Here is a 56,013-nt window from a genome sequence, read left to right on the forward strand (position 1 = left end):
GTTCTGCATTCCATCTGATGTTCTGCGCCAAGAACATCGAGCGGATCGGCGACCACGCCACCAACATCGCCGAAACCGTGTTCTACATGATCGAGGGGCAGGCGATCACCGACAAGCGGCCGAAGGGCGACATGACGACCTTCGCCACGACGGTACCGAATACCTAGGGAGCGACGACAACATGGGCGCACGCATTATGGTGGTTGAGGACGAGGAAGCTCTCACCGAGCTTCTCCGTTACAACCTCGAAGGCGACGGCTATGACGTGGAGACGGTGATGCGCGGCGACGACGCCGACACCCGCCTCAAGGAACACATCCCGGATCTGATCGTGCTCGACTGGATGCTGCCGGGACTATCAGGCATCGAGCTGTGCCGGCGGCTGCGCACCCGTCCCGAGACCAAGCAACTCCCGATCATCATGCTCACCGCGCGCGGCGAGGAGAGCGAGCGGGTGCGGGGTCTTGCGACCGGCGCCGACGACTGACATCGTCAAGCCGTTCTCGGTGCCGGAGCTGCTCGCGCGCGTTAAGGGCCTTCTGCGGCGCGCAAGTCCGGAGCGGCTCGCCACCGTGCTCGCCTACGGTGACATCGAGCTCGATCGGGACAAGCGCCGCGTGGCGCGCTCGGGCCGGCCGATCGATCTCGGCCCGACCGAATATCGCCTGCTGGAGTTCTTCCTGGAGCATCCCGGCCGCGTGTTCTCGCGCGAGCAGCTGCTCGACAGCGTCTGGGGCCGCGACATCTATATCGACGAGCGCACTGTCGACGTCCATATCGGCCGCCTGCGCAAGCTGCTCAATCTCGGCCGCGAGCAGGACCCGATCCGCACCGTCCGCGGCGCCGGCTATGCGCTGGATGATCGGTTTGCGAAGGCGGAGCAGACGTAAGGCGTTTGGTGGGGATGAGTTAGCGAGCTGTCGCCCCAATTTCCGCGTCGTCCCGGCGAAGGCCGGGACCCATACCGCGTGATCTATCGATTGGGCGCGGTCTTGATTGCACGGTGCAGCCGCATCATTGAGAGTCTTCGCCAAATGGCATTCGGTGGCTATGGGTCCCGGCCTTCGCCGGGACGACACCGAACATGTAGAGCCGCCATCGCACGACGGCTCATTTCTGGTCTCAGAACAAACTCACCGCGTGCTCGGCTTGGCCGGCGCGCGCCGGCGATCTGCGGCCGGCTGATAGGCCACGCGCGAGTGCTGGGCACAGTAGGGCAGGCCGGACAGCGCCCTGCCGCCGCAGAAGAAGAAATCCGGGCTCGAGGGATCGCCGACCGGCCAGTGGCAGGTTGCCTCGTTCAATTCCAGCAGCGACAGCCGCTGGCTCATCGGCACCACGTTGTCGTAGGTGACCGGTTCGGCCTCGACCTCGACCTCGAAGGCCTGCGCCAGCGCGGTGTTGCCGCGCGAGATCGGCCGGGTCACCCGCATCATGTGCTGTGCTGGGCGCGCCTTGCGCGGCCGCGGCGCGGCCGAAGATGGGCTCTTGGCGCGGCCCGACAGGCCGAGCCTGTGCACTTTGCCGATCACGGCATTGCGGGTCACATTGCCGAGCTCGGCCGCGATCTGGCTGGCCGAAGTCCGGCCTCCCAGAGCTTTTTCAGCTGCTCGACGCGATCGTCGGACCAGGTCAAAACCGTCATTGCACCCTTTCCCTCGCTGCGCGCCGCCATCCTGGGGCCTCACAGCGAATGCCTAAGCCTTGAAAAACCCGTGCCGCCAGAATCCCTTAAGGCTCGCCGGGCGCGCTACTGACGCCCGAACGTTTACGCCGGTACATGAGGACTTAGAGGATCAGAACCGCTGCACGAGATGTCGTATCTGACAGGCCAAACGCTACAATATGGCGTGACTCCCGCGCAAGAGTCCGCCGACTCGCTTCCACATGTTCCGTGGTGAAAACCCCGCAAAATCGGCACCGCAAGACTACGGATTCAGCGTTTCGCGAGGCTTTCCGGGCGGCATTGACACCGGTCTTGCCAGGCATAAGATAGTGCCGCGTGCCGCCCTTAAAAGGCGGCACGTTTCGTTTTCCGGACCGGTCAATGGTGCGCTGCGCAAGGCACGCCAGGCAGGTCTCAACTTTCAAATGCAACATCCAAGTGATGGTCATGACCAACAGCGCCGCGCCGCATCTGCTTCCCGTTTTCGCCAGGGCCGACCTTGGTTTCGAGCGCGGCGAAGGCTGCTGGCTGATCGCGACCAATGGCGATCGCTATCTCGATTTCACGTCGGGCGTTGCGGTGAACGCGCTCGGCCATGCCCATCCCGCGCTGGTCAAGGCGTTGCAGGAGCAGGCGACCAAGCTCTGGCACATGTCGAACCTGTTCCAGAGCCCGGATGGCGAACGGCTTGCAACGCGTCTGTGCAACGAGAGTTTCGCGGACTTCGTGTTCTTCTGTAATTCCGGCGCCGAAGCGCTGGAATGCGTGATCAAGGTCGTGCGGCGCTATCACGCCGCCAAAGGCCATCCCGATCGCTATCGCATGATCACCTTCGAAGGCGCCTTCCACGGCCGTACGCTGGCGACGCTGGCTGCGACGGGCTCGGCAAAATATCTCGAAGGTTTCGGCCCGCCGATGGACGGCTTCGACCAGGTCCCGCATGGCGATATCGAGGCCGTGAAGAAGGCGATCGGTCCGCAGACCGCCGGCATCCTGATCGAGCCGATCCAGGGCGAGGGCGGTGTGCGTTCGTCGGCACCCGCCTTTCTCAAGGCGCTGCGCCAGCTCTGCGACGAGAAGGGCCTGTTGCTCGCGTTCGACGAGGTGCAGACCGGCATGGGCCGCACCGGCGATCTGTTCGCGCATCGCCGTCTCGGCGTCACGCCCGACGTGATGTCGCTGGCGAAGGCGCTCGGTGGCGGCTTTCCGATCGGTGCCTGCCTTGCGACCGCGGAAGCGGCCTCCGGCATGACACCCGGCTCGCACGGCTCGACCTTCGGCGGCAATCCGCTCGCGATCTCCGCTGCGAACGCCGTGCTCGACGTCATGCTCAAGCCCGGCTTCTTCGATCACGTGCAGAAGATGTCGCTGCTGCTCAAGCAGAAGCTCGCCTCCGTGATCGATCGCCATCCTGATGTCGTCAGCGAAGTGCGGGGCGAGGGTCTCCTGATCGGCATCAAGGCGGTCGTGCCTTCGGGTGATCTCGTTGCCGCCTTGCGCCACGAAAAACTGCTCACCGTCGGCGCCGGCGACAATGTCGTGCGCTTTCTGCCGCCTCTGATCGTCACCGAAGCCGAGATCGAGGACAGCGTCGGGCGGCTCGAGCGCGCCTGCACGGCGATCTCGTCCAGTCAGACCAAGCGGGCGGCAAGCTGATGAGCAAGTCGCCAAAGCACTTCCTCGACATCAACGAGCTCCCGCTGTCGGAGCTCAAGCGCATGCTCGCCGCATCCTCCGCCATGAAGGCGAAGCAGAAGGCGCATCAGCCGGTCAGGCCGCTCGAAGGCAAGACGCTGGCGATGATCTTCGAGCGCCCCTCAACGCGGACGCGGGTGTCGTTCGACGTCGCCATGCGCCAGCTCGGCGGCGAGCCCATCATGCTCACCGGTGCCGAAATGCAGCTGGGCCGTGGCGAGACCATCGCCGACACCGCGCGCGTGCTGTCGCGCTATGTCGACGCCATCATGATCCGCATCCTCAATCACGAGGCGCTGCTGGAGCTTGCGGCCTATGCGACCGTGCCCGTCATCAACGGCCTGACGCGCCGTTCGCACCCTTGTCAGGTGATGGCCGATCTCATGACCTATGAGGAGCATCGCGGCCCGATCGAGGGCAAGACGGTGGCCTGGACCGGTGACGACAACAACGTGCTGGCGTCCTGGGCCCACGCCGCCGAGCGCTTCAAATTCCAGCTCAACGTCGCAACGCCGCCGGAGCTCGCGCCGAAGAAGGCGATGCGCGACTGGATCAAGACGACCAATGCGCCGATCGTGCTCGGCACCGATCCGGAAGCCGCCGTGCGCGGTGCCGATTGCGTCGTCACCGACACCTGGGTGTCGATGGGCGACAAGGAAGGCGAGCACCGCCATAACGTGCTCAAGCCCTACCAGGTTAATGCCAAGCTGATGTCGCTGGCCAAGTCCGATGCGCTGTTCATGCACTGCCTGCCCGCCCATCGCGGCGAGGAGGTCACGGATGACGTGATCGACGGCCCGCAATCGGTCGTGTTCGACGAGGCCGAAAACCGCCTGCACGCGCAGAAGGGCATTCTGGCCTGGTGCTTTGACGCGGTGAAGTAGGCGGGGGCGCATTTGGATCGTCGTCCTGGCTTTCGCCAGGACGACACCGAATTTGCAGGATCGTGTGTAATCATAGCTGCATCCGGAACACGCCGCCTCGCACCCCTTCCAATCCGTCACCTCCGACCCCAGATAAAGCGCCATGGTTTTCCAATCCCCTGACATGAAAACCGGGCTCGAAGGCCCGGTTCGCGCGCCATCAGCAGTTCCGATCGATGACGCCGTGCTGCCCTACGAGGTCGATGCGCTCGACGTGCGCGGCCGCCTGGTGCGGCTCGGCCCGGCGCTCGACGACATCCTCACCAAGCACGATTATCCCGCCCCCGTCGGCAAGCTGCTCGGCGAGGCCATCGTGCTGACGACGTTGCTCGGCTCGGCGCTGAAATTCGAGGGCCGTTTCATCCTTCAAGCCCAGACCGACGGTCCGGTATCGTTCCTGGTCGTCGACTACATGGCGCCGGATCGCCTGCGCGCCTATGCGCGCTTCGATGCTGCGCGCCTCGGTGACGCCAGGGATTCAGGGACGCTGCTCGGCCGCGGCCATCTCGCCATGACCATCGACCAGGGTCCCGACATGAGCCGTTACCAGGGCCTGGTCGCGCTCGACGGCGGCGGCCTCGAAGAGGCCGCTCACGAATATTTCCTGCGCTCCGAGCAGATCCCGACGCGCGTGCGCCTCGCGGTCGGCGAGGAATGGCGCAGTAGCGACGGCGGCAAGCATCGCTGGCGTGCTGGTGGCATGTTGATGCAGTTTTTGCCGAAGGCGCCGGAGCGCGCGCGGCAGGCCGATTTGCATCCCGGCAACGCGCCCGAAGGCACCGAGGTGCACAGTGTCGCGGAAGACGACGCCTGGGTCGAGGCGCGCTCGCTGATCGAGACCGTCGAGGACGTCGAGCTGATCGATCCCGAGCTGTCCGGTGAGCGGCTGCTGTTCCGCCTGTTTCACGAGCGCGGCGTGCGCGTGTTCAATCCACAGGTCCTGAAGGCACAATGCTCCTGCTCGCGCGATGCGGTCGCGTCCATGCTGAAGAGTTTTTCGCCGGACGACCGCGCCGCCATGGTCAAGGACGATAAGGTCGTGGTGACCTGCGAGTTCTGCTCGTCGGTCTATCAGTTCACGCCGCACGAGGCGGGCGTGGAGAACGCGTAGGTTCTGCATTCTCCGTCATTGCGAGCGGAGCGAAGCAATCCAGTCTGCCGCCGCGGAAAGATTCTGGATTGCTTCGCTGCGCTCGCAATGATGATGGGCAGGCTGCTTGCCAAGAACTCCGATCTCGTAGGGTGGGCAAAGCGTAAGCGTGCCCACCATCTTATCCGCGGCGACTGAAATGGTGGGCACGCTTCGCTTTGCCCACCCTACGGCACCGAGGCCCGCCCCTAATTCAACACCCGCTTGTAGTCCGGGCTGTCCAGCGAAAACGTCGGCACGTCGATCTCGAAGCGCTCGCCGCTTTCGCTGACCATCTGGTAGCGGCCGGTCATGAAGCCGGAGGCGGTCGTGAGCGGCACGCCGGAGGTATATTCGAAGCGCTCGCCGGGGGCCAGGATCGGCTGCTCGCCGACGACGCCCTCGCCCTTCACCTCCTGCTGGCGGCCGGAGGCATCGGTGATGATCCAGTGCCGCGTCTTCAGCTGCACGGTCTCGTCGCCGGAATTGGTGATGACGATGGTGTAGGACCAGAAATAGCGGGAGCGGTCGGCCGACGACTGCTCCGGAACGAAGTTCGGCTCGACGGTCACTTCGATCTGGCGGGTCACGGCGCGGTACATAACCTCCATCATACCGAAATCCGCCCGGGGAACCAAACGCTGGAGACGGCTTTGGCGACATCGTCCCGCCAGAATTCGCGGGGAAGGACTTCCCCAAGGGAAGACACCCTTATGTGATCGTGCCGCTTTGCGGGACGACGGCTGGAACGGTAAACTCCATTGCACGTCGCGATTTGCGGAAGGGTTTTTGGCCCCCGATGACCATTGCCGACCAAGTGACGGGATCGACGATCGCGGGAACCGCGGGTGCCAAACCCGCAGGCACCAAGCCGCGGGCCGCCGCGCCGGCCATCACGCTGCCGGCCATCGGCGAGCGCGAACTCCGGCTCGATCTGTTCCGCGGGCTGGCGCTGTGGCTGATCTTCATCGACCATCTGCCAACCAGCCTGCTGACCTGGTTCACCATCCGCAATTACGGTTTCAGCGACGCCACCGAGATCTTCATCTTCATCTCCGGCTATACCGCCGCCTTCGTCTACGGCCGGGCGATGCTGGAGAACGGCGTCGTCATCGCCACCGCGCGCATCCTGCGCCGCGTCTGGCAAATCTACGTCGCCCACGTCTTCCTGTTCACGATCTTCCTCGCCGAAATCTCCTATGTGGCGACCAGCTTCGAGAACCCGCTCTACACCGAAGAGATGGGCATCATGGATTTCCTCAAGCAGCCCGACGTCACCATCGTGCAGGCGCTGCTGCTGCGCTTCCGGCCCGTCAACATGGACGTGCTGCCGCTCTACATCGTGCTGATGCTGGCGCTGCCATTGATCCTGTGGTCGATGAAGTGGAAGCCCGACGTCACGCTCGGCCTCTCGGTCGTGCTCTACGCGGTGACCTGGGAATATGACCTCTACTTCTCGGCCTATCCGAACGGCTTCTGGGCGTTCAATCCGCTGGCCTGGCAATTGCTTTTCGTCTTCGGTGCATGGTGCGCGCTCGGAGGTGCGCGACGCATGTCGCGCATTCTGGCCTCACCGGTGACGATGTGGATTGCGATCGCTTATCTGGTCGCGGCGTTCTACGTGACGCTGACCTGGTACGTGCCGCAGCTTGGTCACCTCATGCCGAAGCGCATCGAGCAGTGGATGTATCCGATCGACAAGACCGATCTCGACGTGCTGCGCTTCACCCATTTCCTGGCGCTGGCCGCGCTCACCGTGCGCTTCCTGCCGCGGACCTGGCCGGGCTTGAAATCGCGCTGGCTGCGACCGCTGATCCTGTGTGGGCAGCATTCCCTCGAGATCTTCTGTCTCGGCGTCTTCCTGGCCTTCGCCGGTCATTTCATCCTGGCCGAGGTCTCCGGCGGCGCAGCCATGCATGCGTTGATTAGTCTCTCCGGAATCCTGATCATGTGGGGGGTGGCCTGGGTGATTTCGTGGTACAAGAGCGTGGCTGACAAGAGCGGTGCGAAAACCAAAAACGCCGTCGGCAACGCCGATCTGGCGGGAGGGGGCTGATGAAGGCGAAGGTTCTCCTGAGCCTGATCCTGCTATGCGGTGGTCTCGCCGCGCCCATGGCGCGCGCGGGCGATGCTGCGTCTGCCGCTCCGGCCGCGCCCGCGGCCTGCGAATTGCCGCCCTATCTGCTCACCAGCGAAAGCCAGCTTCCCAAGGTCGCCGACGCCGTCAAGGCCGGCAAACCGCTCGAGATTCTGGTCATCGGCAGCCGCTCGACCACGATTCCTTCCTCGGAGAGCAGCTCATATCCGGCACGCATGGAGGTGAGCCTCAAGGACAAGCTGCCGCCCCCGGGAGCGGTGCACGTCTCCGTAGAAATACAGAGCAAGAGGACGGCACAGGAGACCGCCGCCACCTTCGTTAAGCTGATGGAAGCAAAAACGCCTACTTTGGTCATCTGGCAGACCGGGACCGTGGATGCTATCCGATCCATCGATCCCGACGAATTTCGCAGCGCAGTAACCGAAGGGGTTACTGCGTTGCAAAAGACAGGGGCTGACGTCGTCTTGATGAATTTGCAGTATAGCCCGCGCACCGAAACCATGATCGCGGCGCAGCCTTTTCTCGATAATATGCGCGTGGTGGCGCAGGAGCACGACATCCCACTGTTCGACCGTTTCGCGATCATGCGGCAGTGGAACGATCAGGGCCAGTTCGACCTGTTCAACCCGTCCCGCGGGCCTGAGCTGGCGAAACAGGTTCATGATTGCCTTGGCCGGGCGTTGGCACAATTCGTGATCGACGCTGCCCATCTGGAGCCGGCCCAGCAGCAAAATTGAGGTCTAGCGTTAATGAGTTCTCTCCGCCCTTTTTGTCTGACGTCATGGCTGGCTGCGCCCGCAGCAGCAATGCTGCTGGTGCTGGCACCCGCTTCGCAGCTGCGCGCGCAGACGCAAGCCGCACAGGCGACGCCCGCGCCCGCGCCGCCGGCTGATCCCGCTTCCGCCCCGTCCTCCCAAACCACCGTCGCCGCAACGTCTCCCGACCAGCGCGGCATCACCGCGCGTGCCATCGACAAGGTGAAGGAGGTCGCAAAGTCCGCCGGCGACATCTTCAGCCGAGTGCCCTGTCTGCCGCCGAAGGGCGGCTCGAAGGCGATGGGCACGCTGCCGCATGTCGCAAGCAAGCTCGTCGCCGGCCAGCCCGTCGTCATCGTCGCGTTCGGCTCGTCGTCGACCGCAGGATTCGGTGCGAGTTCGCCGGAGTTCAATTATCCGAACCGCCTCGCCGCACAGCTGCGCCGGAATTATCCGACCGCCGACATCACCGTCGTCAATGCCGGCGTTGGTGGCGAGGATGCGCCCGAGATGATGAAGCGCCTTCAGACGCAGGTGATCGACGTGCATCCGGATATGGTGATCTGGCAGGTCGGCACCAACGCCGTGCTGCGCAACCTCGATCCCGGCGAGACCGCAAAGATAGTCGAGGATGGCATTTCCCGCATCCAGGCTGCGGGCGGCGCCGACATCGTGCTGGTCGATCCGCAATATTCGCCGGCGGTCAACAAGCGCGCCGAGAGCGCGGGCAAGATGGTGAAGCTGCTCGGCAAGGTCGCCGAGCTCCGTCACGTCGGCATCTTCCCGCGCTTCGAGGTGATGCGCGAGTGGCACGAGAAGCAGGCGATCCCGGTCGAGGGCTTCGTCATCGCCGACGGCCTACACATGAACGATTGGGGCTATGCCTGCTTCGCCCAGCTCCTCGGCGACGACATCATCCACTCCGTCGGCCAGATCAAGCTCGGGGTGAACGTGCCGGCCGACGTGCGGGCGTATCGGCCGATGTAGGTATGAATGCCGTAGGGTGGGCAAAGGCGCGCTCTTCGCGCGCCGTGCCCACCATCTATCGGCAGTGTGATCGTGAATGGTGGGCACGCTTCGCTTTGCCCACCCTACGAGTCCGAGCCTTTGGCTCGCTCACGCCTTCTCCAGCGCCGCGGTCAAATCCTCGATCAGATCGTCCGCATGCTCGAGCCCGGCGGAGAAGCGGATGAAGCCCTCGCTGATGCCGAGCGCGGCGCGGTCTTCCGGCTTCAAACGCTGATGCGTCGTGGTCGCCGGATGCGTGACGAGACTCTTGGCGTCGCCGAGATTGTTGGAGATCTTCGCCAGCTTCAATTCATTGAGCACGCGGAACGCGGCCTGCTTGCCGCCCTTGACCTCGAAGCCGACCAGCGTCGAGCCGCCACGCATCTGCTTCTTCACCAGCGCCGCCTGCGGGTGATCGGCGCGGCCGGGATAGACCAACCGCGAAATCTTCGGATGGCTGGCCAGCACCTCGGCAATGCGCGCCGCGGTGTCGGTCTGCGCGCGCACGCGCACGCCCAGCGTCTCCAGGCCCTTGAGCAGGACCCAGGCGTTGAACGGCGAGATCGACGGGCCGGTCTGGCGCATGAAATTGTGGATGTGCTCGGCGATGAAGGCTTCCGAGGACAGGATGATGCCGCCCAGACAGCGGCCCTGGCCGTCGATGTGCTTGGTCGCCGAATAGACCACGACGTCGGCCCCGAGCGCGAGCGGGCTCTGCCAGATCGGCGTTGCGAAGACGTTGTCGACCACGAGCCGCGCGCCACCCTTGTGCGCGATCTCGGCGATGCCGGGGATGTCGAGCACATCCAGCGTCGGGTTGGTCGGACTCTCCAGGAAGAACGTCTTGGTGTTGGGCTTGAGCGCCTGCTGCCACTGGTCGAGATCGAGGCCGTCGACCAGCGTGGTCTCGATGCCGTAGCGCGGCAGCAAATCCTGCACCACATAGAGGCACGAGCCGAACAGCGCCCGCGAGGCTACCACATGGTCGCCCGCCTTCAGCGGCGCCAGGATCGCGGTCGTCACCGCCGCCATGCCGGTGGCCGCCGAGCGGGCCGCCTCGGCGCCTTCGAGCTCGATCATGCGGCGCTCGAACATCGCGATGGTCGGATTGGAGTAGCGCGAATAGATGAAGCCGGGGTCCTCGCCCTTGAACCGCGCCTCGCACTCCTCGGCGCTGTTGTAGACGTACCCTTGCGTCAGGAACAGCGCCTCCGACGTCTCGCCATATTGCGAGCGCAGGGTCCCGGAATGGACCAGGCGGGTTTCGGGACGGTAGGTGGCAGGCGACTTCGACATAGGACCCTCCGACATGACCGTCGAGCGAGAACGGTCACAAAAAACCGGCCTGGATATCTCCACGGGCCGGGATCAGCGAGGTCCCGGCCTGTTTAGCGACTTATTTAACGTGGCTGCAAGCCGGCCGGCTCAAATCACCACGGGATAAGTGATGCTCATATTCCGCAATGCCCTTTCCGTCAAGGCGTCCATCGGATAGCCGTAAAAGGCTAGTATTTCCCGTATATCGGGATGCGTTTGCCCCTTGCTGAGGACCCCCGGTTGACGTTCACGGTCGCTGCCGACGCCAATGGTATCCTGCCCGACCGCATGATCGCGGCGATGGCGGAGGCGGGGCTCATCCTGCCCGCGTACGACTTCGTCGAGAGCCAGATCCAGCCGGCGAGCCTCGATTTGCGCCTCGGCGACATCGCCTATCGCGTCCGCGCCAGCTTCCTGCCCGGTCCCGGCGCCACCGTCGCCGAACGCATCGACGAATTGAAGCTGCACGAGTTCAGCCTGGCCGACGGCGCGGTGCTGGAGACCAACTGCGTCTACATCGTGCCGCTGCTGGAAAGCCTCGCGCTGCCGCCGGAGATCGTCGCGGCCGCGAACCCCAAGAGCTCGACCGGCCGGCTCGACGTCTTCACCCGCGTGATCGCCGACGGTACCCGCCGCTTCGACATGATCGGCGCCGGCTATCACGGCCCGCTCTATGCCGAGATCAGCCCGAAGACGTTTCCGGTGCTGGTGCGCGAGGGCTCGCGCCTGTCGCAGGTCCGCTTCCGCACTGGCGACGCCATCCTCAATGCCGACGAGCTCGATGCGCTGCATGCCGCCGAACGCCTGGTCGACATCGACGATGCCGATCTCTCCGGTGGCGTCGCCGTCTCCGTCGACCTGTCGGGTGAGAAAGCGAATGGCTTCGTCGGTTATCGCGCCAAGCGCCACACCGGCGTCGTCGACGTCGACCGCCGCTCCGGCTATGCAGTAGAGGATTTCTGGGAGCCGATCTCGGCCCGCCCCGACGGCAGCCTGATCCTCGATCCCGGCGAGTTCTACATCCTCGCCTCCAAGGAAGCTGTGCAGGTCCCGCCCGACTACGCCGCCGAGATGGTGCCGTTCGATCCCTTGGTCGGCGAGTTCCGCGTGCACTATGCCGGATTCTTTGATCCCGGCTTCGGCTATGCTGGTGCCGGCGGGCAAGGCGCGCGCGCCGTGCTCGAGGTGCGCTCGCGCGAAGTGCCGTTCATTCTCGAACACGGCCAGATCGTCGGCCGCCTCGTCTACGAGAAGATGCTGGCGCGCCCCGACGCCATGTACGGCCAGCGCATCGGCTCCAACTACCAGGCGCAGGGCCTCAAACTATCGAAGCATTTTCGGGTGTAGCCCGATCCTGTAGCCCGGATGGAGCGCAAGCGTAATCCGGGAGTTCTCTCGCTTGTGGCACCAATACCGGATTACGCTGCGCTCCATCCGGGCTACAAGGTGTTGGCATGACCGATCAATCCGAACTCGACGCACATATCCTCGACGACGTTGCGGACGCGCTGATCTATTCGGATCGCTCCGGCACAATCACACGCTGGAATCGGGCATCGGCCGCCCTGTTCGGCTTCTCCGCCGGGGAAGCGCTGGGGCAGAATCTCGATCTGATCATTCCAGAGCATCTGCGCGCCGCACACTGGAGGGGTTTTGAGGCTGCGCTTTCCAGCGGCACGATGAAGCTTGCAGGGCGTCCGACGCTGACACGCGCGCTGCACAAGAGCGGACGCAAGCTCTACATCGAGATGACCTTCGCGCTGGTGCGCGATGCCGCTGGAGCGGTGCAGGGATCGGTGGCGATGGCACGCGACGTGACGGAACGCGTCGAGCGCGAGCGCGCTGCCAAGGCCGCGCAAAATTCGTGATGCGGAATTGACGGGCCGTCGTGCAGGGCGGCCTGCATGCGCGTCATGTTGCCTGTCACCGGGTGCAGTGACACACTCGATCGAAACAACGATCGGGAGCGAACATGACCGCCGCATCAGACACAGCGCAGGAAGCCCAATGGAAACGCTGGCGCGCGGTCGCGGATCTCTATCACGCCTACTTCACGGGCCTGATCCTCACCGTGGTCACGCGGCGCGGCACGGCGGATGCCGCTGAATTCGTCTTCCGCGTGTTCCGCCGCCAGCAGCAGGAGCGCTTCCTGCCGGGGCTCGAAAAGCTCGGCCTCCGTCATCTGCCGCCGGCGGTGGCTGCTGCGCAATATCACTATCTCTCCAACTGGATCGGCGGCGTGCATGTCGAATACATGTATGAGAGTGATCGCAAAGCCTGGATCCGCTATCCGCCGCCGCGCTGGATCTGGAAGGGCACCGCGATCTGCGGCGTGCCCGGCGAGGTCAGCCGCGCGATGCTGCGTGGCTGGCACGCCAACAACGGCGTCGCGCTCGGCGATCTCCGCCTCGGCTTCGTCTGCACCAAGCAGAGCGTCGATGGCCAAGACGGTCTCGAAGGCTATTACCACCAATACGATCACCCACTCGAGCTCGACCAGCGCCTGGTGTTCGCGCGGCATCTGGAGGCCCCTACGTTCGATGCGAAGACCGCGCCGGCTTTGCCGGTTGCGAGCTGGCCGAAACCGCGGCTGGAAAAAGCCTATCGCAACTACGCAATGGAATATGTCCGCACCGCCGCGCCGGTGATGGTGCAGCTGTTCGGCCCGGAAGATGCCGGCTATCTCCTGCACCTCACCGGCAAGCTGATCGGCATGCAGTATTTCGACGAGGTCGCGGCGGCGTTGGCGATGAGCCGTGGCGGTGCGCGCGAATTTGCATCGTTCCTGAACGCGCTGTTCGCCGCGCAGGACGATGTCGCCGAAACGGTGCAATCAGAAGGCGCGTTCGAAACAAGCCAGCAGAGCTGGAAGTTGATGGACGACGTCGCCGACTATCACCCCGCCTGCGCCAAGTTGCTGGAAGGACTGTTCGAAGGCCTCGCTGCGGGATGCGGACGAAACATCGGCGTGCGCATGCGCACCGCGAGGGGCGGCCGCCCGCCGCTGGTCTGGACGATTGAATAGGCCAGGGTGCCGCCGCACCACTTCGCCTCTCCCCGCCTGCGGGGAGAGGCCGGAATTTGCGAAAGCAAATTCCGGGTGAGGGGGTCTCCACGAGTCCAACTGTCACTGCCTTTGCCGGAGCAGCCCCTCACCCCAGCCCTCTCCCCGTAAGAACGGGGAGAGGGAGAAGGAAAGCCGCAATTCGCGGGTTGAAATGCGCTGCCGCAGGGCACGCCTGCACCTGACGCAGGAGGAATTGCTGCGCAGCATGCTAACAAGCGCCTGTTGCGCTTTCCGCGCGAAGAAATCGTTTCGCACACCTGTTCATTGCCGCGCCGCAATTGGCGCTTGTGCCCGGGAGATGACATGTCCGACATCGCGGAAATCCCGGTCGATGCACAGGAGCGCCCGCTGCCGCCGCCTCCGCGGCCGGTCAGAAGCGCGCTGACCGACGGCCCGATCCTGCGCACGCTGCTCGGGCTCGCCTGGCCGAACGTGATCGGGTTATCGGCCGGCATGTGCGTGGTGATCGCTGAGACATCCTATGTCGGTCGGCTCGGTGTCGAGGCGCTGGCGGCGATGGCGCTGGTGTTTCCGACCGTGATCCTGACCATGACGATGTCGGGCGGCGCCATGGGCGGCGCGGTGGCCTCCGCCATCGCGCGCGCACTCGGCACCGGGGATCGCGAGCGCGCTGGAACGCTCGCCGTACACGCGATGCTGATCGGCATCAGCTTCGGTCTCGTCTTTATGCTGGGCATGCTGATCTTCGGGTCGCGCCTGCTGGAATTGCTCGGCGGCCGCGGCAATGTGCTGACCCACGCAATCGCCTACACGCAGGTGTTTTTTGGCGGCGCGGTACTGCCCTGGCTGCTCAACACCATGGCCGGCGTCCTGCGCGGCACCGGCAACATGAAGCTGCCGTCGCTGTTGATCCTCAACTCGGCGGCCTGGCAGGTCGTGCTCGGGGGCACGCTGGGCCTCGGGCTCGGACCGGTGCCGCAGCTCGGCATGCGCGGCGTCGCGGCCGGCGCGCTGATCGCTTATTCCATGAATATCTGCATCATGGGCTGGTACCTGTTCTCCGGCCGCGCCCGCATCGCGCCGAGGCTGCGCGGCTTGCGCATCCAATGGGCGATGTTTTTCGACATCCTGAAGGTCGGCGCCATCGCCTGCTTCTCGCCGCTGCAATCGGTGCTGACGATCTCGATCTTCACCCACATGCTGGCGAAGTTCGGCACCGCGATTCTCGCCGGCTACGGCATCGGCGCGCGGCTGGAATTTTTGCTGACCTCGATCGCGTTCTCGTTCGGCATCGCCTGTGTGCCAATGGTCGGGATGGCGATCGGCGCGGGTCGCATCGCGCGCGCCCGGCGCATCACCTGGATCGCCAGTGCTGCCGCTTTCGTGGCGGTCGGCGCGCCGGCATGCCTCGTTGCGATGTTCCCTGATCTCTGGGTCAACATCTTCACCGACAGCGTCGCCGTGCGCGCAGCGAGCCACCAATATCTCTCGACGGTCGGACCGTTCTACGCCTTCTTCGGCCTTGCAACGACGATGTATTTCTCCTCGCAAGGCGCCGCCAAGGTGATCGGGCCGGTGCTGGCGCAGACCGCGCGATTGATCTACATCGCAGCTCTCGGCTGGTGGCTGTCGACCCACGATGCCACCGCGCAGAGCTTCTTCTGGCTTGCCGCAAGCTCGATGGTCGTGCTCGGCCTGCTGTCGTGCTCCAGCGTGGTGCTGACCCGCTGGGGACCGCGCCAGACGAAACCTGTGATCAGGCCAGCTCTGTCAGGTGCTGCCGACTAAAGCGCGATGAGATTAGGATGAACGCGCTTTAGGTTGTTGTTTGAGCATGATCTTTTCGGAAAACCGCTGCGCACTTTTCCGGATCATGCTTTAGCGATGCCTATGGCGGCGATGGCCGCCACCGCCGCCGGTGTTGGCGAGCCGCATCAATTGCGGGATCATCGCCATCATGTCGCCGCCACCGGCGCCACCGAGCATGCCCATGATGTCGCCGCCGCCCATGCCGCCGAGCCCGGTCGGCATATAGCCGCCTCCACCCATCGGGGTGTAACCGCCGTAGTTCGGCGCACCGAAGCCGCCGCCGAAATTGCCGCCGGACAGGCCGCTGCCGCCCATCATCCCGCCAAGCCCGCCGCCGCCATTCTCCATCATGCGGCTCATCATCGGCCCCATGGTCTGCATCAGCATGGCGAAGCGGCGCTTGCCCATCTTTGCCTTCATCATTTCCAGCATCGGAGCCATCCGGGTCATCATGTCCTCGCCGCCGGCACCTCCGCCGCCAAAACCTGCGAACTGCGCCTTCGCCGGCGAACTCGCGACGCAAAACAACAGCAGCACGGCGGCCGCCTGGCAGATCACCTTGTCCGCACCTCTCATGGCATGCTCCTCGCGTGCGTGGCTCCGCCGGGAGAGCGGAGCCAACCGGGCGCACGTCGCCATGGATACGGCTGGCGAGGGCGGAGCTCTGTGACAAAACCCACAGAGGATGATCAGGCCACCGCGAGAGGAAACGCTCTGTGCAAGGCGGTCACGGCTTCGCTGGTCTGCCCCTGAACGTAAGGCGCAAGCTCGTTCGGCAGCATGTCGATGATCCACACCAGTCGGCATCTTGCATCACCATCGGCAATCACCTGCACCGAGGCGCTGTAGTGCTTGAGCCGCTCGTTGTTGATGGCGTAGACCAGGCGCTGCCGCGCGTCGTCGCAATCGACCAGCACCTCGCGTGCCACCGAGCCATTGGCGAAGGTGACGATGCGTGCATCGCCGTCGAGCGTGCAGGCGGTGACGAAGCCCGGCACCAGCCGCTGATGCAGCGCGCCGAAATCGCGCACCGCGTCCCAGACATCGTGTGCGGAGGCGGGAAGGGGAATGTCATTGTGGATGGAGGCCATGGAGGTGTCCTTGATTCAATAGGTGATCGCCACAAGCGCCGTCATTGCGAGCGCAGCGAAGCAATCCAGAGTCTTTCCGCGGAGACAGTATTGGTAGGGTGGGCAAAGGCGCATAGCGCCGTGCCCACCGTTTGTTGGCATTGTCGCGAGCAGTTGGTGGGCACGCTTTCGCTTTGCCCACCCTACGAACTCTCGTAAGCGGTAAGCGGCTAAAGCTCACACGCAAACCGCCTCGACATTGTTGCCATCAGGGTCGATCAAGAACGCCGCATAATAGGTTGGGCTGTAATCCTTGCGCGGGCCGGCGCCGCCATTGTCGCGACCGCCGTTCTTCAGGCCTTCGCTGTGGAACGCCTTCACCGCGTCATGGTCCTTGGCACGGAACGCGATGTGGGCGCCGTCGGCCTTGCGTCCCTTGTTCAGGTGCAGCCACAGCGCCGGCTCGCCCTTCGGCCCGAAGCCGGCATAGCCGTCGCCGCTTGAGCACAGGACATGGCCGAGCGGCGCCAGCACCGCGGTGTAGAAGCGCGTGGCAGCGTCGAGGTCGGCAACGCGCAATCCGATGTGGTCGTACATATTCGTCTCCATTTGCAAAGCGCGCCGCAACTGGCGCGCGCCGGAGCCGAAGCTAGTCGAGGAGAGGTGGGACGCTCTTGGAAAATCTTGCGCTCGGCGCCCGGCTAGATCGCCGGCGTCTCCGCCTGCCACCGGATCACCCGCTTCAGGTGATACAGCTGGACCCACATGTTGGCTCCGATCACACTGACCGTTGCGACGATCAACGCCGTGACCTTGTGCGGTTTATGGAGGGCGAGGACGAGCAGGAACGCGGACAGGATCGCCGTAACTCCAAAGCTGGACCAGAGCCCGATGAGGCGTGGTGCAAACCAGGTTGGTTCTCCATCGGGGCCCCACTGCATCGAAATCTTGCGCGAGTTGATCTGGCGGCCGTAATAGAGGGCGCAGCCCGCGATGAAGGCGAGCCCCACGGCAAGCGCGATCAGCGCGGCCGCAATCACGTTACCTGAGGCACTGTCCATCTGCCGGCTCGTCGCATTGAAGGGGCGTTGATTCGCCCTTCGGTTGTAGTACAGCGCGATGTGCCGCAAGCGCCAGCGCGTCGCGCCTGTCTGGTCAACAGAGGGTTACCTGCGATGCCGGGCCTGTCTCAGTTGAGGACGAGGCGTTCCCCAAAAATCTTGCGCTCCCCCTTCGAGGCCTGACGGAACTTGGTCGGCGACACGCCGGCGGCGCGGTGGAAGGTGCGGACGAAGTTGGAGAGGTCGCCAAAGCCGACGTCATAAGCGATGTCGGTGACCGCGATGTCGTCATCAGTGAGCAGCCGCGCGGCGTGCCGCAAGCGCGAGCGCACCAGATATTGATGCGGGGTGACACCGAGCACGCTCGAGAACAGTCGGAGGAAATGGAATGGGCTAAGGCCCACTTGCCGCGCGGCCTGTTCCAGGCCGACTTCGGATGGCGAATTGTCGTCGATCCACAGCGCAGCTTCCACCGCGCGCCGGCGGTCGCGCGCGGTCGGCGGTGTCTGCTTGCGCGTCTTGCCCGAGGCGACGTCGACAAAGCGGCCGGCCAGGATGTGACCGATTTCGTCGAGGCCGATGTCGCTGTTGCCATCTGCCGCCGTCTGGGCGAGCTCACCGAACACCATCAGCTCGGGCAGCGGGGGCGTCGCGCCGATCTGCCAGACCTCGCGACGTCCGCCGAGGCCGTCGACCAGATCCTCACTGAGGAAAAAGCACAGGCAGACGTCGCCGGACACGTGCTCATGCGTACAGGTGTATTCCTCGCCGGGGGCGCCGACCAGCGTCGAGCCGGCCACCAGCTCGAAGAAGCCGGCGCGGCAATGGCAGCCAAAGCTGCCCGAACGGACATAGGCGATGGAATGGCCGGTGCGGCATTCGGCAAACGGCGCATCGTCCGGTCCCGCATCGCAGCGAAACTCGGAGACGGTCATCGAGCGTGTCGTCAGCAGCGTGGTCGCGTCCATGCCGCCTATCTAGGTAGGGGCACGCGGCGGGGCAACGGGCAGCAACACCTCGAACAGCGTTTTGCTGGTGACGGGATGGGCGCCCTCCAGCGCGAGCAGCCGCCGCTTGGAGATCACGCCGCCGTAAGGCGAGAGCCGGTCGGTAGAGTTGCCGGCCTCCAGCACCCGATGGCAGGGCACGATCAGCATGTAGGGATTTTTCGCGATCGCCTGTGCCACCGAATGCGCGGCACCGGAGGCGCCGAGCGCCTTGGCGACCTCGTGATAGGTGCGCGTCTCCCCGCGCGGAATGGTGCAGGCGAATTCGTAGACGCGCCGGTTGAAGCCGGGCACGCCGCCGGCGTCGAGGCTGACGTCGGAAAAATCGGGGTCGCTGCCTTGCAGCAGAGCTACGATGCCCTCGATCGCAAGCTCGGCGTTTTCGGAGGGCCGCTGCTCGCGCGCCTCGGGATGGATCTGGAAAATCCGGCGACGGGTGTCGATCTCCCGCGCCTCGGGCAATTGCACGGCGACCACGCCGGTGCTGCTCCAGATGATGCCACAGCGCCCTATGGCCGTGTCGAATATCGCGTAAGCACGCCCCACCATGCACACGCCCCACTCAGTGCACGTTTCTCCCCAGACCGGCGATCATAACACCGCCACAATCCGGCGCACCTGGAATCTTGCCAAAACGTTAAGAAGCGTCAGGCCGGCCGCGCCAAAGCGCTTGGCGCGCGGCGCCGTCTCGGCTAATCAGAACGGGCGCAAGCTGCGCATCCGCGGGCGTAGTTCAATGGTAGAACGGCAGCTTCCCAAGCTGCATACGAGGGTTCGATTCCCTTCGCCCGCTCCAAGCTTCAGTTCGGCAGGCTTCGCAGGAATTCCACGACCGCCGCGTTCACCTCCGCCGGCCGCTCCTGCTGCGTCCAGTGTCCGCAACCCGGCAGCATCTTGATCTCGCGTAGCTGCGGCACCCATTGTCGCATGTTGGCGAGATGCTCGGCGGCGCCGGGGAAGGCAAGGACCATGTCATGGTCGCCGGCGATGAAGAGCGATGGCACGACCACCTTCACGCCCTCGAAGGCGCCCATCAGCTCCCAGTTGCGATCGATGTTGCGGTAGTAATTGAGCGGCCCGCGAAATCCGCTGCGGGCAAATTCGGCGCCATAATGGTCGAGGTCGGCGCCGTTCAGCCATGAGGGCAGCGGCACCTGCACCTTCGGCAGCATGCCGTCCTTGCGCGAGACCATCCCGACGCCGACGGCCCTGCCGGCGCGCTCGGCGCTGGCGCGGATCGCCGCCACCCCTTCGCCGGAACCGCCAAACAGCATGGCGCCGAGCGTTGCGCGCGGATTCCGTTCGAACTCCGCTTCGGCGACACCCGGGTCCTGAAAGTACAGCTGATAGAACTGCGCATCCGCCGTCTGCGGCATGACGCTGGTCGGCCGCACGGGACTGCGCGGGCGATAGGGTACGCTGAGGATGGCGGCGGCACGGAAGCGATCGGGACGCAGGCGCGCCGTGTGCCAGGCAATTGTCGCGCCCCAGTCATGCCCGACGATAACGGCGTCTTTGGCCTCGAACGCGTCGAGCACGCCGACGAGATCGCCGATCATATGGAAGACCGTATATTGGTCGATCGCTTCGGGCCGGTCGCTCTTGCCGTAGCCGCGCATGTCGGGCGCGACAGCGTGGCAACCGGCCGCTGCCAGCGCCTCGAGCTGGTGACGCCAGGAGTACCAGCCTTCCGGAAAGCCGTGGCAGAGCAGCACCATTGGCCCCTCGCCCTGCTCGGCGATGTTGAGGCTGATGCCGTTGGCCTTGATCGTCCGCTGCGTCGGCTTGCCCATGTCGTCGCCTCCCGGCCATGATCGTTGGGGCATCCTAATCGGGCCTCCAGGCTGCGCAAAGATTCTAATATATGGCACCGTCGCCCCCGGCGTTCGCCTCTCGCCCGGCTTAGGCTCTTGCCTAGGCGACATGTAGTCCTTGCGCCGGGCAACGCTTGGATGAAGGCCAGAGCTGAAAAAATGGACCAGCAGAAACTCGATCGCGCGATCGGTCGTCGCCTGAAGACGCTGAGGACGCAGGCCGGCATGACCTTGAATGAACTCGCGGCGCGCTCCGGCGTCAGCCGGGCCATGATCGGGCGGGTGGAGCGGGCGCAGAGCAGTGCGACGGCCGCGCTGCTCGGAAAACTCTGCGCGGCGCTCGACGTGTCGCTGAGCGATGTCGTCGCGCTGGCCGAGAAGCCGCCGGAGCGGCTGGTGCGGCTTGCCGACCAGCCGCATTGGCGTGATCCCGACAGCGGCTACCGGCGGCGTCATGCCTCGCCGCCGGATGCGGCAAGCGGCATCGAGATCATCGTCGTCGACCTGCCGGCCGGTGCCCGTGTTTCCTACAGTCCCTGGGGCCGCAACGCCTTCACCCAGCAACTGTTGATGCTGGAGGGCGCGATCGCCGTGCATATCGATGCCAAAGCGGTGCGGCTGCGCGAGGGTGATTGCCTGGATTTCGACGTGATGCGCGCTGTGATGTTCGAGAACGAGACCCGGCAGGATGCGCGCTACGTCATCATCACGCGGCGCGGCGCCTCTTACGGGAAGATGTGATGGCACTGACGCGATCCGAGACCCCTCAGGTGAGGCCTTGACGATGCAGATCCGCAAGGGCGACACATTTGATCCCCGCGTCATCGCGCTGCTCGATCATCACGTCACGGCGGCGCGGGCGCAGACTGCGCCTGGCAGCGCCCATGCGCTCGATCTCGCGGGGCTTCGCGCGCCTGATATCGCGTTCTGGACCGGTTGGGACGGCGAGACACTGGTCGCCACCGGCGCGCTGAAGACGCACTCGGCTGGCCACGGCGAGGTGAAGTCGATGCACACCCTGCAGACCACGCGCCGGCGCGGCTTCGGCGGTCAGATGCTGCCCCACATCATCGCGGAAGCCCGCATGCGCGGCATGACGCGGCTCAGCCTGGAGACCGGCTCCTGGGATTATTTCAAGCCCGCGCACGCTCTCTACCAGGCTCACGGCTTCGTCGCCTGCGGCCCGTTCGGGTTCTATGTCGAGGATTCCAACAGCCTGTTCCTGACGCTCGACCTGACCACCGGCTGAGCCTGCGACCGACGGGAGGCGCATCCAGCCTCAACCTGTTCGCATTGTTCGTGGGAGCTGTGGCGGGGAGGAAAACGACCCGCATCCCTCAAAATGAGTTGCGCACCTCAAAACACCTCTGCTAGCCTTCAGCCATGGCCGAGACGCTCACCCCGACTGCGCTGACGCTGAAGGACATCGCCCGCGAGGCGGGCGTCAGCTTGGCGACGGTCGACCGCGTCCTGCACAACCGTCCGGGCGTCCGGCCGGACACGGTCCGGCGCGTCAAGGCGGCGATCGAGCGCAATTCGTTCCAACCGCACGTCGCCGCCGCCGAGCTCGCCCGCAGCCGCGTCCGGCGCTTCGCCTTCGTGATGCCGTCGGGGCCGAATCCGTTCATGCAGCAGATCGAAGCCTATCTCGGCGAAATGTCGGCCTGGCTGTCGGCCCGCCGCCTCAGCGTCGAGATGATCGCAACCGACGTGTTCGACCCCTCCGCGCTCGCGGCCTCGCTGGAGTCGCTCTCGGGCGATTACGACGGCATCGCCGTGGTGGCGCTGGACCATCCCGGCGTCCGCGCCGCCATCAACGATCTCGTCGATGCCGGCCACCAAGGTGGTGACGCTGGTCTCGGACGTGCCGTCCTCGGGCCGCCACCATTATGTCGGCATCGACAACATCGCTGCGGGTCGCACCGCCGGCGCGCTGGTCGGGCGGCTGGTCGGCCAGAGGTCCGGCAAGGTCGCGATCGTCGCGGGTTCGCAGGGCCTGCGCGATCACGCCGAGCGCATCTTCGGCTTCAACCAGGTGATGGCGACGGAATTCCCCGATCTCAGCGTGCTGCCGGTGCTGGAAGGGCGCGACGAGGACGAGCGTTCGGAGCAACTGCTGGCGCGGCTGTTCGGCAGGCATGCCGACATTGTCGGCCTTTACAACGTCGGCGCCGGCACGCAAGGCGTGGCCAAGGCTTTGACCGATGCCGGCCGCGACAAGCAGGTGGTGTTCGTCGGGCACGACGTCACCGCGTTGACACGGCGGCTGCTGTTGCAGGGCGTGATGGATGCGGCGATCTCGCAGAACCCAGGCCACGAAGCGCGTGCCGCCGTGCGCGTTCTGCTCGCGCTCGCCCGCGGCGAGCCGATCTTGCGCGAACAGGAGAAGATCAGGATCGACATCGTGATGCGGGACAATCTGCCCTAGCGGCAGTGGATTTCGAAACGGTCCGCTGCGGTGAACGCGACGTCAAGATCGCGCACCGCGACAGGCAAAAGGGAGGATGGCGTGTATCTCGGCGTGGATATCGGCACGTCCGGTGTGAAAGCGGTGCTCGTGAGCGAAGCCGGCGCGATTGTCGCGACGGCCGCGCGCGAGCTTGCGCTGTCGCATCCCGCGCCGCTGTGGTCCGAGCAGGACCCGGATGCCTGGGCCGATGCGGCGATCGGCGCGGTCGACGATCTCGCCGCTCGCCATCCGCGCGAAGTCGCGCGGGTAGCCGGCATCGGGCTCTCAGGCCAGATGCACGGCGCAACGCTGCTTGGCGAGGACGGACGGCCGCTGCGCCCGGCCATTCTCTGGAACGACGGCCGCTCGCAGGCCGAATGCGTCGCGCTGGAGCGGCGCTGTCCGTCGTTGCACGCGATCGCCGGCAATCTCGCCATGCCCGGCTTCACGGCGCCGAAGCTGCTTTGGGTCGCGCGGCATGAGCCAAAAATCTTCGATCGCGTGGCAAAGGTGCTGCTGCCCAAGGCCTATGTCCGCTATCGCCTCACCGGCGAGATGGTCGAGGATATGTCGGACGCGGCTGGCACGCTATGGCTCGATGTCGGTCTGCGCCGCTGGTCGGCCCTGTTGCTGCATGCCACCGGGCTCGATCTGCATCATATGCCGCGCCTCGTCGAGGGCAGCGAAGTGAGCGCGGTGCTTGCGCCGGAATGGGCGCAGCGCTGGGGCATGACCGGGAATGTCGTGGTTGCCGGCGGCGCCGGCGACAATGCGGCAAGCGCCATCGGACTTGGCGCGATCGCGCCGGGCAATGCCTTCCTGTCGCTGGGCACATCCGGCGTGGTCTTCCGCGTGACCGACCGGTTCGCGCCGGCGCCCGCTTCGGCCGTGCATGCCTTCTGCCACGCGCTGCCCGGTCTCTGGCACCAGATGGGGGTGATGCTGTCGGCAGCGGCATCGCTCGCCTGGCTGTCTGGCGTGATGGAGACGCCGGCCGCAGCGCTTTTGGCGCCGCTCGGCGAGCGCGTCGACGGACCGAGTCCCGTCTCGTTCCTGCCGTACCTGGATGGCGAGCGCACCCGCACAATGATGCCGCCGCCAGCGGCGCCTTTGTGGGCTTGCGCGGCGCGACAGGGCGGGCGCAGATCGTCCAGGCCGTGCTCGAAGGCGTCGCCTTTGCCGCGCGCGACGATCTGGCGGCGCTGAGCTCAGCGAGTGGGCCGCTTGCCGAGGTCGATCTCGTCGGCGGTGGCTCGCGCTCGCCGCTGTGGGCGCAGATCTGCGCCGACGTGCTCGGCATTCCCGTTCATCGCATCGAGGAAGGCGAGGTCGGCGCCGCGCTCGGCGCTGCGCGCCTCGGCCGCATCGCCGCGACCGGCGAAGACCCCGCGGAGGTCTGCCAAACCCCCGCGGCGGCTCGCGAGCTTCACACCCCGCCCGTCCGTCACTGCGGCCTATGACGAGGCCTATCGGCGGTGGCGCGCGCTTTATCCCGCATTGAAGGAGTTATCTTAAGTGAACGCGTCAGCCAAATTCTTCGAGGCCAGCACGCCTGTCGCCTTTGCCGGCAAAGATGCGGAAAGCACGCCCGCCTTCCGCTGGTACGACAAGGACCGCCTCGTGCATGGCCGCCGGCTGGAGGACCACTTGCGCTTTGCGGTCTGCTATTGGCATTCGTTCTGCTGGCCGGGCGGCGATCCCTTCGGCGGTGAGACTTTCCAGCGACCCTGGCACCACGGCAATGATGCGATGGCGCTGGCGCGGGCCAAGGCCGATATCGCCTTCGAGCTGTTTCGCCTGCTCGACGTGCCGTTCTTCACCTTCCACGACGTGGATGCGGCGCCGGAAGGTGCTTCGCTCGCCGAATCCGTCGCCAATCTCAACACGATCGCCGATCTGTTCGAAGCCAAGATGGCTTCCGCGAAGGTCCGTCTGCTCTGGGGCACCGCCAATCTGTTCACGCATCGTCGCTACATGGCGGGCGCCGCGACCAATCCGGACCCCGAGATCTTCACCTATGCCGCCGGCCAGGTTCGTGCCGCGCTGGAGGTGACGCATCGGCTCGGCGGCCAGAACTACGTATTGTGGGGCGGGCGCGAGGGCTACGAGACGCTGCTCAACACCGATCTCAAGCGCGAGCTCGACCAGCTCGGCCGCTTCGTCTCGCTGGTCGTCGAACACAAGCACAGAATAGGCTTCAAGGGCCCGATCCTGATCGAGCCGAAGCCGAAGGAGCCGACCAAGCATCAATACGATTTCGACGTCGCCACCTGCTACGGCTTCCTCGAACGCTACGATCTTCTCAAGGACGTCAAGCTCAACATCGAGCAGAACCATGCGATCCTCGCCGGTCACTCCTTCCATCACGAGGTCGCGCTCGCCGAGGCGCTCGGCGTGTTCGGCTCGCTCGACATCAACCGCGGTGACGATCTGCTCGGCTGGGACACCGACCAATTCGCGATGAACGTGCCGGAGCTCGCCTTGGTGTTCCACGAGATCCTGAACCGCGGCGGCTTCACCACGGGCGGGCTCAATTTCGATGCCAAGATCAGGCGGCAGTCGATCGATCCTGACGATCTGATCCATGCCCATGTCGGCTCGATGGATGCCTGCGCGCGCGCCTTCCTCGCCGCCGCCGACATGCTCGACGCCGGCGCGCTCACCACGCCGCTTGCGAAGCGTTACGAGGGATGGGCCGGCCCCGAGGGCCGGGCCATTCTCGGCGGCCAGCGTTCGCTCGCCGATCTCGCCGACCGTGCGCTCGGCCCCGGCTTCGACCCGCAGCCGCGCTCGGGGCGGCAGGAATATCTGGAATCCCTGGTCAACCGCTACGTCTGAGGAAGTGCGCTGATGGCAAATGCTGACGCGACCCCGGTCCTGGAGCTGACCGGCATCGGCAAGGAGTTCGGCGCGATCCGCGCGCTGCATGACGTCGACATGCAGGTCTTCCCGGGCGAAGTGGTCGGCCTGATGGGTGACAACGGCGCCGGCAAGTCGACGCTGGTCAAGATCATCGCCGGCAATTTCCGCCCCACGCACGGCGAGATCCGCTTTGCCGGCAGCGCGGTCCATTTCAACCGGCCGGTCGACGCTCGCGCCGTCGGCATCGAGGTCGTCTACCAGGACCTCGCACTATCGGACAATCTGACCGCGGCCGCCAACGTCTTCCTCGGCCGCGAGCTGAAGCGCAAATTCGGACCCATTGCCTTGCTCGACCACAAGGCGATGGCGGCGCGCGCGCTGGAGCTGTTCGGCGAGCTGCGCTCGGAGACGCGCCCTGACGATCTCGTCAAGCAGATGTCGGGCGGCCAGCGCCAGGCCGTCGCGATCGCACGGACGCGGCTCTCCAACGCGCGGCTGGTCATGATGGACGAGCCGACCGCCGCGATCTCGGTGCGCCAGGTCGAGCAGGTGCTCGGCCTGATCCACCGGCTGAAGGAGCAGGGTGTCGCCGTGATGCTGATCTCGCACCGCATGCCCGACGTATTCGCGGTGTGTGACCGCGTGGTCGTCATGCGCCGTGGCGAAAAGCGGGCCGACAAGCCGATCCACCAGACCTCCCCCGAGGAGGTCACCGCTCTCATCACCGGCGCGAAGGAGGCGGCGTGATGGCCATGCCCATGGAATCTCCGATCAGCTTCACCAATATCGGCCGGATCAGATGGTGGCAGCGCGGCATCTTCGCCTCCCAGACCGGCTATGTCCTGCTCGCGCTGGCAGTGCTGCTGGTGATCATGCACTTCGCCAGCCCATACTTCTTCACCGAAGGCAACATGCAGAATGTGGCGAAGAACTTCTCCTTCATCGCCATTGCGACGCTGGGCGTTACCTTCGTGATCATCACCGGCGGAATCGACCTGTCGGTCGGCTCGATGATGTGCTTCTCCGCCATGATCACCTCGATGGTGATGACCGAGCTGTCGACGCCCGGCGGGCTCGGCGCCTCGCTGTTCGTGCACATTGCGGCCGACGGCAAGACCGTGTTCGCCAACGTGCCGGGGCTGATCCTGCTGGTCTCGATCCTCGCCGGCCTCGGCGTCGCGCTGATCGCCGGTCTCGTCAACGGCTTCTGCATCGCCGTGCTCGGCCTGTCGCCCTTCGTCACCACGCTCGGCATGCTCTCGATCGTGCGCGGGCTCGGCTATGTCGTCTCCAACGGCCGCGGGAGTTTTCCGGGCGGACCGGACGCCGATTATTTCTACGCAGCTACTTCGGGTGACGTGCTCGGCGTGCCCGTGCCTTTCATCTATCTCGTGATCCTCGCGCTGGCGATGGCCGTGGTGCTGCACCACACCTCGTTCGGCCGCCACGTTTTCGCGCTCGGCGGCAACGAGAAGGCGGCCGAGCTCACCGGCATTCCGGTGGTGCGGGTGAAGATCGAGGTCTACGTGATCTGCGCGCTCGCGGCAGGGCTCCAGGGCATTATCATCTCCGGCTGGCTCGGATCGGCGCCCGCCAACATGGCGACATCCTACGAGCTCAACGTGATCGCGGCGGCCGTCATCGGCGGCGCCAACCTCGCCGGCGGCATCGGCGGTCCGTTGGGGGCCATCGTCGGCTGCGTGCTGCTCGAGGTGATCCGCAACGGGCTCGTGCTGGCCCAGGTCAGCTCCTACTGGCAGCAGGCGCTGGTGGGCGTGATCATCATCCTGGCCGTGCTGGTCGATCGCGTGCGCTCGCGGATGAGCTGAGGTGACGTCGTTTCGGGAGGGCAACGAACATGCCGCCTATCCGCTTCCCGGACGCTTCTTTGAGAGGATAGGCGCAAGGGTGGAGGAGACAATGAGGAAACTTCTTCTTGCCGGCATCACTGTTGCAATGATGGCAACGCCGGCGTTCGCTGCGAACTACCGCTTCGTCATCGTGCCGAAGGCGATGAACAATCCGTTCTTCGACTTCGCGCGCGACGGCTGCCTGAAGCGCGCCAAGGAGCTCGGCAATATCGAGTGCATCTACAAGGGTCCGGTCGAGCATGAGCCGGCGACGCAGGCCCAGATCATCCAGGACTTCGTCACGCAGAAGGTCGACGGCCTCGCCATCTCGGTCGCCGACGTCGCGGCCATGACCAAGTCGATCGAGGCGGCGACCGCAGCCGGCATCCCCGTCATCACCTTCGATGCCGATGCACCGGGCTCCAAGCGCATCGCCTATATCGGTACCAACAACAAGGAGTTCGGCTTGGCCCTCGGCAAGCAATTGCTGAAGATGCGGCCCGACGGCGGCAAATACGCGATGGTCTCGGGCGGTCCCGGCGCCAAGAACCTCGCCGAGCGCGTCGACGGCGTGCGCGAGGCGCTGAAGGGCTCGAAATGGACCGAAGTCGCGGGCTCGCCGACCTTCTGCAACGACGATCCCGCGCTCGCGGTGCAGCAGATGACGGATATGCGCACCGCAACGCCGGACCTTGCGGCCATCGTTCCCATCGGCGGCTGGCCGATGTTCGCGCCCGAAGGCTTCAAGGCGTTCGCCTCCAGGAACAAGAAGGACATCGATTCAGGCAAGTTCACGCTGGTCGTCGCCGATACGCTCAAGATGCAGCTCGAGCTGCTGCGCGACGGCTATGCCAATGCGCTGGTCGGTCAGCGCCCGTTCGAAATGGGCGAGAAGGCGATGGACACGCTGCTCGCCATCAAGAAGGGCGAGAAGGTGCCGGAGATCGTCTACACCGGCCTCGATCTGGTGACCAAGGACAACGTTGCGCAGATGTTGAAGTAGGAGCGCGCCGCCAGCCCCGCGCTCCTGCCTGCCTCCCCGCTTGCGGTTTCCGCGAGCGGGGGAGATGATTTGGACGTTGGAAGGAAAACTCCTGGAAGGCAATGGGAATGAAACGGTCGCGCCTTGGCTCTCTCGACGTCACCTCAATCGGCCTCGGTTCCGCTCCGCTCGGCGGATTGTTCACCCCCGTGAGCGATGCCGATGCGGAAGCGACGATCGCACGTGCCTGGTCGCTCGGCGTGCGCTTCTTCGATACCGCACCGCTTTACGGCTTTGGCCTGGCCGAGCGGCGGCTCGGCGCGTTCCTGCAGCAGCCGCCGCGCGAATCCTATGCGATCTCGACCAAGGTCGGGCGTCTCTTGCGCGCGCCGGAGGGCGCTGCCGCCGAGGACGAGCACTACAAGGGCACGCCGCGCGAGCGGCCGGTGTTCGATTTCAGCCATGACGGCGTGATGCGCTCGGTAGAAGAAAGCCTCGCCAGGCTCGGGCTCGATCGTGTCGACGTCCTGCTCGTGCATGATCCCGACGATCATTATGACGATGCCGTCGCCGGTGCCTTCCGCGCGCTGCAGCGCCTGCGCGAGGACGGCACGGTCAAGGCGATCGGGGCCGGCATGAACCAGTCGGAGATGCCAGTCCGCTTTGCCGACGCCGTGCCCGTGGACTGCTTCCTGCTCGCCGGCCGGTACACGCTGCTCGATCAGGGCGCGCTGGATGCGCTGTTTCCAGCCTGCCAGGCCAGGAACATCGGCATCCTGCTCGGCGGCATCTACAACAGCGGCATCCTGGCCAATCCGCACACGAGTGCGAAGTTCAATTATCAGGACGCCAATTCGGCGCTTGTCGCGCGTGCGCTCGAACTCGACGGGCTCTGCCGCAAGCACGGCACCGAGCTGAAAGCCGCAGCGCTTCAGTTCTGCATGGCCCATCCGGCCGTGACGGTCGCCGTGATGGGCGCGCGCAATGCCGCGGAAGTCGCCGACAACATCGCGATGTCGGAGGCGGCGGTGCCGCAGGCCTTCTGGCAGGAGCTGCGCGCGAGAAACCTCGTCGATGCGCGGGCGCCGCTGCCGGGCGGAGCGTGAGCCATGATCATCGACGGTCACCAGCATTTCTGGGATCCGGCGCGCGCCGACTATCCCTGGATGGAGGCGGACGAGCTCACGCCGATCCGCCGTGCCTTCGGTCCCGGCGATCTCGCACCATTGCTGAAAGCAAACGGCATCGACGCCAGCATCCTGGTGCAATGCCGCTCCGCGCTGGAGGAGACCGAGGAATTCTTGCGCATCGCGGATGCGACGCCCTCTGTCATCGGTGTCGTCGGTTGGGCTGATCTGACGGACGGGGCACTTGACGAGACGCTTCATCGCCTTCGAGCCTCCCCCGGTGGCGACAAGCTGGTCGGCATCCGCCACCAGGTGCACGACGAGTCCGATCCGGATTGGTTGCTGCGCGAGGACGTCCAGCGCGGACTCACGGCGGTGTTCGCCCGCGATCTCGCCTACGATTTCCTGGTCCGCACCCGCGAGCTACCCTCGGCCATCGCAACCGCCCAGGCCTTCCCGCAAGCACGCTTCGTGCTCGATCACGCCGCCAAGCCGCCGATCGCCGACGGTGGAAGCGACGAATGGGCCGATCGCATCAAAGCGCTCGCCGCCTGCGGCAATGTCTGGTGCAAGATTTCAGGGTTAGCGACGGAAGCAGTCTGGAGCGATTGGGATGCGGAGCGTCTGTTTCCGTTCGTTCAGCATGTCGCGACATGCTTTGGCGAGGATCGGTTGATCTTCGGCTCGGACTGGCCGGTGTGTCTGCTTGCGGGCAGCTACGGCGAGATCAAGGGTGCGTTGGAAGCGTGCTTGATGAAGCTTGGTCCGCAGGTGAGGGAGAAGGCGTTTGGTGTGAACGCACGGACGGCGTATCGGTTGGGGGTTGGCAGTTAGAGCGAAGCACCGGGCTGTTTCTTACCCTCCCCTGGAGGGGGAGGGTCGACCGCGCGCAGCGCGAGCGGGGTGGGGTCGATCTCTCCACTCGGGCACCGCTGCCGTGGAGAGACTGTCACCCCACCCCGTCTCACATTTTCGCTGCGCTCAATGTGAGCCGACCCTCCCCCTCCAGGGGAGGCGCAGAGCCTCACGCCCCCGCGGGCACTTGATCCAAGAATCCTGTCACGCTCCTGATCCGGCCGTCCTTCAGCACGGCGAAGTCCGTCCCCTTGATCGGGCTGTCGACGCCGTCAGGACCAAGTCCCCACGAGAAGCGCACATGGTCGCCGTAGCCGTTGGGCTCGCCGATCAGCTTGAATCTGAAATCGGGAAAGCGCTGCTGCACACCGGCGATCAGCGCGTCGATGCCGTCCTGGCCATCGCCCTTCATCAGGGGATCGACATAGTTCGCGTCCGCGGTCCAGTTCGCGCGGAGCAGCTCGCGGCGGCGGCCGGCGGCGCGTTCGTTCCAGAGCTCGATGTAGCGGCGGGCGATGGTGACGGGGTCGGTCATGGTACTCTCCTTCGATGGCGCCGTGTTGTCCGGCTGACCGCGACTATCGAAGGAATGCGCGCGCCGATCGATTACCTCGGAGGTCATGCGCATGATCCGGAAAAGTGTGGAGCGGTTTTCCGATCAGACCATGCGCAAAAAAAACTGAGGCGCGATGATGTTTCATCGCGCCTCAGGCGCACGCATAATCTCATGCGGGCATCACTTCGCCGCGGTCACCATGATCTCGACGGTATATTGCGGCGCCGCCAGCTTGGCTTCGACGGTGGCGCGGGCCGGCGTATTGCCGGGCGAGACCCAGGCGTCCCACACCGCATTCATCTCGCCGAACGTCTTCATGTCGGTGATGTAGATCGTGGCCGAGAGCAGCTTCGATTTGTCGGTGCCGGCCTTGGCGAGGTGACCGTCGATGGTTGCCAGGATGTCCTGGGTCTGTTTCGTCACGCTTTCGCCGGCCGCCTTGTTCGCGACGACGCCGGCGAGATAGACGGTGTTGCCGTGCACGACGACCTGGCTCATGCGCGGGCCGGTTTCAAAACGCTGAATGCTCATTTGGGGTCTCCTGGTGGAAGGGCGGCCCTGTCTAGCCCAGCGACCCGCGCTCTGCCACCCCAGGCACGCATGCGTTGCCAGGCACGCATGCGTTGCCAGGCACGCATGCGTTGCCTGCGCGCGATGCGCCGCTCAGCGAAATTGGCTGAAGAAAGCCCAGATCGTCTCGGCGCCGTCGATGTCGCCGTTCTGCGGGCCGAGCAGTTTGGTCGCGACTTTCGGGAAACGCGCGTCCGGTGCAAATCCCGGCATACGGTGGCCGCCATGGTTGATGCGATAGAGCACGACGTCGTGCCCGGTCGGACAGCGCGAGCTGATCCGTGTCACGGTGGACTGGTCTGCGGGCGCCCTGTCGGGCATCTCGGTCACCTCGGCGTCATCGGTCTCACAGCCATTGAGGCTGCGCCAGAATGCCAGCGTCTCGTCCGTCGACCAGAACCCGTCTGCGGCATAATAGCTCGACCCGCGACCACCCTCGTAGGGGACGAGCGGATCGGCGGTGCCGTTCATGAGCAGCATCGGCAACGGCCGCGACGGATGGCAGGTGACGGCGGCCTCTTCAGTGAGGTTCATGATCACGCTCGCGCCCGCCGCAAACAAATCGGCGCGGGCGCAAACCAGCGTCATCACCATGGCACCGCCATTGGAGATGCCGGTGACATAAACGCGCTTCGGGTCGGCCGTGCCGTCGGCCACCAGCTTCTCGACCAGCTTTGCGATGAACGCGACGTCATCGGTGCCCTCGGGTGGGCCGCGGAGCGCGGGTCCCGCCTTGGTCCTCGCATCGGCCCAGGCATGGTTGAGCCCGTCCGGAAAGACCACGGCTAGGCCCTCGCGCTTGGCAAGCTGCGGCCACGCCGTGCGCGCGACCATGTCGGCACCGCGCTGGGTCTTGCCATGCAGCACGATGACGAGCGGTGCCGGCTTTTTCGCCGGCAGCTGCGCGGTGTAGGAGCGCTTCACGCCGTTGACGTCGATCGTCTCGGCGGATGCAGGAGAGAAGCAGCAGATCATCGCCAGCCAGAACGAGGCAACGTGCAAGGCGGGTCGTATCATCCAGGCCATGATCGGTACCATCGATAGCGTTTAGCCGCTTCGACGAACGTAACCAAGTTCAAGATCTCGGCGCGACCTTCAACCGCATGTACATACCGCGTGATTGCACAAATATTTTGCCACAATCGCGAATTGAGCTGCGTCAGACGGAGAAACCGAGATAGACTGCAATTGGGAGTTGAGAGAAATTATCACGACGGGGGCTGAATTGCGCCACCTGGAAAACTACCTCGACCCTTCAGAGATACTTCGTCTTTTTGAAGAAAAATTTGGGACTGGCGTCTGGCGCTGCGATGCCGAAGGCCGGATGCAGTGGTCGCGTGGCTTCTACGGCCTGCTGGGCCTCGATCCCCAAGCCGTCGCGCCCAGCTATGCGGAAATTGAGAGACGAATTCATCCGGAGGATCGCCGTCCGCAGCGCGATCCACGCGAATTGGCCTTCGACCGGTCTTTGCTCGACGGCGAGTTTCGCATCATCCGGCCGAATCGTGCACTGCGCTGGATCCGTATCCAGTCCGAGACATTTATGAACTCCGCCGGCGAGCCGGAATGCGTGGTCGGCGTCGCCATCGACATCACCGAACAACGCAGCTCGCTGCAGCCTCTCAAGACAGATGCAGGTCGCTACGCGGCGATGATGCAGGTCGCCGGCGGATTGCTGTGGGTCGGCAGTCAGGACGGCCGGATTACTGCGCTCTTGAATGCGGAGAACAAGCCGGACGCGCACCGGTTCTTCGGCAAAGGCTGGCTCGATCTGCTTCCCGAAGAGGAGCGCGAAACGGCCTTGCGGATCTGGGCGGCCGCCGTCGAAACGGGACAGCCCTATGATGTCGAGCATCAGCTGCGCCAGTCCGATGGCTCCTACCGCTGGTACCATTGCAGGGCTGTGCCGGTCCCGGACGCGGATGGCGGTATTCGGGAATGGTTGGGAATCTCCACGGACGTGAACCAGCAGCGACCCTCGATCCAACAGGCCGCGCCGTCGAGATTGACGGGGACGCAATTGCGCGCGGCCCGCGGCATGCTGAACTGGTCGGTGAAACAGCTCGCCGCGCGAACCGGGATTTCTGCTGCCGTGATTCGCCGGCTTGAGGAGCAGAACGGTCTCCTGCGCCTGCCCGACGAGACATTGACGACTCTTTGCGCCACGCTCTCGTCTGCGGGCATCGAGCTTATCTTCGGAGCCGGGAAACCTGGCGTGAGGCCGAGATAGTCGTCAAGCAGCCAATCGCGACCGCCATCGATTTTTGCGGAGATCGAGGTGAGATCGAGCCCACTTCTCACCAGTTTTGATGTTGGCGCAGCGCTCTGTCGATTGAGAGACAACAAGATCCTGGCAAGGCCTCGCACTTTAATTCCGGCTGCAGAAGCAGCGCTCAATTTTTGCGCGTTGAGAGACCTCGCGAACAAATTTTTCTTAATGTCGCAATAAGCAATTTTGGTCACCTTGGTCACACACGTCAAAGTCAGAGTCGGAGGGACGTAAAACTGACGGTAGTAGCGGGGTAACGGGGGCGCTGCATCGTCGTCAGGATTGCTCAAGCGGCGCGCGCGTCGATCTGTCTGGGATCATTGCCAGCCGGGTGCGCCAATGCTGTCGCGATCGGAATGGTGGGGTATCGCCCGATCTGGTCATGTCAAACGGTCATATCCGTCTGCGGCAACGTCCGCGCGGGGATTTTCATGCGATGTCTTAGGCCATAGCGGCCATAGCTGCGGAGTATTTGCCAATGTCTTCTTATTTCAAATTTCGTATCGGTGGCCGGTTAATCGCGGGATTTGCTGCAGTCTGCGCCATCATCGCCCTTTCCGCCGGCTACACCATGTTCGAGGTCGAGCGCATTTCAACGACGGTCAATCGCATGACGAACCTGCGCACGCCGGTCGCGCTGGCGAGCACCGAGCTGATCGGCAATCTCTATTCCACGCTCGCGACCCTGCGCGGCTATTTGCTGAGCGGGAATCCGCAAGGCAAGCTCGATCGCATGTCAATGTGGAAGGAGATGGATAGGACTGTAGCTGCGTTCGAAGAGCAGGCGGCGCAATTCACCAATCCCGAGAACAGGCAAAAATGGGAGCAAGCCAAGCTGCTGCTCGCCGAGTTTCGTGCGGCGCAGGACAAGGCCGAAGCGATCGCTTTCACCCCTGACGCCTATCCGGCGACCAAGCTCATGGTCGGCGAGGCCGGCCCGCGCGCAGACGTGATCTTCTCCGAGATCACGAAGATGATCGATCAGGAGGAAGCACAGGAAGCTACGCCAGAACGGAAGAAGTTGCTTAAGGCGATGGCCGACACGCGGGGTAATTTTGCCGCTGCCACGGCCCTGCTCCGGATGTACCTGCTCTCGGGCGAAAAGACCGACAAGGAAAAATTCGGAAGGCCGTGGGAGGCATTTGAGAAAGGCTATGCGGGAGTCAATGCGCGAAAGGACCTGCTCACTGCTTCGCAACAGGCGTCCTTCGACAAGATCGCAAAGGCGAAAAGCGAGTTCGCGCCCCTCTATGAAAGGATCTTCGCGCTTCGCGAGTTCCCGGACTGGAACGCGCCGGTTTATCTGCTGGTGACCGAAGCCGCGCCACGCGCCGCAAGGATTCTCGACCTGCTCGACGGGCCCAAGGGCGTGGACGGCACCCGCTCGGGAGGCATCAAGTCCAATCAGAAGCGGATGCTCGTCGAGGAGACGCGCGGCGTGCAGGACAGCATCTCGCTGCTGAAGCTGGTCCTGTGGACTCTGTTAGCCGCGGGAGTCGGCCTCGGCGGGACAATCGCATTGTTCACGTCCCGCTCGATCGCCGTCCCGATTCGGGGGATGACCCTTGCCATGGGCAAGCTCGCCGGCGGCGATACCTCCACAGGGATTCCCTGTATTGGCCGTACCGACGAGGTCGGCGAGATGGCCAACGCCGTCCAGGTGTTCAAAGACAACATGATCGAGGCCGAGCGTCTGCGCGCCGAGCAGGCACAGACGGAGGCTCGCGCGGCCGCTCAACGCAAAGCCGACATGCACAGGCTCGCGGGTCAGTTCGAGGACGCGGTCGGCGACATCGTGAAGACGCTGTCGTCCTCATCGACCGAGCTCGAAGCGGCGGCCCGGACCCTGAGCAAGACCGCGGAGAACACCCAGGAGCTCTCGAGCGTTGTCTCCACCGCCTCCGAAGAAGCGTCGACCAATGTTCAATCGGTTGCCTCCGCCACCGAGGAGATGAGCTCATCCGTGACCGAAATCGGCCGCCAGGTGCAGGACGCCGCCAGAATTGCCGGCGCGGCAGTGGAGCAGGCGCAGAGGACAAACGATCGGGTCAACAAGCTGTCGCAGGCGGCCACCCGCATCGGCGACGTCGTCGAACTCATCAACACGATCGCGGGGCAGACCAATCTGCTCGCTCTGAACGCCACGATCGAAGCGGCGCGAGCCGGCGAAGCGGGGCGCGGCTTTGCTGTGGTTGCGTCCGAGGTCAAGGCGCTGGCCGAGCAAACAGCGAAGGCGACCGGGGAGATCGGTCATCAGATTGCCGACATTCAAGCCGCCACCCAGGAATCGGTGATCGCGATCAAGGAGATCAGCGGAACAATCGGCAGGATCTCGGAGATTTCTTCGGCGATCGCCTCGGCGGTCGAAGAGCAAGGAGCGGCGACGCAGGAGATTGCCCGCAACATCCAGCAGGCGGCGCAAGGCACCGACCAGGTCGCAGCCAACATCAGCGATGTGAAGCACGGGGCGGCGGAGACTGGTTCGGCTTCAACCCAGGTGCTTGCCTCGGCACAAATGCTGTCGAAGGACAGCGCCCGATTGCACTCCGAGGTCGAGCAGTTCCTGACCACGGTGCGCGCAGCCTGACCCGAAGAGACGAGGTGCCCTACCAGTATCGCATGGGGGAACGCGATGGCCGATCGAACCACACAAGAATCGCTCGCGGGCGCGGTCGATAACGTCATCGCGTTGCCGCTCAACCAAACCAGCCTGGTCGCCAATACCAGCAGAGACTGCAAATCGCTGCAGCAAAGCATCGTGACAGTGCAGCAATGTCTCAGGGCGCTCGGCGATTTTGTCCGCAACCTCGATGACGGGCCGGAGGCCGAGGGACTTCGAGTCCACATGGCCGAGCTGAACGAGCTGTTGTCTCTGCGGCTCGATCAGCTCTCGCTGACCGAACGCTTGTTGCAGGACTTGCTTCGCCGCGGCTGAGGCGGGTGCGCCGCCGCGCGGCGCCGGTCTCGCCGATCACCCCACCGCCTTCGCCGCGGAGCGGCCGGCATTGCGCCCGAGAACAGGCAGCCGCCGAGGAAGGTGCCCTCCAGCGAGCGGTAGCCGTGCATGCCGCCGCCGCCGAAGCCGGCGGCTTCGCCGACGGCATAGAGGCCGGGGATGACGCTGCCCTCTTCCCCGAACACGCGCAACTCGAGATCGGTCTCGAAGCCGCCCAGCGTCTTGCGGGTGAGGATGTTGAGCTTCACCGCGATCAGCGGTCCATGCCCGGGGTCCAGGATTCTGTGCGGGGAGGCGGTGCGGATCGCTTGCTCGCCGATATAGCGGCGCGCATTGTGGATGTTCATCACCTGCGCGTCCTTGACGTAGGGGTTGGCGATCTCGCGGTCGCGCGCTTCGATCTGCATCCTGATGTGCTCGAGCCTGAGGAGATCGCTGCCGGCGAGCTCGTTCATGGCTGCAACGAGCTCATCGAGCTTGTCGCGCACGATGAAGTCGACACCGTGGCTTTTGAACGCCTCCACCGGCGCCGGCGCCCCCTTGTTGGTGGCGCGGCGCAAGGTCATGCGCCAGCTCTTGCCGGTGAGGTCGGGGTTCTGCTCCGAGCCCGACAGCGCAAACTCCTTCTTGATGATGCTCTGCGTCAGGATGAACCAGGAATAATCATAGCCCGTCGACATGATGTATTTGAGCTGGCCGAGCGTGTCGGAGCCGGGGAATAGCGGCGCCGGCAGCCGCGTGCCCGTGGCGTCGAACCACATCGAGGACGGGCCGGGCAGGATGCGGATGCCGTGGCGCGGCCAGATGGGATTCCAGTTCTGAATGCCCTCGACGTAATGCCACATGCGGTCGCGATTGATCAGTCGCGCGCCAGCCTTTTCCGTGATGCCGATCATGCGGCCATCGACATGCTCGGGCACGCCCGAGATCATGAATTTCGGCGGCTCGCCGAGCCGCTTCGGCCAGTTCTGCCGCACCAGCTCATGATTGCCGCCGATGCCGCCGGAGGCGACGATCACGGCTTGCGCCTTCAACGCAAACTCGCCGACGACGTTGCGTGACGAGCTCTTGCCCCGCTCGATAGTGTCGGGGGCAAGAACGGCGCCGCTGACGCCATCCACGGTGCCGTTGGTGATGGAGAGCGCATCAACGCGATGGCGGAACCTGAAGGTCAGCCGGCCGCTTCGGGCGGCTTCGCGCGCGCGGCGCTCGAATGGCTCGACGATGCCGGGGCCGGTGCCCCAGGTGACATGGAAGCGCGGCACCGAATTACCGTGGCCCATCGCGTCATAGCCGCCGCGCTCGGCCCAACCCACCACGGGAAAGATGCGATGGCCCATGGCGCGCAGCCAATCGCGCTTCTCGCCGGCCGCGAACGCCACATAGGCCTCGGCCCATTGCCGCGGCCAGAAATCCTCGTCGCGGTCGAAGCCGGCGGTGCCGATCCAGTCCTGGAGCGCGAGCTCGTAGGAGTCCTTGATGCCGAGCCGGCGCTGCTCCGGCGAATTGACCAGGAACAATCCGCCGAACGACCAGAACGCCTGGCCGCCGAGCGACTGCTCGCCCTCCTGGTCGACCACGATCACGCGCTTGCCCGCGTCCGCGATCTCGGTTGCGGCCACGAGGCCCGATAATCCCGCGCCGACCACGATGACGTCAGTTTCTTCCGCCATGTATCTCCCCCTCCACGGGTTCCCCCGGTAGTTACCCGGATTGAAGCCAGCGGTTGCAACTGAGATCAAGGGTGCGGCCCGTAAGACAACATTAACTTGTTCCACTTCGGGATAGAGACCAGCCGAGTGCAGCGCGGACGCAACACTGTATTTGAATTTGTTTTGACTGAGCCGAGGCGCCTAGACAAAATCGCAGCGTCGACAGACGCTAGCCGTGCATCACCACTGACACGCAGATTCGAATCCGACTGGGGCGGGGAACAATGAAGTTTCTGACGGGGTTGCTTGCGGCGATTCTCCTGATCGCCGGCATGGGGGCTTCTCACGCAGTGGTTCGTATCGCGGATGACCGCGGCGGCAGGATCGGAACCTACGTCGACAGGTACCAGGACCTGCGTCAGTCAGGCGAAACCGTCATTATCGACGGCCTCTGCGCCTCCGCCTGCACCATCGTCCTCGGCGCCATCCCACGCGACCGCATCTGCGTGACCTCGCATGCAACGCTCGGTTTCCACGCCGCCTGGGATTTCGGCAGCAATGGCCGCGCCGTCACCAATCCCGAAGCGACCCAGATGCTCTACGCGATGTATCCCTCGCAAGTGAGGCGCTGGATCGGCCAGCGGGGCGGGCTGACCCCACGCATGCTCTTCCTGAGGGGCAAGCAGCTCGAGGCCATGTACAAGCCCTGCTACCTGGACGCGCAAGCCTCGAGCAACAGACCGTCGCGCCGATCTCTCCCACAAGCGGAGCAACTCGAATCCGCTCGGGGCCAGCTGCTTCACTGATCTTCGCGGCATGATGGGATCCTTTTGGGCCGACGCGGGTGTCTTGTCCGCGGGCGGCCCAAAGCCTATCTGAAGGCCTGGGAACCGGGGCCTTCGCCCCGGTCATTGCCATGGCTCAACCACTGCATCCGGCTCATCCTGTATCGGACAATTCGCCCAATGCCGGTCGGATGCCGTCCGTGCTGCTGTGGGTGGGCGCAGGTCTCGGCGCGCTGGTCGTGGTCGCCGCCCTCGCGCTCTGGTTCCATTACGGCACCCAGGTGTTCTTCGAAATGATCAGGACCGGCTTCGCCGCCTGCTTCTGATCCCGATAGGAAGTGTTCCGCCAATGAGCTCCATCGCCCGTCCGCTGGTGATCGCAACTGCCTTCGCCGCAAGCCTCATTGTCGGGCTGCTGATCATGTTCTGGGCCATGGGTGGCGTGAGCAAGGTGGCGCAACCGGCGGCGATCGGCGGTCCGTTCCAGCTCACCGACCAGAACGGCAAGGCCGTCACCGACAAGACCCTGAAGGGCAAGCCGACCCTGATCTTCTTCGGCTACACCCATTGCCCCGACGTCTGCCCGACCTCGCTGTTCGAGATCTCGGAAGTGCTGCGTGCGATGGGCAAGGATGCCGACAAGGTCAATGCCATCTTCATCTCGGTCGACCCCGAGCGCGACACACCGGCGGCGATGAAGGACTATCTGACGAGCTTCGATCCGCATCTTGAGGGCCTCTCCGGCGATCCCGCCGAGGTCGCCAAGGTGATCACGTCCTACCGTGTCTACGCCAAGAAGGTCCCGACCAAGGACGGCGACTACACCATGGACCACACCGCGCTGGTCTATCTGATGGACCGCGACGGCCGCTTCGTCTCGCCGTTCAATTTGAAGCGAAGCCCCGAAGAGTCCGCGACCGAGCTGAAGCGATATCTCTAGGGACACCTCTCCCGCTTGCGGGAGAGGTCGCGCCGAAGGCGCGGGTGAGGGCTCTCTCCGCGCTGGGGTTCTCGCTCGCGGAGGCACCCTCTCCCACCCCTCCCCGCAGGCGGGGGAGGGAGCGCACCGTTACCTTGGCCACATTCCGCGCTCGCGTTCCGGGCCGAATGGTCTATAAGGCCCTCCGATCTCAACGCAATTCGTTCATTTCCGGCCGATGGCTCCATCGCAACAGGCGAAATCGTCGAAATCTGCCCGTGGTTTGCTGATGGGGCTGGCCATCGGTGCCTGCCTGTTCGCAGGGACAGGCGCCACGAATGCCCAGACACCAGCCAAGCGGCCGCCCACGGCGCCTCAGGCCACGCCGCAAACCGCACCCCAGGCCGCCCCACAGGCCGTGCCGGGCTTCTGGGACCCGCGGCGCCGCCCGGAGCGGCCGGACCTGTCGCGCCTGACCGTGATCCGCTTCCTGACCGAGACCGACTATCCGCCGTTCAACTTCACCGGCGCCGACGGCAATCCGGCCGGCTTCAACGTCGATCTCGCACGCAGCCTGTGCGACGAGATCAAGGTCACCTGCACGGTGCAGATGCGCCGCTTCGAGACGCTGGTCGACGCGCTCACCTCGAACCGCGGCGATGCCATCATCGCCTCGATGGCCGTGAGCCCACAGCTTCGCGCCCGCGTCGACTTCACCGATCCCTATTACCGGGTGCCGGCGCGTTTCGTCTCGCGCAAGGACGCGGTGATGCCGGAGATCCGTCCCGAATATCTCGAAGGCAAGAAGGTCGGTGTCATCGCCGGCTCCGCGCACGAGGCGTATCTCAAGGCGATGTTCACCGACGCCGAGCTGCACGCCTATCCCAATGACGATGCGCTCCGCAGCGCTTTACGCAAGGGCGAGGTCGATTTCATCTTCGGCGACGCCATCTCGCTCGCGTTCTGGATCAACGGCACCGATTCCGGCGATTGCTGCGCCTTCTCCGGCGGCCCCTTCGTCGAGAGCCGCTTCTTCGGCGAGGGCATCGGCATCGCCGTGCGCAAGGGCAACGACGTGCTGCGCCAGGCCCTGAACTGGGCCCTGTTCCGCGTCTGGGAAAAAGGCCGCTACACCGACCTGTGGCTGCGGTATTTTTCGGTGAGCCCGTTTTAGCTCCTTGTTCGCCTCTCCCCGCGTGCGGGGAGAGGCCGGAATTTGCGAGAGCAAATTCCGGGTGAGGGGAACTCTCCGCGAGTCCAATTCTCACCGTGATCGCGGAAGCAGCCCCTCACCCCAACCCTCTCCCCGTAAGAACGGGGAGAGGGAGTAAGCGCGGCGACAGCCGCACGAACTTTTGCATTCTGCCCGGAAATCGCTATTTTCCGCGGCCCGGAGGCCCCTGATGTCCGTTATCGACCTTGCTGCGAACCCGAGCGACCTGCGTGCGCTCGCCGAACAATCCAACGCCTGGCCGTTCGAGCAGGCGAAGGCCATTGTCGCGCGGCTGAAGAAAAGCCCGAAGGACGAGGTGCTGTTCGAGACCGGCTACGGTCCCTCCGGCCTGCCGCATATCGGCACGTTCGGCGAGGTCGCGCGCACCTCGATGGTGCGGCACGCCTTCCGCGTGCTGACCGAGGACAAGATCAAGACGCGCCTGCTCGCCTTCTCCGACGACATGGACGGATTTCGGAAAGTGCCCGACAACGTCCCCAACAAGGACATGCTGGCCGCGCATCTCGGCAAGCCGCTGACGCGAGTGCCGGATCCGTTCTCCAACGAACACCCTTCGTTCGGGCATCACAACAATGCGCGGCTTCGTGCCTTCCTTGATCATTTCGGATTCGATTACGAGTTCGCCAGCTCGACCGACTATTACACATCGGGCCGCTTCGATGCGACGCTGCTCAAGATGCTGGCCGCCTACGACAAGGTCATGGCCATCATCCTGCCGACGCTCGGCCCCGATCGCCGCGCCACCTATTCGCCGTTCCTGCCGATCAGCAGGACGACCGGTGTCGTGCTGCAGGTGCCGATGATCCGCCGCGACGTCGCAGCCGGCACGGTGACCTATGTCGACCCCGATACCAACCAGGAAGTCGAGACGTCCGTGACCGGCGGCAACGTCAAATGCCAATGGAAGGCGGATTGGGCGATGCGCTGGGTCGCGCTCGGCGTCGACTATGAGATGGCCGGCAAGGATCTGATCGATTCGGTGAAGCTGTCCGGCGCGATCGCCAGGGCGCTTGGCGCCACGCCGCCCGAAGGCTTCAACTACGAGCTCTTCCTCGACGAGAAGGGCCAGAAGATCTCGAAGTCCAAGGGCAACGGCCTCACCATCGACGAATGGCTGCGCTACGCCTCGCCGGAATCGCTGTCGCTGTTCATGTATCGCGAGCCGAAGGCGGCCAAGCGGCTGTATTTCGACGTCATCCCGCGCAATGTCGACGACTATCAGCAATTCATCGACGGCTTTGCCAAGCAGGATGGCAAGCAGCAGCTCGGCAATCCGGTCTGGCACATCCACAACGGCAAGCCGCCGAAGGGCGATATGCCCGTCACCTTCCAGCTCCTGCTCACGCTGGTGTCGTCGTCGAACGCGGAGAATGCCGAGACGCTGTGGGGTTTTATTGGCCGCTACCGCCCCGGCGTGAGCCCGCAGACGCATCCGAAGCTGGATGCGATGGTCGGTTATGCCATCAACTATTATCGCGACTTCGTCGCGCCAACGAAGCAGTTCCGCGTGCCCACGGACACAGAGCGCGCCGCGCTCCAGGACCTGCGCGATGCGCTGTCGCAACTGCCGCAGGATGCCTCGGTCGAGGACATCCAGAACGTCGTCTACGAGGTCGGCCGCCGCGAGCCGTTCCTCGACCAGGTCAAGAAGGGCAAGGATGGCCGTCCCGGCGTCACGCTCGACTGGTTCAACATGCTCTACCAGGTGCTGCTCGGCCAGGAGAAGGGCCCGCGCTTCGGCTCCTTCGTCGCGGTGTACGGCATCCAGAACGCGGTGAACATGATCGACGGCGCGCTGGCGCGAAGCGCATGAGCGCACTCCCGCTGTCATCGCCCGCGAAGGCGGGCGATCCAGTATTCCAGAGGCGGTTGTGATAGAGCCGAGAGGCCGCGGTGTACTGAGATTCCCCGCCTTCGCGCAGGGCTGTCCGGGAATTCTATGCATAACAGAAGCTGATCTGGTCGGGGGAGCTTCTGTCGCGGGCAGCGGATGGGTTCACCTTGGGAGGTCGGTCGATGTCGGCGATTGGTTTTCGTGCGAACAGCGACGCGGCGACAAGACCTGCGAAGCGGATAGCCGGCATGATTAGACGACTTTCGCGTGCGGCGATCCGCAGCAGCAGATAGGCGATCATGGCGGCGAGGATTTGCAGACGGACCGCGTTCTCGGAGCGGCCGAGAAATTTGCGAAGCTTGAGGTGCTGCTTGATCCAGCGGAACAACAGCTCGATCTGCCAGCGTGTTTTGTAAAGCGCAGCGATTTCGATGGCCGAACGCTTCAGATCGTTGGTGATGAGGGTCAGTTTTGTACCGTCATCGCGTTTGAGGCGTATGCGGCGCATCGGAACAGCAAGTTTGGAGCTGCTGAGGAGCTTTACCTCAGCATCGTCGATGATTTTAAAGCCCTTCCCCTTTTGTTTCCGCAGCTTCCGCCAGCGTGTAGCTCTGAAGCGCAGATTCTTCTTCTGGCGGGTGACGAAGCAGGCGCCCGCGTCGTGAAGCCGTGTCCACCAGGCATAACTGCAATAGGCCTTGTCGAACACATAGGTGGCGCCGGCCTCGATCGGGAATTGCTGGGCTGGTGTGACGTCATTGACCGTCGACGGCGTGATCGCCAGACGGCGCGGATGATCCGAGCCGGGATCGTAAACCACGTGAAGCTTGAGACCACGGGTACGTCCGTTCCAACCGGCCCAGGTGCTGAGTTGATCCAGCGGCACCGGCGTCGCATCGATCAGCCGCAGCATCTCGGCACCCTCCCGCTTCAGCGCTCGGTCGGCATGCCCAGACAATCGCTCAAAGACTTCTGCGAAGATACTGACCGGCCGTCGGGCATTGGCATCCGCAAGCGTCGAGCGCGCCAATTTGCCGACACCAAGATGGTAGTGATGATGCGAATTGGCGTTCCAGATCGCCTCAAGGGCACGCAAGCTGTCGACGCCACTGAGCTGGGAGAATATCAATGCGACAAGATGATCCCAGCTGTCGAACGTCTTGTCGTAGGCATCGCCATCCAAACGATCCACAGTCGTCTGAAACTGCCGCCGATTGATCGGTTCAAGCAGCCTTCCAAAAATGCTATCGCTAAACCGCATGCCCGGCCCCTTTCTGAGTCTCGACAACCAGAAAGTACCTGCTTCAAGCCGGGAAAACCCGGGCATGCTCCGCGACACAGTGAATCATTCCCCGGACAGCCCTGCGCCTTCGCGGGGAATGACATTGAACAACGTAGCGAAGTTGCGGAGTGAGGCCCGCCTAGATCGAGCGCAGCACGTAACGCCGGTTGTCCTTCTGCACCGGACGCGCGTTCATCGGATAGAGCTTTGCGAACGCGGCGACATCGGCGGCTGACACCTGGATCGGGTCGGTCAGCAGCAGCCATTCGACCACCTCCGAGCAGGGCGGCGTCGTCAGCGAGCCGGGATAGCGGAAATAGCTGAGCCGCTGCGGCAGCATGGCGTGAGGATCGATGGTCGCATCGGCCTTCACCGCGGGACCTTCGGCGGCCGGCATGATCTTGACGATCTTGCTGAAGGCTGCGTTCGGCCTGCCTTCGGCCATCAGCACGCCGATCACGGCGAGCCCGCCGGCATCGTTGCGATGGACGAAATGTGCCTCCATCGGAAAATTCTTGCCGCCGATCATGTGCTCGCTCGGCCGGTGGAAGTGCACCTGAAGCAGCTTGTACTTGACGTTGCCGAGCATGAGCGTGCTGCCCTCGGCGAAGTTGAGCTGGATCGTGTGCCCGTTGTTGACGATGGTGTCGGCGCTCTTGCCCCAGTTCAGCTTCAGAACGGGCAATTGCGACTTGATCGCCCCCTCGATGTCGATCGGCGATTGCTGCAGGCCGACCGCGCAGGCCTTGTTGGCCGCGTCGAGATCGCCCCATTTGGCCGGACCGCCGGCGCCCTCATAGCTCCAATGCACGCCTTCGGCGGCGAAGGCCGGCTTGCAGAGCGGACAAAGCGCAAGACCCGCCAGGGCCTTCAATGCGTGACGGCGATTCATCGTATTCCCCGAGATGAATTTGATCGGCAATCGGTGCGCAACCTATGCGAGAGGGCCGGTGAGTCGCAAGGTCGCCCGCGGCGCATCGCCTGGTCACCACGCCGGGCGGGACGCAATCACTGGCTCGCCCAGACGATCCGCGCGATCCAGGCGACGTCGCTCATCGCGATCGTCCGCTCCGCCCGTGACGCATCGAGCGGCTGCAAGTCCAGCGCCTTCGCCGTGCGGCGCTTCAGCGTCGCGACCGCCACCTCGCCCGCTCTGGTCTTCACCACCACGCGATCGCCTTTGCGGATCGGCGTGCCGCGCGAGACCAGGATGATATCGCCGTTGCGATAGGCAGGCTGTAGCACATCGCCGGAAATCTCCAGCGCAAAGGCGTGGCCGTCCTCGGCGGTGGGAAGCGCGATTTCGGTCCAGCCCTTGCCGGATGGAACGCCGGATTCGTCAAAAGCGCCGCTCGCACCGGCGAGTGCGAAGCTGAGCAGCGGCACCGAGCGACCGTCGTCGACGTCCTCGTCGATCAGCCTCGCAAAGCTGTCGATCGAGGAGCCGGCCGCGGCCAGCGCCTTCGCGATCGATTCGGTCGAGGGCCAGCGCTCGCGGCCGTCGGAGGTGACGCGCTTGGACTTGTTGAAGGTGGTGGGATCGAGCCCGGCGCGTTTGGCAAGGCCGGACGGCGACAGCCCGGCGCGCGCGGCCAGCCGATCCAGCGCGCCCCAGATCTGGTCGTGAGTCAGCATCCTCTGCGCTTTGGCCTGTTTGACCATGGAAGGTCCAGCCCGTCGCAACTCAGGAAAACTGTCCTCAAATCAAGCGGTTTTCCGCTTTCCGTGCAAGAGGCCGCGGGGGAAAGCGCTTTCAAGCGAAGTGGGTACCGGTTCGCGTCAAGAAAACGCGTCAAAACAGGAATCTAGAGCCTCGTTCCGATTTCATCGGACCGGAAAAGGCTCTAGGTCTTGAGTTCGGCAGGGGCCGCCTTTACGGTCGCGCCCGGGTTTTAAGGACCCGCGAGAGACGAAAAAACCCAAAAGACTCAAAGAGCAAACAGGGCTGCGTAAGCGGTGGTCAAGATCTACAAAATCTGTCCGGCCTCGGCCTGGCGCGAGGCGGAACGGCAGGGCGTCTACCGCGGCAGCGCGGACGATGCGCGCGACGGTTTCATCCATTTCTCGACCGCGGCCCAGGTTCCCGAGACCTTGCGCAAGCACTATGCCGGGCAGCGTGCGCTGTTCCTGGTCGAGGTCGACGGCGATGCGCTTGGCAGCGAATTGCGCTGGGAGCGCTCGCGCAATGACGAGCTGTTTCCGCATCTCTATGGCGAGCTCGATCTTGGCGCAGTGATCGCGGTGATGAACCTCAACATCCGCTCTGACGGTAGCCACGATGTTCCGGAGCTGCTGCCGTGATCCGCGCTTTCGACGCCTTTTCGCTACCAGTGCTGCGCTGGCTCGATCCGGAAGACGCGCATCGCCTCGCGATCCAAGGCCTGCGCTTTTTGCCGCCGGTCAAGCCGCGCGCTGATGATCCCAAGCTCGCGGTGCGCGCCTTCGGGCTCAACTTCCCCAATCCGATCGGTATGGCCGCGGGCTTCGACAAGAGCGCCGAGGTGCCAGATGCGCTGCTGCGGCTCGGCTTCGGCTTCGTCGAGATCGGCTCGGTGACGCCGAAACCCCAGGCCGGCAATCCGCGGCCGCGGCTGTTCCGTCTGGAGCGCGACGAGGCCGTCATCAACCGCATGGGCTTCAACAATGACGGCGCGGACCTCGCCCTGCGCCGATTAGCTGCGCGCGCGCAGCACGGCGGCATCGTCGGCGTCAATATCGGCGCCAACAAGGATTCTCCCGATCGCGTCGGCGACTACGTCAAGCTGATCGAGACCTTTGCGCCGGTCGCGAGCTATTTCACCATCAACGTCTCCTCGCCGAACACGCCGGGCCTGCGCAACCTTCAGGAAGGCGCATTGCTCGACGATCTCCTCGCCAGGGTAATCGACGCGCGCGAGCGGGTGCGGCAGAAGGCCGGCGACACGCCGGTGCTGCTCAAGATCGCTCCTGACCTCAGCCTCGCGCAGCTCGACGACGTCGTGCAGGTCGCGCGCTCGCGCCGGGTCGACGGCATGATCGTGTCGAACACGACCATCGCGCGGCCGAGCACGCTGCGCGAGGAAATGCGCGCCAGGGAGCAGGGTGGCCTGTCCGGACGGCCGCTATTCCGCCTGTCGACGCGGATGGTCGCAGAGACCTATGTGCGTGTCGAGGGCGCATTCCCGCTGATCGGTGTCGGCGGCGTCGATTCGGGCGGGGCTGCGCTGACCAAGATCCGCGCCGGTGCCAGCCTGATCCAGCTCTATTCGTCGCTGGTCTATAAGGGTCTCGGTCTCGTCGACGAGATCAAGCGCGACCTGACGTCGACGCTGCTCCGCACGGGGCGGGATTCGCTCTCCGAGATCGTCGGCGCGGATGCGGCGACGCTCACCGCGGAAGACTGGCCGGGGATGTGAGCGAGCTGCGTAGCCCGGATGGAGCGAAGCGCAATCCGGGATCGGCCCAACTGCACGAAGACCCCGGATTGCGCTGCGCTCCATCCGGGCTACGATTCTTCTAGCGCTTGGCGAACGTCGCCCTGAACTGCGCCGGATAGCGCGCGGCCTGCAAGCCGCCGCGCGAGACGTAGGACGCCATCAGCGCGCTCCACAGTCCGGCATTGCCGAACGATTGCAGCGCCCACCAGGTGCCGAGGAAGATCGCGAGCGAAGCCAGCATCAAATTGCGCATCTCGCGCGCCCAGGTCGCGCCGATATAGATGCCGTCGAAACCGAAGGCGAAGACGCCGGGTATGGGTGCGAGCACGACGAACGGCAGGAATTCGCGCGCGGCACGGCGGACGTCGTCACTCGCGGTCATGAAATCGATCAGGGCCGGCCCGAACAGCGCGAACAGCACCGCGACGACGACTGCAAAGCCGAGCCCCCACAGCAGCACCAGCCGGGTCGAATCGGCAAATCCTTTTGGATCGCGTGCGCCAAGGGTGCGGCCGCAGAGCTGCTGGGCCGCGTTGGCGAGACCGTCGAGGAAGAAGGCGCTGACCAGCAGGAAGTTGTTGAGCACGGAGTTGGCGGCCAGCGTCACGTCGCCGGCCTGTGCGCCCTTGGCGGTGAAGAACAGGAAGGCGGCGATCAGCGCCGCGGTGCGGACCAGGATGTCGGAATTCACCGCCAGCATCCGCAAGAGCTTCTCGCGGTCGAGCAGAGTAGCGTACGGCACGGCGAAGCCACCGTCGGCATAATGGCGGCAGACGATCACGCCGAGCGCGAATCCGACCGCTTCCGACAACAGCGCAGCGATCGCCGCGCCGGCGATGCCTGTGTCGTAGATCAGCACCAGCAGGATCGTCGCCGCCATGTTGACGAGGTTGATGACGACCTGAAGCAACAGCGCTGAATTGGCGCGGGCCTGGCCGATCAGCCAGCCGAGGATGACGTAATTGGCGAGCGCGAACGGCGACGACCAGATCCGGATCTTGAAGTAGGTCTTCGCGGCTCGTGTCACACCCTCGCTGCCGCCCATGAGATCGAACAGCACTGCGGCCAGCGGCAGTTGCAGTAGGATCAGCGCGGCGCCGATCAGGCCAGCAACGATGAAACCGCGCGCCAGGATCGCGCTCGGCTCGCGCCTGTCACCCGCGCCCAGCGACTGCGCGGTGAAGGCGAGCGTGCTCATGCGCAGGAAGCCGAATAGCCAGAACAGGCAGTCGAAGATCACTGACGCGATCGCGACGCCACCGAGCAGGGCGGCATCGTCGAGCCGTCCGATCGCCGTGGTCGAGACCACGCCGATCATCGGCGTCGTGAGGTTCGCGACCATCGCGGGACCTGCGATGGCGAACACCTGGCGGGAGCCTATCCTGGGATGAACGGGCGCGTGCATGTCAGAACACGAGCACCATGCCGTCTTCGGCGGCGAGATGCTCGATGTCATCCAGGCGCGACAGCATGTCGTCGCTCATATGGGTGAGCACGAGCCGCTTGGCGCCGATCGCGGGCAGATGTTGTTCCAAGGTTTTCAGGCTGAGATGGTTCTTGACCACCTTCTCGTACATGTAGGCTTCCGCAATGAAAAGGTCCGCGCCATTCGCCAGCGGAATGAGCGTGTCCGTCCATTCGGTATCGGCGCTGTAGGCGAGCGTGCGGCCCTCGACCTCGACGCGATAGGCGAGAAAAGGCCCGCCGGATTCGCCGTGCAGGACCGGGTAGGGCGTCACCGTCACCGCACCGAAGCTCTGACTTTGCTGAGGCGCGAGTTCGACGACGGAGAGCTCGAAGCGCTGTTTTGTCGTCGAGGAATGCTCGAACAGAGCCTCCGTCGCCACACGCAGCCGCGTCGCGATGCCTTGCGGGCCCGCAATCGTCAGCGGCCGCGTCCGCCGTGAGAATTGCGCGTCGAGCAGGAAGAATGGCAGCCCCGCAAAGTGGTCGCCGTGGAAATGCGTGATGAGGATGAGGTCGATGTCGTTGCGGTCGATCTCGAGCCGCTTCAGCGCCGGCAGGGCCGACGCGCCGCAATCGATCAGGAAGTTGGCTTCACGCCCCGAGACGTGGAAGCAGGTATTGAGCCTGCCGCCTGAGCCGAAGGCGTCGCCGCAGCCGACAAAGCGTAATTGCATCGGCTGCGGACTCCCTAGAGCATGATCCGGACCCGAAGGGCCGCGTCAGCGCAAAGTGTGAAGCGGTTTTCCGACAAGATCATGCTCAAAAAATAAGTTACCTGCCGCGCGGCGCGCCGAACACGCGCGAGAGCAGCCAGATCGGAATCACGATGACAGCGCCGAGCAGGAAGTAGCGCCACAGCCAGTTCACGGCATCGAAGCCGAGATCCCAGAGCCGCTGGAACAACAGGCGAATGCTGTGGATGATATTCCAGGGGTCGAAGCCGATCGCGGCCAGCACGACACCGACCAGGATCGAGAGCAGGACCAGGCGAAACGCGACCGCCAGCGGCGTGCCGCCGAGAAAGCGGTTCAGGCCATCGCTGCGGCCGGCCGGCAAATCTCTGACGTCGTGGGCCATCGCAAACTCCTTGGGCGGATTCGACCCCATTATAGGGCACGGCGGGGCACATGGGGAACCCGCGACGGTGCGTCAATCAGCTTACCGCATTTTAATTCGGGTGAGCACGCCAGAGCGTTGGGCGCGCGGCTGGCCTCGGGCTCGGTGCAACCTCTCCCGCTCGCGGGAGAGGTCGCGCCCCGGGGCGATGCGAAGCATCGTCCCGCGCGCGGGTGAGGGCTCTGTCCTCTTGGGGAATCCCACTGCGGAGACACCCTCACCCCAACCCTCTCCCGCAAGCGGGAGAGGGGGCGCACCTCCGCCTGGGCGCTAAGCGAGCCTCAGTCCAGCACACCTCACGCCTCAATCTCCGCTGGTTCCTCCTTCAACATCCTCTCCAACGTTTCCAGCCGGTTGGCCTCGCGCGGCGGCTTGTCCCAGCGCAGGCGGCTGATGCGGGGAAAGCGCATGGCGACGCCGGATTTGTGCCGCGGCGAGCGCTGGAGCCCTTCGAAAGCGACCTCCAGCACCAACCCCTTGTCCGGCTCGTGCACGACATGGCGGACGGGGCCGAATTTTTCCGTGGTGTTGCGGCGAACGAAGCGGTCGATCTGCAACAGCTCCTCGTCGGTGAAGCCGAAATAGGCTTTTCCGACGGGCACCAGCTCGTCGCCGCCATCGCCCTCGGTCCAGACGCCAAACGTGTAGTCGGAATAATAGGACGAGCGCTTGCCGTGACCGCGCTGCGCATACATCAGCACGGCGTCGATGATGTGCGGATCGCGCTTCCACTTCCACCATTGGCCCTTCGGCCGCCCCGGAAGATAAGGCGCATCGCGCCGCTTCAGCATCACGCCCTCGACCGCGTCCGCATCCCCGCCGGCGCCGGCACTGGCAGGATCGGCGCGCGCAGCGGTCAGCGCCTCCCAGCTTGCGAACGGGACGGTGGGCGACAGATCGATGCGGGGATCGCCAAGCTTTGCGACGAAGATCTCCAGCCGCTCGCGCCGCTCCGCGAACGGCAGCTCGCGCAGATCGTTCTCGTCGTCGCCGAGCAAATCGTAGGCGCGCAAGTGGATCGGAAATTCCTTGATCAGCTTTGGCGAGACGACCTTGCGGTTCAGCCGCTGTTGCAGGACGTTGAAGCTCTGCACGCGGCCCTCGCGCAGGATCAGCAGCTCGCCGTCGATCGCGCCGGGCAGGTGCAGCGAGGGGACGAGGTCCGGAAAACTTCCCGTGATGTCCTCACCGGTGCGAGAATAGAGCCGCGCCGTGATGTGGCCACGATCATCGCGGCCCGCCACCGCCTGCACGCGGATGCCGTCCCATTTCCATTCGGCGATGTAGTCGGCGGGATCGAGTGCGGCGAAATCCGTGTCCTCGATCGCATGCGCCAACATCACGGGCCGGAACGGCGCGGGATCGCGATTGACCGGCTTTTCGCCGCGGCCTTCCAGCCACGCGAACAGGTCGAGATAGGGTGGTGAGAGGCCCGGCCAGATCAGCTCGATCTCATGCGGATCCTTGTCGCCGAGCGCGGCGGCCGCGGTCTTGGCGAGACGCGCGGAGATGCCGATGCGAAGCGCGCCGGTGACGAGCTTCAGCAGCGCCCAGCGGCCGGTCTCATCGAGCTCGTCCAGCCAGCGCTCGAGCTGCTTCGGCAGCTCGATCTTGCCGAGCGTGCGCAGCGTGGTGACGACTTCGGTCAGGGTCGGAGGCGGCGGGTTGTTGTGAGCGGTCATCGCCGCCTTCGGCCACATCAGCGCCACCGTTTCCGAGAGGTCGCCGACATAATCGTACGACAATCCAAAGAGCACCGGATCAGTGCGCGCCGCGATCAAGTCGCGGATCAACGCAGGCTTGGCGTGCTTGAAGCTGAGCGCGCCGGTGAGCGCGGCCAGTGCATAGCCACGATCGGGATCGCCGACCTCGCGAAAATAGCCGGTGATCAGCCGCAGCTTGTTGTTGCGGCCGGGCTCGTAGGCGAGACGGTCCAGAAGCTCGGCGAAGCGGTTCATGCTTCGGCCTCGTCTTGAATTGGCGTCTCGCTCTCCTCCTCGTCGCCATAGCCGACGAGATCGAGCGGCCGCGCTTTCAGGCCTTTGCTCTGACACCAATGCACCAGCGCATCTTCCTGGCCGTGGGTGACCCAGATCTCGCCGGCGCCGGTCGCGGCGATTGTCGCGGTGAGGCCGTCCCAGTCGGCATGGTCGGAGATCACCAGCGGCAGCTCGATACCGCGCTGCCGCGCGCGGGCGCGCACGCGCATCCAACCGGATGCGAACGCAGTGACGGGATCGGGAAAGCGCCGTGTCCAGAGATCGGATGTTGCCGATGGCGGCGCCAGCGTAATGGTGCCGGCGAGCGCCGCTTTCTTCACGCCTTTCACGGGCCGCAATTCGCCAAGTTCGATGCCGCGGCTCTGATAGTAATGCGTGATCGTCTCCATCGCGCCATGGAGGTAGATCGGCGCGTCATAGCCGGCCTGGCGCAGCAGCGCGATCACGCGCTGCGCCTTGCCGAGCGAATAGGCGCCGACGAGATGCGCACGCTCAGGAAATAGCGCGACGGAGGCCAGCAGCTTCTTGACCTCGTCGGCGGCATCGCCATGACGAAACACCGGCAGCCCAAAGGTGGCCTCGGTGATGAAGACGTCGCAGGGCACGAGCTCCAACGGCGTGCAGGTCGGGTCGGGCGCGTCCTTGTAGTCGCCGGATGCAACGATGCAGGTGTCTTTGCAGGTTACAGCGATCTGCGCCGAGCCCAGCACATGTCCGGCGGGGCGAAATTTGACGGTGACGTCGCCGAGCCGGATCTCCTCGCCATAGCGGATCGCTTGCGTCGAGCCGGCAAAATTCTCGCCGTAGCGCAGCCGCATCATGTCCAGGGTTTCCTGCGTCGCCAGCACCGCGCCGTGGCCGGCGCGGGCATGATCGGAATGGCCGTGGGTGATCACGGCCCGCTCGACCGGGCGCACAGGGTCGATATGGAAGCCGCCGGGCTTGCAGCACAGGCCGGCAGCAACTGGCAGCAGGATGTCTTGGGGCGCATCTTCGCCATATAGGAAGCAGACTCCCCGAATTCACCGGTCATGCGCGGGCTTGACCCGCGCATCCATCTCCCTAAACAGTTCCTTTTTTTGATGGGATTGCCGGGTCAAGCCCGGCAATAACAGTCTTTGGTTCCAAGATGCCCCTGCGCCTGTTTCTGACCTCCGGCGATCTCATGGCCGACCGCCGCTTCGAGTTCGCGCGCGACCTCCAGCTCAAGGGCGATCTGCCGGCGGCCGCGGACCTCCTGGAGCAGGCGATCGAGCTTGCGCCCGATTTCACCTCGGCCTGGTTCGCGCTTGGCGAAATCCGGCAGCAGCTCGGCGAACGCGACAAGGCCATCGCGGCGTTTCGAGAAGCGCGCCGATCAGATCCGGGGGATCAGCACGGCGCCGGCCTGCATCTGGTGCGGCTCGGCGAGGCAGAGATCGCGGAGATGCCGAAGGCCTATGTGCAGGCGCTGTTCGATCAATATGCACCACGCTTCGAGCACACGCTGATCAACGATCTCGGCTATCGCGCCCCGAGCCTGATCTTCAAGGCGGTGCTGGCCTCACGCGTCGCCGCCAAGAAGCCCGCCTTCTTCAAGCGCACCATCGATCTCGGCTGCGGCACCGGGCTCGCGGCCGCCGCCTTCGCCAAGCAGGTCGATCATTTCACCGGCATCGATCTGTCGCCCGGCATGATCAAGCAGGCGCGCGCCACCAACCTCTATGCCGAGCTCGAAGTCGCCGACATGATCGAAGGCCTGCGCGGCAAGAGTGATGCGAGTGCGAACCTCGTCGTCGCCGCGGATGCCTTTGTCTATCTCTCCGATCTCGCGCCGGTGCTCACCGAGATAAAGCGCGTACTCGCGCCCGGCGGCGTGCTCGCCTTCACGCTGGAGACGCATGGCGGCAGTGGCATCGTCCTCGGCGAAGGCCTGCGCTATGCCCACTCCGCGGAATATGCGCGCGGCGCCATCGCGAAGGCCGGGCTCAAACTTCTCACGCTGGAGTCGGCCTCGCCGCGCAACGAAAACAACGAGCCGGTACGCGGCCTCGTCGTGGTTGCTGAGAAAACTTGAGTCTAGGCGCTAGCCAACCTGTAATTTGAGCGTCATTGCGTCGCAAAGCTGCGACTTCCCACTTGCGAGCCATGCTGCGATGCCAGCACAATGCGCGCACCAGGGAGAAAATAATAATGACCAAGAATCCATCGCGGCGCGATTTCAGCGCCGCCGCGCTCGCCACCATCGCCGCATCCACCTTGCCCGCGCCATATGTCTGGGCCGCGGAGAAGAAATACGATGCGGGCGCCAGCGACACCGAGATCAAGATCGGCCAGACCGTGCCGCATTCCGGCCCCGGCTCGCTCTATGGCGTGCTCGGCCGCATCGGTGAAGCCTATTTCCAGATGCTGAACGAGAAGGGCGGCATCAATGGGCGCAAGATCAAGTTCCTTACCATGGACGACGCCTACAGCGCGCCGAAATGCGTCGAGGCGACGCGGCGCCTGGTCGAGCAGGAGGAGGTGCTGGCGCTGTACGGCTCGCTCGGCACCGCGCCGCAGACGGCCGTGCACAAATACCTGAACTCCAAGGGAGTGCCGCAGCTGCTGCTCAACACCGGCGCGTCGAAGTGGAATAACCCGAAAGAGTTCAAATGGACGATGGCGGGCCTGCCGCTCTATCCGACCGAGGCGCGCATTCTCGCGCGGCACGTCGTCAGCGTGAAGCCGAACGCCAAGATCGGCATCCTCTATCAGAACGACGATTTCGGCCGCGACTTCCTCGGCCCCTTCAAGAAGGTGCTGACTGACGCCGGCGGCACCGCGCAGGTGATCATGGAGCAGACCTACGATCTCACCGAGCCGACGGTCGATTCCCAGCTCATCAACCTCTCGAAATCGGGCGCGGATGTCTTCTACAACATCTCCACCGGCAAGGCGTCGTCGCAGTCGATCCGGAAAGTGGCCGAGCTCGGCTGGAAGCCGCTGCAACTGCTGTCTGCCGGTTCGACCGGCCGCTCCATCCTCAGCGCCGCGGGCCTGGAGAACGCCACCGGCATCGTCGCCATCCGCTACAACAAGGAAGTCGGCCTGCCCAAATGGGAGAAGGATCCGGACGTGATGGCGTTCGAGGAGCTGCGCAAGAAGTACACGCCGGCGATCGATCCCGATAACACCATTGCCTTCGCCGGCTACGGCCAGGCCGTCACCATGGGCGAGATCCTGCGCCGCTGCGGCGACGATCTCACCCGCGCCAACGTGCTGAAGCAGGCATCAAACCTCAGCGGTTTCCACTCGCCCTATTTCCTCGACGGCGTCACCTACAGCTACACGCCCGCGGATTACACGCCGATGAAGACGCTGTTCATCTCGACGTTCACCGGCAAGGACTGGGACATCTCCGACAAGCCGATGTCGGAGTAGGGGCTCTCTCCGCGACCACGAAAACCGTAGGGTGGGCAAAGGCGCCGTTG

Annotated in this window: 50 protein-coding genes, 1 tRNA gene, 6 pseudogenes and 1 riboswitch (1 of these 58 cut by a window edge); of the genes and pseudogenes, 35 read left to right on the forward strand and 22 right to left on the reverse strand. The window is 64.6% G+C overall.

Features of this window, described 5'->3' with window-relative positions:
* Both phoU and phoB read left to right on the forward strand, forming a co-directional pair.
* Positions 1-167 (forward strand): annotated as a pseudogene (phoU, locus tag ACSKB8_RS12060) (phosphate signaling complex protein PhoU); it begins 551 nt to the left of the window's first position.
* Between the two features lie 14 nt (positions 168-181).
* Positions 182-890, forward strand: a pseudogene (gene phoB / locus ACSKB8_RS12065) (phosphate regulon transcriptional regulator PhoB).
* 243 nt (positions 891-1,133) lie between these two features.
* Here phoB and ACSKB8_RS12070 read toward each other — a convergent pair.
* Positions 1,134-1,645, reverse strand: a pseudogene (locus ACSKB8_RS12070) (GcrA family cell cycle regulator).
* Positions 1,646-2,113: 468 nt separating this feature from the next.
* Between ACSKB8_RS12070 and ACSKB8_RS12075 the strand changes: the two are divergent.
* From ACSKB8_RS12075 to ACSKB8_RS12085, 3 genes are all read left to right on the forward strand, one after another.
* Positions 2,114-3,322: an aspartate aminotransferase family protein gene (locus ACSKB8_RS12075; RefSeq protein ID WP_438104280.1), complete on the forward strand. Its 1,209-nt coding sequence runs from the start codon at positions 2,114-2,116 to the stop codon at positions 3,320-3,322.
* Positions 3,322-4,245, forward strand: coding sequence for an ornithine carbamoyltransferase (gene argF, locus ACSKB8_RS12080; RefSeq protein WP_091884961.1), 924 nt, complete (start codon positions 3,322-3,324; stop codon positions 4,243-4,245). Before ACSKB8_RS12075 ends, argF begins: the two co-directional genes overlap by 1 nt.
* Before the next feature lie 142 nt (positions 4,246-4,387).
* Complete coding sequence (locus ACSKB8_RS12085) at positions 4,388-5,395, forward strand: Hsp33 family molecular chaperone (protein ID WP_438104281.1); 1,008 nt, start codon at positions 4,388-4,390, stop codon at positions 5,393-5,395.
* Between the two features lie 227 nt (positions 5,396-5,622).
* Here the strand turns inward: ACSKB8_RS12085 and apaG are convergent, their stop codons facing one another.
* Positions 5,623-6,015, reverse strand: coding sequence for a Co2+/Mg2+ efflux protein ApaG (gene apaG, locus ACSKB8_RS12090; protein WP_128936886.1), 393 nt, complete (start codon positions 6,013-6,015; stop codon positions 5,623-5,625).
* A gap of 197 nt (positions 6,016-6,212) precedes the next feature.
* On the opposite strand from apaG, the gene ACSKB8_RS12095 reads away from it, so the two are divergent.
* Genes ACSKB8_RS12095 through ACSKB8_RS12105 form a run of 3 tightly spaced genes read left to right on the forward strand, consistent with a single transcriptional unit; the run spans position 6,213 to position 9,253 of the window.
* Entirely contained in the window at positions 6,213-7,469 is a 1,257-nt protein-coding gene (locus ACSKB8_RS12095) for an OpgC domain-containing protein (RefSeq protein WP_128936885.1), read from the forward strand.
* Entirely contained in the window at positions 7,469-8,248 is a 780-nt protein-coding gene (locus tag ACSKB8_RS12100) for an SGNH/GDSL hydrolase family protein (RefSeq protein WP_370991155.1), read from the forward strand. Before ACSKB8_RS12095 ends, ACSKB8_RS12100 begins: the two co-directional genes overlap by 1 nt.
* Positions 8,249-8,260: 12 nt before the next feature.
* Positions 8,261-9,253, forward strand: a complete 993-nt coding sequence (locus ACSKB8_RS12105) for an SGNH/GDSL hydrolase family protein (protein ID WP_438104283.1) — start codon at positions 8,261-8,263, stop codon at positions 9,251-9,253.
* Between the two features lie 129 nt (positions 9,254-9,382).
* On the opposite strand, the gene ACSKB8_RS12110 is transcribed toward ACSKB8_RS12105, so the two are convergent.
* Positions 9,383-10,570 carry an O-succinylhomoserine sulfhydrylase gene (locus ACSKB8_RS12110; protein WP_438104285.1) on the reverse strand — a complete coding sequence of 396 codons (1,188 nt, stop codon included), beginning with the start codon at positions 10,568-10,570 and terminating at the stop codon, positions 9,383-9,385.
* Positions 10,571-10,641: 71 nt separating this feature from the next.
* Positions 10,642-10,721: riboswitch (SAM riboswitch) on the reverse strand.
* 80 nt (positions 10,722-10,801) lie between these two features.
* Here ACSKB8_RS12110 and ACSKB8_RS12115 point away from each other — a divergent pair.
* The 4 genes from ACSKB8_RS12115 to ACSKB8_RS12130 all read left to right on the forward strand — a co-directional run bounded on the left by ACSKB8_RS12115 (position 10,802) and on the right by ACSKB8_RS12130 (position 15,407).
* Entirely contained in the window at positions 10,802-11,938 is a 1,137-nt protein-coding gene (locus ACSKB8_RS12115) for a 2'-deoxycytidine 5'-triphosphate deaminase (protein ID WP_091884996.1), read from the forward strand.
* A gap of 107 nt (positions 11,939-12,045) precedes the next feature.
* Entirely contained in the window at positions 12,046-12,459 is a 414-nt protein-coding gene (locus ACSKB8_RS12120; protein ID WP_438104287.1) for a PAS domain-containing protein, read from the forward strand.
* A gap of 104 nt (positions 12,460-12,563) precedes the next feature.
* Complete coding sequence (locus ACSKB8_RS12125) at positions 12,564-13,616, forward strand: hypothetical protein (protein ID WP_438104289.1); 1,053 nt, start codon at positions 12,564-12,566, stop codon at positions 13,614-13,616.
* Positions 13,617-13,961: 345 nt separating this feature from the next.
* Positions 13,962-15,407, forward strand: coding sequence for an MATE family efflux transporter (locus ACSKB8_RS12130; protein WP_438104290.1), 1,446 nt, complete (start codon positions 13,962-13,964; stop codon positions 15,405-15,407).
* Between the two features lie 90 nt (positions 15,408-15,497).
* Here the strand turns inward: ACSKB8_RS12130 and ACSKB8_RS12135 are convergent, their stop codons facing one another.
* From ACSKB8_RS12135 to ACSKB8_RS12160, 6 genes are all read right to left on the reverse strand, one after another.
* Complete coding sequence (locus tag ACSKB8_RS12135) at positions 15,498-16,004, reverse strand: hypothetical protein (RefSeq protein ID WP_370991056.1); 507 nt, start codon at positions 16,002-16,004, stop codon at positions 15,498-15,500.
* Positions 16,005-16,117: 113 nt separating this feature from the next.
* The gene (locus ACSKB8_RS12140; protein ID WP_438104292.1) at positions 16,118-16,519 is read right to left on the reverse strand and encodes an SRPBCC family protein; all 402 of its coding nucleotides are present in this window, start codon (positions 16,517-16,519) and stop codon (positions 16,118-16,120) included.
* A gap of 216 nt (positions 16,520-16,735) precedes the next feature.
* On the reverse strand, positions 16,736-17,095 hold the full coding sequence (locus tag ACSKB8_RS12145) for a VOC family protein (RefSeq protein WP_164935100.1): 360 nt from the start codon (positions 17,093-17,095) through the stop codon (positions 16,736-16,738).
* Between the two features lie 104 nt (positions 17,096-17,199).
* Positions 17,200-17,559 (reverse strand): hypothetical protein, encoded by a 360-nt coding sequence (locus tag ACSKB8_RS12150; RefSeq protein ID WP_438104294.1) that lies wholly within the window; start codon positions 17,557-17,559, stop codon positions 17,200-17,202.
* Positions 17,560-17,687: 128 nt separating this feature from the next.
* A complete protein-coding gene (locus tag ACSKB8_RS12155; RefSeq protein ID WP_438104295.1) occupies positions 17,688-18,527 on the reverse strand; it encodes a helix-turn-helix transcriptional regulator in 840 nt (279 codons plus the stop codon).
* A 9-nt stretch (positions 18,528-18,536) separates the two neighbouring features.
* On the reverse strand, positions 18,537-19,115 hold the full coding sequence (locus ACSKB8_RS12160; protein WP_438104297.1) for a methylated-DNA--[protein]-cysteine S-methyltransferase: 579 nt from the start codon (positions 19,113-19,115) through the stop codon (positions 18,537-18,539).
* Positions 19,116-19,288: 173 nt separating this feature from the next.
* On the opposite strand from ACSKB8_RS12160, the gene ACSKB8_RS12165 reads away from it, so the two are divergent.
* Positions 19,289-19,362 (forward strand) — tRNA-Gly (locus ACSKB8_RS12165).
* A 4-nt stretch (positions 19,363-19,366) separates the two neighbouring features.
* Here ACSKB8_RS12165 and ACSKB8_RS12170 read toward each other — a convergent pair.
* Positions 19,367-20,359 (reverse strand): alpha/beta fold hydrolase, encoded by a 993-nt coding sequence (locus ACSKB8_RS12170; protein WP_438104299.1) that lies wholly within the window; start codon positions 20,357-20,359, stop codon positions 19,367-19,369.
* A gap of 180 nt (positions 20,360-20,539) precedes the next feature.
* Between ACSKB8_RS12170 and ACSKB8_RS12175 the strand changes: the two genes are divergently transcribed.
* The 10 genes and pseudogenes from ACSKB8_RS12175 (at position 20,540) to ACSKB8_RS12220 (ending at position 30,484) form a co-directional block, all read left to right on the forward strand.
* Positions 20,540-21,121: a helix-turn-helix domain-containing protein gene (locus ACSKB8_RS12175; protein WP_128942033.1), complete on the forward strand. Its 582-nt coding sequence runs from the start codon at positions 20,540-20,542 to the stop codon at positions 21,119-21,121.
* A gap of 43 nt (positions 21,122-21,164) precedes the next feature.
* The gene (locus ACSKB8_RS12180) at positions 21,165-21,629 is read left to right on the forward strand and encodes a GNAT family N-acetyltransferase (RefSeq protein WP_438104301.1); all 465 of its coding nucleotides are present in this window, start codon (positions 21,165-21,167) and stop codon (positions 21,627-21,629) included.
* Positions 21,630-21,763: 134 nt separating this feature from the next.
* Positions 21,764-22,808, forward strand: a pseudogene (locus ACSKB8_RS12185) (LacI family DNA-binding transcriptional regulator).
* Positions 22,809-22,889: 81 nt separating this feature from the next.
* Positions 22,890-24,344 (forward strand): annotated as a pseudogene (gene xylB / locus ACSKB8_RS12190) (xylulokinase).
* Positions 24,345-25,667 (forward strand): xylose isomerase, encoded by a 1,323-nt coding sequence (gene xylA, locus ACSKB8_RS12195; protein ID WP_438104303.1) that lies wholly within the window; start codon positions 24,345-24,347, stop codon positions 25,665-25,667. It abuts the pseudogene before it with no gap.
* 12 nt (positions 25,668-25,679) lie between these two features.
* On the forward strand, positions 25,680-26,438 hold the full coding sequence (locus ACSKB8_RS12200) for an ATP-binding cassette domain-containing protein (RefSeq protein ID WP_091885062.1): 759 nt from the start codon (positions 25,680-25,682) through the stop codon (positions 26,436-26,438).
* Complete coding sequence (locus ACSKB8_RS12205) at positions 26,438-27,520, forward strand: ABC transporter permease (RefSeq protein WP_438104305.1); 1,083 nt, start codon at positions 26,438-26,440, stop codon at positions 27,518-27,520. Before ACSKB8_RS12200 ends, ACSKB8_RS12205 begins: the two co-directional genes overlap by 1 nt.
* Before the next feature lie 91 nt (positions 27,521-27,611).
* Complete coding sequence (locus ACSKB8_RS12210) at positions 27,612-28,544, forward strand: sugar-binding protein (RefSeq protein WP_370991067.1); 933 nt, start codon at positions 27,612-27,614, stop codon at positions 28,542-28,544.
* 107 nt (positions 28,545-28,651) lie between these two features.
* Positions 28,652-29,629, forward strand: a complete 978-nt coding sequence (locus tag ACSKB8_RS12215) for an aldo/keto reductase (protein WP_438104307.1) — start codon at positions 28,652-28,654, stop codon at positions 29,627-29,629.
* Between the two features lie 3 nt (positions 29,630-29,632).
* Positions 29,633-30,484, forward strand: a complete 852-nt coding sequence (locus tag ACSKB8_RS12220) for an amidohydrolase family protein (RefSeq protein ID WP_438104309.1) — start codon at positions 29,633-29,635, stop codon at positions 30,482-30,484.
* Between the two features lie 190 nt (positions 30,485-30,674).
* On the opposite strand, the gene ACSKB8_RS12225 is transcribed toward ACSKB8_RS12220, so the two are convergent.
* The 3 genes from ACSKB8_RS12225 to ACSKB8_RS12235 form a co-directional block, all read right to left on the reverse strand.
* Positions 30,675-31,040 (reverse strand): nuclear transport factor 2 family protein, encoded by a 366-nt coding sequence (locus ACSKB8_RS12225; protein ID WP_438104311.1) that lies wholly within the window; start codon positions 31,038-31,040, stop codon positions 30,675-30,677.
* Between the two features lie 201 nt (positions 31,041-31,241).
* Positions 31,242-31,592, reverse strand: a complete 351-nt coding sequence (locus tag ACSKB8_RS12230) for a RidA family protein (RefSeq protein WP_027575148.1) — start codon at positions 31,590-31,592, stop codon at positions 31,242-31,244.
* A 132-nt stretch (positions 31,593-31,724) separates the two neighbouring features.
* A complete protein-coding gene (locus tag ACSKB8_RS12235; protein ID WP_438110505.1) occupies positions 31,725-32,606 on the reverse strand; it encodes an alpha/beta hydrolase family esterase in 882 nt (293 codons plus the stop codon).
* 250 nt (positions 32,607-32,856) lie between these two features.
* Here ACSKB8_RS12235 and ACSKB8_RS12240 point away from each other — a divergent pair, with 250 nt between their 5' ends.
* From ACSKB8_RS12240 to ACSKB8_RS12250, 3 genes are all read left to right on the forward strand, one after another.
* Positions 32,857-33,861, forward strand: a complete 1,005-nt coding sequence (locus ACSKB8_RS12240; protein ID WP_438104313.1) for a PAS domain-containing protein — start codon at positions 32,857-32,859, stop codon at positions 33,859-33,861.
* 517 nt (positions 33,862-34,378) lie between these two features.
* Complete coding sequence (locus ACSKB8_RS12245; RefSeq protein ID WP_438104315.1) at positions 34,379-36,487, forward strand: methyl-accepting chemotaxis protein; 2,109 nt, start codon at positions 34,379-34,381, stop codon at positions 36,485-36,487.
* Between the two features lie 45 nt (positions 36,488-36,532).
* Positions 36,533-36,835 carry a hypothetical protein gene (locus ACSKB8_RS12250; protein WP_438104316.1) on the forward strand — a complete coding sequence of 101 codons (303 nt, stop codon included), beginning with the start codon at positions 36,533-36,535 and terminating at the stop codon, positions 36,833-36,835.
* Positions 36,836-36,871: 36 nt separating this feature from the next.
* Here the strand turns inward: ACSKB8_RS12250 and ACSKB8_RS12255 are convergent.
* Positions 36,872-38,529: pseudogene (locus tag ACSKB8_RS12255) on the reverse strand (FAD-binding dehydrogenase).
* 263 nt (positions 38,530-38,792) lie between these two features.
* On the opposite strand from ACSKB8_RS12255, the gene ACSKB8_RS12260 reads away from it, so the two are divergent.
* The 5 genes from ACSKB8_RS12260 (at position 38,793) to ACSKB8_RS12280 (ending at position 43,259) form a co-directional block, all read left to right on the forward strand.
* Positions 38,793-39,314: a hypothetical protein gene (locus tag ACSKB8_RS12260; protein WP_370987783.1), complete on the forward strand. Its 522-nt coding sequence runs from the start codon at positions 38,793-38,795 to the stop codon at positions 39,312-39,314.
* Positions 39,315-39,424: 110 nt separating this feature from the next.
* A complete protein-coding gene (locus ACSKB8_RS12265) occupies positions 39,425-39,619 on the forward strand; it encodes a hypothetical protein (RefSeq protein WP_438104318.1) in 195 nt (64 codons plus the stop codon).
* Between the two features lie 23 nt (positions 39,620-39,642).
* On the forward strand, positions 39,643-40,233 hold the full coding sequence (locus tag ACSKB8_RS12270; protein WP_438104320.1) for an SCO family protein: 591 nt from the start codon (positions 39,643-39,645) through the stop codon (positions 40,231-40,233).
* Positions 40,234-40,450: 217 nt separating this feature from the next.
* Positions 40,451-41,386, forward strand: a complete 936-nt coding sequence (locus ACSKB8_RS12275; protein WP_438104321.1) for a transporter substrate-binding domain-containing protein — start codon at positions 40,451-40,453, stop codon at positions 41,384-41,386.
* Between the two features lie 229 nt (positions 41,387-41,615).
* Positions 41,616-43,259, forward strand: a complete 1,644-nt coding sequence (locus ACSKB8_RS12280) for a lysine--tRNA ligase (protein ID WP_438104323.1) — start codon at positions 41,616-41,618, stop codon at positions 43,257-43,259.
* 124 nt (positions 43,260-43,383) lie between these two features.
* On the opposite strand, the gene ACSKB8_RS12285 is transcribed toward ACSKB8_RS12280, so the two are convergent.
* The 3 genes from ACSKB8_RS12285 to ACSKB8_RS12295 all read right to left on the reverse strand — a co-directional run bounded on the left by ACSKB8_RS12285 (position 43,384) and on the right by ACSKB8_RS12295 (position 46,224).
* Positions 43,384-44,541, reverse strand: coding sequence for an IS4 family transposase (locus ACSKB8_RS12285; RefSeq protein ID WP_438103250.1), 1,158 nt, complete (start codon positions 44,539-44,541; stop codon positions 43,384-43,386).
* 160 nt (positions 44,542-44,701) lie between these two features.
* Complete coding sequence (locus ACSKB8_RS12290) at positions 44,702-45,454, reverse strand: carbonic anhydrase (protein WP_438104325.1); 753 nt, start codon at positions 45,452-45,454, stop codon at positions 44,702-44,704.
* Positions 45,455-45,570: 116 nt separating this feature from the next.
* The gene (locus ACSKB8_RS12295; RefSeq protein ID WP_438104326.1) at positions 45,571-46,224 is read right to left on the reverse strand and encodes a S24 family peptidase; all 654 of its coding nucleotides are present in this window, start codon (positions 46,222-46,224) and stop codon (positions 45,571-45,573) included.
* A gap of 294 nt (positions 46,225-46,518) precedes the next feature.
* Here ACSKB8_RS12295 and ACSKB8_RS12300 point away from each other — a divergent pair, with 294 nt between their 5' ends.
* Positions 46,519-46,863: a DUF952 domain-containing protein gene (locus ACSKB8_RS12300; protein ID WP_128936849.1), complete on the forward strand. Its 345-nt coding sequence runs from the start codon at positions 46,519-46,521 to the stop codon at positions 46,861-46,863.
* The gene (locus ACSKB8_RS12305; protein WP_128936848.1) at positions 46,860-47,957 is read left to right on the forward strand and encodes a quinone-dependent dihydroorotate dehydrogenase; all 1,098 of its coding nucleotides are present in this window, start codon (positions 46,860-46,862) and stop codon (positions 47,955-47,957) included. The genes ACSKB8_RS12300 and ACSKB8_RS12305 overlap by 4 nt, the downstream gene beginning before the upstream one ends.
* Before the next feature lie 100 nt (positions 47,958-48,057).
* Here the strand turns inward: ACSKB8_RS12305 and ACSKB8_RS12310 are convergent, their stop codons facing one another.
* The 5 genes from ACSKB8_RS12310 to ACSKB8_RS12330 all read right to left on the reverse strand — a co-directional run bounded on the left by ACSKB8_RS12310 (position 48,058) and on the right by ACSKB8_RS12330 (position 53,583).
* Positions 48,058-49,383, reverse strand: a complete 1,326-nt coding sequence (locus tag ACSKB8_RS12310) for an MATE family efflux transporter (RefSeq protein WP_438104328.1) — start codon at positions 49,381-49,383, stop codon at positions 48,058-48,060.
* 1 nt (position 49,384) lies between these two features.
* A complete protein-coding gene (locus tag ACSKB8_RS12315) occupies positions 49,385-50,119 on the reverse strand; it encodes an MBL fold metallo-hydrolase (protein WP_438104330.1) in 735 nt (244 codons plus the stop codon).
* 97 nt (positions 50,120-50,216) lie between these two features.
* Positions 50,217-50,522: a DUF6460 domain-containing protein gene (locus ACSKB8_RS12320; RefSeq protein ID WP_091885415.1), complete on the reverse strand. Its 306-nt coding sequence runs from the start codon at positions 50,520-50,522 to the stop codon at positions 50,217-50,219.
* 335 nt (positions 50,523-50,857) lie between these two features.
* Complete coding sequence (locus ACSKB8_RS12325; protein WP_438104332.1) at positions 50,858-52,519, reverse strand: cisplatin damage response ATP-dependent DNA ligase; 1,662 nt, start codon at positions 52,517-52,519, stop codon at positions 50,858-50,860.
* Positions 52,516-53,583, reverse strand: coding sequence for a ligase-associated DNA damage response exonuclease (locus ACSKB8_RS12330; RefSeq protein ID WP_438110507.1), 1,068 nt, complete (start codon positions 53,581-53,583; stop codon positions 52,516-52,518). Before ACSKB8_RS12330 ends, ACSKB8_RS12325 begins: the two co-directional genes overlap by 4 nt.
* A 107-nt stretch (positions 53,584-53,690) precedes the next feature.
* Here ACSKB8_RS12330 and ACSKB8_RS12335 point away from each other — a divergent pair, with 107 nt between their 5' ends.
* Entirely contained in the window at positions 53,691-54,617 is a 927-nt protein-coding gene (locus ACSKB8_RS12335; RefSeq protein WP_438104334.1) for a methyltransferase domain-containing protein, read from the forward strand.
* A gap of 116 nt (positions 54,618-54,733) precedes the next feature.
* Complete coding sequence (locus ACSKB8_RS12340) at positions 54,734-55,963, forward strand: ABC transporter substrate-binding protein (protein ID WP_370987793.1); 1,230 nt, start codon at positions 54,734-54,736, stop codon at positions 55,961-55,963.
* The last annotated feature ends 50 nt before the right edge of the window (positions 55,964-56,013 follow it).

It is taken from the genome of Bradyrhizobium sp. BR 1432, assembly GCF_051547705.1.
Taxonomy (GTDB): Bacteria; Pseudomonadota; Alphaproteobacteria; order Rhizobiales; family Xanthobacteraceae; genus Bradyrhizobium; species Bradyrhizobium zhanjiangense.

Coding starts and splice junctions, on each gene's coding strand:
- ACSKB8_RS12315 (WP_438104330.1), bottom strand. CDS start 50,119: ATGCAATTACGCTTTGTCGGCTGCGGCGACGCCTTCGGCTCAGGCGGC.
- ACSKB8_RS12170 (WP_438104299.1), bottom strand. CDS start 20,359: ATGGGCAAGCCGACGCAGCGGACGATCAAGGCCAACGGCATCAGCCTC.
- ACSKB8_RS12310 (WP_438104328.1), bottom strand. CDS start 49,383: ATGCACGCGCCCGTTCATCCCAGGATAGGCTCCCGCCAGGTGTTCGCC.
- ACSKB8_RS12200 (WP_091885062.1), top strand. CDS start 25,680: ATGGCAAATGCTGACGCGACCCCGGTCCTGGAGCTGACCGGCATCGGC.
- ACSKB8_RS12320 (WP_091885415.1), bottom strand. CDS start 50,522: ATGGCCCACGACGTCAGAGATTTGCCGGCCGGCCGCAGCGATGGCCTG.
- ACSKB8_RS12130 (WP_438104290.1), top strand. CDS start 13,962: ATGTCCGACATCGCGGAAATCCCGGTCGATGCACAGGAGCGCCCGCTG.
- ACSKB8_RS12205 (WP_438104305.1), top strand. CDS start 26,438: ATGGCCATGCCCATGGAATCTCCGATCAGCTTCACCAATATCGGCCGG.
- apaG (WP_128936886.1), bottom strand. CDS start 6,015: ATGTACCGCGCCGTGACCCGCCAGATCGAAGTGACCGTCGAGCCGAAC.
- ACSKB8_RS12100 (WP_370991155.1), top strand. CDS start 7,469: ATGAAGGCGAAGGTTCTCCTGAGCCTGATCCTGCTATGCGGTGGTCTC.
- ACSKB8_RS12125 (WP_438104289.1), top strand. CDS start 12,564: ATGACCGCCGCATCAGACACAGCGCAGGAAGCCCAATGGAAACGCTGG.
- ACSKB8_RS12335 (WP_438104334.1), top strand. CDS start 53,691: ATGCCCCTGCGCCTGTTTCTGACCTCCGGCGATCTCATGGCCGACCGC.
- ACSKB8_RS12120 (WP_438104287.1), top strand. CDS start 12,046: ATGACCGATCAATCCGAACTCGACGCACATATCCTCGACGACGTTGCG.
- ACSKB8_RS12275 (WP_438104321.1), top strand. CDS start 40,451: ATGGCTCCATCGCAACAGGCGAAATCGTCGAAATCTGCCCGTGGTTTG.
- ACSKB8_RS12145 (WP_164935100.1), bottom strand. CDS start 17,095: ATGTACGACCACATCGGATTGCGCGTTGCCGACCTCGACGCTGCCACG.
- ACSKB8_RS12225 (WP_438104311.1), bottom strand. CDS start 31,040: ATGACCGACCCCGTCACCATCGCCCGCCGCTACATCGAGCTCTGGAAC.
- ACSKB8_RS12230 (WP_027575148.1), bottom strand. CDS start 31,592: ATGAGCATTCAGCGTTTTGAAACCGGCCCGCGCATGAGCCAGGTCGTC.
- ACSKB8_RS12250 (WP_438104316.1), top strand. CDS start 36,533: ATGGCCGATCGAACCACACAAGAATCGCTCGCGGGCGCGGTCGATAAC.
- ACSKB8_RS12085 (WP_438104281.1), top strand. CDS start 4,388: ATGGTTTTCCAATCCCCTGACATGAAAACCGGGCTCGAAGGCCCGGTT.
- ACSKB8_RS12160 (WP_438104297.1), bottom strand. CDS start 19,115: ATGGTGGGGCGTGCTTACGCGATATTCGACACGGCCATAGGGCGCTGT.
- ACSKB8_RS12210 (WP_370991067.1), top strand. CDS start 27,612: ATGAGGAAACTTCTTCTTGCCGGCATCACTGTTGCAATGATGGCAACG.
- ACSKB8_RS12290 (WP_438104325.1), bottom strand. CDS start 45,454: ATGAATCGCCGTCACGCATTGAAGGCCCTGGCGGGTCTTGCGCTTTGT.
- ACSKB8_RS12270 (WP_438104320.1), top strand. CDS start 39,643: ATGAGCTCCATCGCCCGTCCGCTGGTGATCGCAACTGCCTTCGCCGCA.
- argF (WP_091884961.1), top strand. CDS start 3,322: ATGAGCAAGTCGCCAAAGCACTTCCTCGACATCAACGAGCTCCCGCTG.
- ACSKB8_RS12105 (WP_438104283.1), top strand. CDS start 8,261: ATGAGTTCTCTCCGCCCTTTTTGTCTGACGTCATGGCTGGCTGCGCCC.
- ACSKB8_RS12155 (WP_438104295.1), bottom strand. CDS start 18,527: ATGGACGCGACCACGCTGCTGACGACACGCTCGATGACCGTCTCCGAG.
- ACSKB8_RS12150 (WP_438104294.1), bottom strand. CDS start 17,559: ATGGACAGTGCCTCAGGTAACGTGATTGCGGCCGCGCTGATCGCGCTT.
- ACSKB8_RS12285 (WP_438103250.1), bottom strand. CDS start 44,541: ATGCGGTTTAGCGATAGCATTTTTGGAAGGCTGCTTGAACCGATCAAT.
- ACSKB8_RS12280 (WP_438104323.1), top strand. CDS start 41,616: ATGTCCGTTATCGACCTTGCTGCGAACCCGAGCGACCTGCGTGCGCTC.
- ACSKB8_RS12245 (WP_438104315.1), top strand. CDS start 34,379: ATGTCTTCTTATTTCAAATTTCGTATCGGTGGCCGGTTAATCGCGGGA.
- ACSKB8_RS12115 (WP_091884996.1), top strand. CDS start 10,802: ATGCGTTTGCCCCTTGCTGAGGACCCCCGGTTGACGTTCACGGTCGCT.
- ACSKB8_RS12215 (WP_438104307.1), top strand. CDS start 28,652: ATGAAACGGTCGCGCCTTGGCTCTCTCGACGTCACCTCAATCGGCCTC.
- ACSKB8_RS12260 (WP_370987783.1), top strand. CDS start 38,793: ATGAAGTTTCTGACGGGGTTGCTTGCGGCGATTCTCCTGATCGCCGGC.
- ACSKB8_RS12325 (WP_438104332.1), bottom strand. CDS start 52,519: ATGAACCGCTTCGCCGAGCTTCTGGACCGTCTCGCCTACGAGCCCGGC.
- ACSKB8_RS12235 (WP_438110505.1), bottom strand. CDS start 32,606: ATGATCTGCTGCTTCTCTCCTGCATCCGCCGAGACGATCGACGTCAAC.
- ACSKB8_RS12175 (WP_128942033.1), top strand. CDS start 20,540: ATGGACCAGCAGAAACTCGATCGCGCGATCGGTCGTCGCCTGAAGACG.
- ACSKB8_RS12095 (WP_128936885.1), top strand. CDS start 6,213: ATGACCATTGCCGACCAAGTGACGGGATCGACGATCGCGGGAACCGCG.
- ACSKB8_RS12075 (WP_438104280.1), top strand. CDS start 2,114: ATGACCAACAGCGCCGCGCCGCATCTGCTTCCCGTTTTCGCCAGGGCC.
- ACSKB8_RS12265 (WP_438104318.1), top strand. CDS start 39,425: ATGGCTCAACCACTGCATCCGGCTCATCCTGTATCGGACAATTCGCCC.
- ACSKB8_RS12220 (WP_438104309.1), top strand. CDS start 29,633: ATGATCATCGACGGTCACCAGCATTTCTGGGATCCGGCGCGCGCCGAC.
- ACSKB8_RS12135 (WP_370991056.1), bottom strand. CDS start 16,004: ATGAGAGGTGCGGACAAGGTGATCTGCCAGGCGGCCGCCGTGCTGCTG.
- ACSKB8_RS12295 (WP_438104326.1), bottom strand. CDS start 46,224: ATGGTCAAACAGGCCAAAGCGCAGAGGATGCTGACTCACGACCAGATC.
- ACSKB8_RS12140 (WP_438104292.1), bottom strand. CDS start 16,519: ATGGCCTCCATCCACAATGACATTCCCCTTCCCGCCTCCGCACACGAT.
- ACSKB8_RS12180 (WP_438104301.1), top strand. CDS start 21,165: ATGCAGATCCGCAAGGGCGACACATTTGATCCCCGCGTCATCGCGCTG.
- ACSKB8_RS12340 (WP_370987793.1), top strand. CDS start 54,734: ATGACCAAGAATCCATCGCGGCGCGATTTCAGCGCCGCCGCGCTCGCC.
- ACSKB8_RS12110 (WP_438104285.1), bottom strand. CDS start 10,570: ATGTCGAAGTCGCCTGCCACCTACCGTCCCGAAACCCGCCTGGTCCAT.